This window comes from Enterobacter cloacae complex sp. 397G4, from assembly GCF_050031515.1.
Taxonomy (GTDB): Bacteria; Pseudomonadota; Gammaproteobacteria; order Enterobacterales; family Enterobacteriaceae; genus Enterobacter; species Enterobacter hormaechei_C.
This window is the reverse complement of record NZ_JBLGWE010000001.1, coordinates 1,662,470-1,720,140: the sequence shown is the minus strand read 5'-3', so window position 1 is coordinate 1,720,140 and position 57,671 is coordinate 1,662,470. Positions and strand designations below refer to the sequence as shown.

Annotated in this window: 43 protein-coding genes (1 of these 43 cut by a window edge); 11 read left to right on the top strand and 32 right to left on the bottom strand. The window is 55.5% G+C overall.

Translation table 11 applies throughout. From position 1 onward, the window contains the following. The 5 genes from ldtD to cmoM form a co-directional block, all read right to left on the bottom strand. Positions 1–1,136 carry the 5' portion of a L,D-transpeptidase gene (gene ldtD / locus ACQG1Y_RS08070; RefSeq protein ID WP_032647901.1) on the bottom strand. 688 nt of this gene lie to the left of the window's left edge, so the window shows 1,136 of its 1,824 coding nt (coding positions 1–1,136); its start codon is at positions 1,134–1,136; its stop codon lies beyond the left edge, outside the window. A gap of 179 nt (positions 1,137–1,315) precedes the next feature. Continuing rightward, a complete protein-coding gene (gene mukB, locus ACQG1Y_RS08065) occupies positions 1,316–5,764 on the bottom strand; it encodes a chromosome partition protein MukB (RefSeq protein ID WP_368740694.1) in 4,449 nt (1,482 codons plus the stop codon). Continuing rightward, positions 5,764–6,468: a chromosome partition protein MukE gene (gene mukE / locus ACQG1Y_RS08060; protein ID WP_017384823.1), complete on the bottom strand. Its 705-nt coding sequence runs from the start codon at positions 6,466–6,468 to the stop codon at positions 5,764–5,766. The genes mukB and mukE overlap by 1 nt, the downstream gene beginning before the upstream one ends. Then, the gene (gene mukF, locus ACQG1Y_RS08055) at positions 6,449–7,771 is read right to left on the bottom strand and encodes a chromosome partition protein MukF (protein ID WP_015570962.1); all 1,323 of its coding nucleotides are present in this window, start codon (positions 7,769–7,771) and stop codon (positions 6,449–6,451) included. The genes mukE and mukF overlap by 20 nt, the downstream gene beginning before the upstream one ends. Positions 7,772–7,774: 3 nt before the next feature. Next, a complete protein-coding gene (gene cmoM, locus ACQG1Y_RS08050) occupies positions 7,775–8,554 on the bottom strand; it encodes a tRNA uridine 5-oxyacetic acid(34) methyltransferase CmoM (RefSeq protein ID WP_047365685.1) in 780 nt (259 codons plus the stop codon). 120 nt (positions 8,555–8,674) lie between these two features. Between cmoM and elyC the strand changes: the two genes are divergently transcribed. Next, positions 8,675–9,454 carry an envelope biogenesis factor ElyC gene (elyC, locus tag ACQG1Y_RS08045; RefSeq protein WP_015570963.1) on the top strand — a complete coding sequence of 260 codons (780 nt, stop codon included), beginning with the start codon at positions 8,675–8,677 and terminating at the stop codon, positions 9,452–9,454. Here the strand turns inward: elyC and ACQG1Y_RS08040 are convergent. The 13 genes from ACQG1Y_RS08040 to ACQG1Y_RS07980 form a co-directional block, all read right to left on the bottom strand. Next, positions 9,431–10,324: a YcbJ family phosphotransferase gene (locus tag ACQG1Y_RS08040; protein ID WP_254309698.1), complete on the bottom strand. Its 894-nt coding sequence runs from the start codon at positions 10,322–10,324 to the stop codon at positions 9,431–9,433. The genes elyC and ACQG1Y_RS08040 overlap by 24 nt on opposite strands. A gap of 142 nt (positions 10,325–10,466) precedes the next feature. Then, positions 10,467–11,213, bottom strand: a complete 747-nt coding sequence (gene kdsB, locus ACQG1Y_RS08035; protein ID WP_015570964.1) for a 3-deoxy-manno-octulosonate cytidylyltransferase — start codon at positions 11,211–11,213, stop codon at positions 10,467–10,469. Continuing rightward, a complete protein-coding gene (gene ycaR, locus ACQG1Y_RS08030) occupies positions 11,210–11,392 on the bottom strand; it encodes a protein YcaR (RefSeq protein ID WP_003858220.1) in 183 nt (60 codons plus the stop codon). The genes kdsB and ycaR overlap by 4 nt, the downstream gene beginning before the upstream one ends. Before the next feature lie 45 nt (positions 11,393–11,437). After that, a complete protein-coding gene (locus ACQG1Y_RS08025) occupies positions 11,438–12,667 on the bottom strand; it encodes a winged helix-turn-helix domain-containing protein (RefSeq protein ID WP_032670207.1) in 1,230 nt (409 codons plus the stop codon). A gap of 43 nt (positions 12,668–12,710) precedes the next feature. After that, entirely contained in the window at positions 12,711–13,688 is a 978-nt protein-coding gene (gene lpxK, locus ACQG1Y_RS08020; RefSeq protein ID WP_032670208.1) for a tetraacyldisaccharide 4'-kinase, read from the bottom strand. Next, positions 13,685–15,433 (bottom strand): lipid A ABC transporter ATP-binding protein/permease MsbA, encoded by a 1,749-nt coding sequence (msbA, locus tag ACQG1Y_RS08015; RefSeq protein WP_017693697.1) that lies wholly within the window; start codon positions 15,431–15,433, stop codon positions 13,685–13,687. Before msbA ends, lpxK begins: the two co-directional genes overlap by 4 nt. A 36-nt stretch (positions 15,434–15,469) precedes the next feature. Next, positions 15,470–17,734, bottom strand: coding sequence for a ComEC family protein (locus ACQG1Y_RS08010; RefSeq protein ID WP_045907420.1), 2,265 nt, complete (start codon positions 17,732–17,734; stop codon positions 15,470–15,472). Between the two features lie 211 nt (positions 17,735–17,945). Continuing rightward, positions 17,946–18,233 carry an integration host factor subunit beta gene (gene ihfB / locus ACQG1Y_RS08005; protein ID WP_003858233.1) on the bottom strand — a complete coding sequence of 96 codons (288 nt, stop codon included), beginning with the start codon at positions 18,231–18,233 and terminating at the stop codon, positions 17,946–17,948. Positions 18,234–18,403: 170 nt separating this feature from the next. Next, on the bottom strand, positions 18,404–20,077 hold the full coding sequence (gene rpsA / locus ACQG1Y_RS08000) for a 30S ribosomal protein S1 (RefSeq protein ID WP_003858235.1): 1,674 nt from the start codon (positions 20,075–20,077) through the stop codon (positions 18,404–18,406). Between the two features lie 111 nt (positions 20,078–20,188). After that, on the bottom strand, positions 20,189–20,872 hold the full coding sequence (cmk, locus tag ACQG1Y_RS07995) for a (d)CMP kinase (RefSeq protein WP_015570968.1): 684 nt from the start codon (positions 20,870–20,872) through the stop codon (positions 20,189–20,191). Positions 20,873–21,057: 185 nt separating this feature from the next. Further along, a complete protein-coding gene (gene aroA, locus ACQG1Y_RS07990) occupies positions 21,058–22,341 on the bottom strand; it encodes a 3-phosphoshikimate 1-carboxyvinyltransferase (RefSeq protein WP_426736726.1) in 1,284 nt (427 codons plus the stop codon). Positions 22,342–22,409: 68 nt separating this feature from the next. Then, complete coding sequence (gene serC, locus ACQG1Y_RS07985; protein WP_017384829.1) at positions 22,410–23,498, bottom strand: 3-phosphoserine/phosphohydroxythreonine transaminase; 1,089 nt, start codon at positions 23,496–23,498, stop codon at positions 22,410–22,412. Between the two features lie 162 nt (positions 23,499–23,660). Further along, on the bottom strand, positions 23,661–24,353 hold the full coding sequence (locus ACQG1Y_RS07980; RefSeq protein ID WP_017693700.1) for a DUF421 domain-containing protein: 693 nt from the start codon (positions 24,351–24,353) through the stop codon (positions 23,661–23,663). 127 nt (positions 24,354–24,480) lie between these two features. On the opposite strand from ACQG1Y_RS07980, the gene ycaO reads away from it, so the two are divergent. From ycaO to pflA, 4 genes are all read left to right on the top strand, one after another. Then, complete coding sequence (ycaO, locus tag ACQG1Y_RS07975; protein WP_023303388.1) at positions 24,481–26,241, top strand: 30S ribosomal protein S12 methylthiotransferase accessory factor YcaO; 1,761 nt, start codon at positions 24,481–24,483, stop codon at positions 26,239–26,241. Between the two features lie 406 nt (positions 26,242–26,647). Beyond that, positions 26,648–27,505, top strand: a complete 858-nt coding sequence (focA, locus tag ACQG1Y_RS07970; RefSeq protein ID WP_017384832.1) for a formate transporter FocA — start codon at positions 26,648–26,650, stop codon at positions 27,503–27,505. 51 nt (positions 27,506–27,556) lie between these two features. Further along, positions 27,557–29,839 (top strand): formate C-acetyltransferase, encoded by a 2,283-nt coding sequence (gene pflB / locus ACQG1Y_RS07965; protein ID WP_015570975.1) that lies wholly within the window; start codon positions 27,557–27,559, stop codon positions 29,837–29,839. A gap of 203 nt (positions 29,840–30,042) precedes the next feature. Beyond that, positions 30,043–30,783 (top strand): pyruvate formate lyase 1-activating protein, encoded by a 741-nt coding sequence (pflA, locus tag ACQG1Y_RS07960; protein ID WP_003858250.1) that lies wholly within the window; start codon positions 30,043–30,045, stop codon positions 30,781–30,783. Between the two features lie 36 nt (positions 30,784–30,819). On the opposite strand, the gene ACQG1Y_RS07955 is transcribed toward pflA, so the two are convergent. The 10 genes from ACQG1Y_RS07955 to lrp all read right to left on the bottom strand — a co-directional run bounded on the left by ACQG1Y_RS07955 (position 30,820) and on the right by lrp (position 44,815). Continuing rightward, on the bottom strand, positions 30,820–31,341 hold the full coding sequence (locus ACQG1Y_RS07955) for an anti-virulence regulator CigR family protein (protein WP_017384833.1): 522 nt from the start codon (positions 31,339–31,341) through the stop codon (positions 30,820–30,822). Between the two features lie 123 nt (positions 31,342–31,464). After that, the gene (locus tag ACQG1Y_RS07950; RefSeq protein ID WP_003858254.1) at positions 31,465–32,613 is read right to left on the bottom strand and encodes an MFS transporter; all 1,149 of its coding nucleotides are present in this window, start codon (positions 32,611–32,613) and stop codon (positions 31,465–31,467) included. 274 nt (positions 32,614–32,887) lie between these two features. Then, positions 32,888–33,751 carry a dimethyl sulfoxide reductase anchor subunit family protein gene (locus ACQG1Y_RS07945; RefSeq protein ID WP_017693703.1) on the bottom strand — a complete coding sequence of 288 codons (864 nt, stop codon included), beginning with the start codon at positions 33,749–33,751 and terminating at the stop codon, positions 32,888–32,890. Between the two features lies 1 nt (position 33,752). Next, entirely contained in the window at positions 33,753–34,370 is a 618-nt protein-coding gene (locus ACQG1Y_RS07940; RefSeq protein ID WP_017384835.1) for a DMSO/selenate family reductase complex B subunit, read from the bottom strand. Between the two features lie 10 nt (positions 34,371–34,380). Next, positions 34,381–36,825, bottom strand: coding sequence for a dimethylsulfoxide reductase subunit A (gene dmsA, locus ACQG1Y_RS07935; protein ID WP_015570977.1), 2,445 nt, complete (start codon positions 36,823–36,825; stop codon positions 34,381–34,383). 211 nt (positions 36,826–37,036) lie between these two features. After that, positions 37,037–38,329 (bottom strand): serine--tRNA ligase, encoded by a 1,293-nt coding sequence (gene serS / locus ACQG1Y_RS07930; RefSeq protein ID WP_003858266.1) that lies wholly within the window; start codon positions 38,327–38,329, stop codon positions 37,037–37,039. Between the two features lie 92 nt (positions 38,330–38,421). Continuing rightward, positions 38,422–39,765: a replication-associated recombination protein RarA gene (gene rarA / locus ACQG1Y_RS07925; protein ID WP_006809396.1), complete on the bottom strand. Its 1,344-nt coding sequence runs from the start codon at positions 39,763–39,765 to the stop codon at positions 38,422–38,424. Positions 39,766–39,774: 9 nt separating this feature from the next. Next, a complete protein-coding gene (lolA, locus tag ACQG1Y_RS07920) occupies positions 39,775–40,389 on the bottom strand; it encodes an outer membrane lipoprotein chaperone LolA (RefSeq protein ID WP_003858270.1) in 615 nt (204 codons plus the stop codon). 127 nt (positions 40,390–40,516) lie between these two features. Continuing rightward, positions 40,517–44,185, bottom strand: a complete 3,669-nt coding sequence (locus ACQG1Y_RS07915; RefSeq protein WP_063866906.1) for a DNA translocase FtsK 4TM domain-containing protein — start codon at positions 44,183–44,185, stop codon at positions 40,517–40,519. A 135-nt stretch (positions 44,186–44,320) separates the two neighbouring features. Beyond that, on the bottom strand, positions 44,321–44,815 hold the full coding sequence (gene lrp, locus ACQG1Y_RS07910; protein WP_000228469.1) for a leucine-responsive transcriptional regulator Lrp: 495 nt from the start codon (positions 44,813–44,815) through the stop codon (positions 44,321–44,323). A 543-nt stretch (positions 44,816–45,358) separates the two neighbouring features. Here lrp and trxB point away from each other — a divergent pair. The 5 genes from trxB (at position 45,359) to infA (ending at position 51,182) form a co-directional block, all read left to right on the top strand. Further along, positions 45,359–46,327, top strand: coding sequence for a thioredoxin-disulfide reductase (gene trxB / locus ACQG1Y_RS07905; RefSeq protein ID WP_003858303.1), 969 nt, complete (start codon positions 45,359–45,361; stop codon positions 46,325–46,327). A 114-nt stretch (positions 46,328–46,441) separates the two neighbouring features. Continuing rightward, positions 46,442–48,208: a heme ABC transporter permease/ATP-binding protein CydD gene (gene cydD, locus ACQG1Y_RS07900; protein WP_048973279.1), complete on the top strand. Its 1,767-nt coding sequence runs from the start codon at positions 46,442–46,444 to the stop codon at positions 48,206–48,208. Next, positions 48,208–49,929 carry a heme ABC transporter ATP-binding protein/permease CydC gene (gene cydC, locus ACQG1Y_RS07895; RefSeq protein WP_368740489.1) on the top strand — a complete coding sequence of 574 codons (1,722 nt, stop codon included), beginning with the start codon at positions 48,208–48,210 and terminating at the stop codon, positions 49,927–49,929. The genes cydD and cydC overlap by 1 nt, the downstream gene beginning before the upstream one ends. Before the next feature lie 45 nt (positions 49,930–49,974). Beyond that, positions 49,975–50,679 carry a leucyl/phenylalanyl-tRNA--protein transferase gene (gene aat / locus ACQG1Y_RS07890; RefSeq protein ID WP_023296218.1) on the top strand — a complete coding sequence of 235 codons (705 nt, stop codon included), beginning with the start codon at positions 49,975–49,977 and terminating at the stop codon, positions 50,677–50,679. 284 nt (positions 50,680–50,963) lie between these two features. Beyond that, on the top strand, positions 50,964–51,182 hold the full coding sequence (gene infA / locus ACQG1Y_RS07885) for a translation initiation factor IF-1 (RefSeq protein WP_002211347.1): 219 nt from the start codon (positions 50,964–50,966) through the stop codon (positions 51,180–51,182). A gap of 204 nt (positions 51,183–51,386) precedes the next feature. Here the strand turns inward: infA and clpA are convergent, their stop codons facing one another. Further along, positions 51,387–53,666 (bottom strand): ATP-dependent Clp protease ATP-binding subunit ClpA, encoded by a 2,280-nt coding sequence (gene clpA / locus ACQG1Y_RS07880; protein ID WP_006809407.1) that lies wholly within the window; start codon positions 53,664–53,666, stop codon positions 51,387–51,389. A 27-nt stretch (positions 53,667–53,693) separates the two neighbouring features. Beyond that, entirely contained in the window at positions 53,694–54,014 is a 321-nt protein-coding gene (gene clpS, locus ACQG1Y_RS07875) for an ATP-dependent Clp protease adapter ClpS (RefSeq protein ID WP_006174393.1), read from the bottom strand. A 267-nt stretch (positions 54,015–54,281) separates the two neighbouring features. Between clpS and cspD the strand changes: the two genes are divergently transcribed. After that, positions 54,282–54,503, top strand: coding sequence for a cold shock-like protein CspD (gene cspD, locus ACQG1Y_RS07870; protein WP_006809408.1), 222 nt, complete (start codon positions 54,282–54,284; stop codon positions 54,501–54,503). Positions 54,504–54,573: 70 nt separating this feature from the next. On the opposite strand, the gene macB is transcribed toward cspD, so the two are convergent. Together macB and macA are read right to left on the bottom strand one after the other, a co-directional pair. Beyond that, positions 54,574–56,514 carry a macrolide ABC transporter ATP-binding protein/permease MacB gene (macB, locus tag ACQG1Y_RS07865; RefSeq protein WP_414234597.1) on the bottom strand — a complete coding sequence of 647 codons (1,941 nt, stop codon included), beginning with the start codon at positions 56,512–56,514 and terminating at the stop codon, positions 54,574–54,576. Further along, complete coding sequence (gene macA / locus ACQG1Y_RS07860) at positions 56,511–57,626, bottom strand: macrolide transporter subunit MacA (protein WP_017384842.1); 1,116 nt, start codon at positions 57,624–57,626, stop codon at positions 56,511–56,513. The genes macB and macA overlap by 4 nt, the downstream gene beginning before the upstream one ends. Positions 57,627–57,671 lie beyond the last annotated feature (45 nt).

The window sequence follows — 57,671 nt, the reverse complement described above, 5'->3', positions numbered from 1 at the left end:
ACCAGGGAGTACGCCGGAATGTTGACCATAATGCCGGTGGATAACGTGCCCGGCAGCAAGCGCAAGCGCTGGATATTCAACGCCAGCACTCCTGCCCGCTGGGCCGGAGAGACGTTCAGCCAGTCGCGAGTAGATGGACCAATCACGCCGTCAGCGCCAAGCCCCTGCGCGGCCTGGAACTGCTTCACTGCGGCGACCAGCTCGCGATCGTAAGCGGCGGGCTTATTGCTCAACGCAACGGCCGTTTTCTCTTTTACCGGCGCCGACGGGCTGACGACCGCATTTTGCGTCTCGTCACCGGGCAGAGCAATTTTAGGGCCGCTGTCAAGAATGCCGGAGCGTTTCATAATTTCGCGGATCGCAGGCACATCGCTGCTCCACTGCCCCGGACGCAGCGTTGTGGTGCCACGCAGCTGAGGCCACGGGCGGGAATCCGCAACCAGCTCAAGAAGCGACTGATGCATCGTGGCATATTGCGGATGGGCAGGCGCAAGGCTTGCGATAAAGCGCGGCAGTTCGCCGTTATCCAGCGACAGCTGCCACTGATTAATGACGGACAGCGCAGGCGTCGCCAGCTTGTACGGTTTACTGCTGTATAACCAGCGGTTGCCGTTCACCGAAATCCCCGCCACAAACTGTAAGTAGCCCATCATGGCATCAGACAGCACCACGTCACGCGCCTGTCCGGTAACGGCAGGGTCGGTCAGGAGCTCAACCCAGGTCGTGAACTGCGGCTGAAAGCCTGCAATCGCCACTTCAGCCAGCTGCTGCTGGAAGGCTCGTACCGCCTCGCGATTTTCCCACATCGGTTTCATATCGCGCGCAGCGTAAAGCAGCGTGAGCTGGTTAATATAAGCAGGAGTATAGCCCGAGGGCAGGCCGGTCATAAGCTGCTGGCGTAATGATTCAGTATCGATGCCTTCCGGCAGCGGTTTAATGCCGGCCATGATGGCCGTCGCCGGAGACTGATCCAGCGGTTGTGACAGCGACGTCGGCTGCGCGCCCATCGTCGCGGAGCTGTCAGTCGGTACAATTTCAGGCTCATCGGCCTGAGCGGTAAACAGTGGAGCAAACATCACTGTCAGGCACAAACTCAGCGCAGACAGCTGACGACCACGATTTTTCTTAAGCAACATCCCTTGCCCCCTGTTTTTCACGACATGCCCATTATTCTGGAGATTTCCTTCAGTATAGAAAGGCATACTCGCTGCTGCCTTACCTTATGTAAAGAAGTTTAAAGATAACGCAGCCCTGAACACAAGTTAAGTGAATAAAAAAAGCGGCGCATGAGCGCCGCTATTTGTCGCACCCCGGGTTAAGAGGCGTCAGCCGTGCCCGGTAATGACTCCGGTGGCTGCGGGGCGAAACCACGCAGGCCCACGACGTGTACGTGTTCACTGTTCTGAAACACCTTACGCACCAGCTTATAGGTTGTCCCTTTTTCCGGACTGATGTTTTCCGGCGCCGCGATGATGAGCTGCATATCGAGTCGCTCGCAAAGCTCAAACAGCGTGGCGATGGAGCGGGCGTCGAGACGCGCGGCTTCATCGAGGAACAGCAGACGGCATGGCGAGATGTCTTTGCCGCGCAGACGACGCGCTTCATCTTCCCAGCTCTGCACCACCATCACCAGAATCGACATACCGGTACCGATAGCTTCACCGGTAGAGAGCGCACCGGATTCCGCGCGCAGCCAGCCGTCTGAGCCACGGTTAACCTCAACTTCCATTTCCAGATAGTTGCGGTAGTCCAGCAGCTCCTCGCCGATGGTTTGCGGCGTACGCTGGCCCATGTCAATCTGCGGATTCAGACGCTGATATAGCTTCGCCAGCGCTTCGGAGAAGGTCAGGCGGTTACTGTTGAACAGATCCTGATGCTGTTCGTGCTGTTCAGACAACACGTCCAGCAGCGTGGAGTGCGCCTCACGCACGTTCACGTTCAGCCGCACGCTGTTGACCTGGCCAAACGACACGCTTTGCAGGCCCTGGTTCAGCTGACGGATACGGTTCTGCTCGCGCTGAATGGTTTTACGAATAATATTCGCCACGCTGCGGGAGCTGATTGCCAGCTTCTGCTCGCGGGAGGTCAGCTCCTCCGTCAAACGGCCCAGCTCGATCTCCATCTGTTCGATCGCTTCCACCGGATCGTCGGTACGGATGATGTCCTGACGAATACGCTCGCGTAAGTGCTGATAAACCGCCACGAAGAACTGAATTTTGCGCTCAGGACGCTTCGGATCTTCGGACATACGCAGCACGTCGCGCAGGTGTTCATTGTCCGCCACCGCCAGACGCAGCGCGCCCAGCGCCTTATCCGACATAGAGCGCAGTTCATCGGCTGACAGGTACGCCAGCTCGCGACGATGCAGACGACGCTCCACGTTGTTATCTTTCACCATGCGCATCACCGCGCACCACCCCGCCTTCGCGGTCACAACCTGTTCACGCATCTCATGATAGTCACGCTCCAGCTTGCGCAGGCGTCGCGTCAGGTTGTCCATCTCTGCTTCACAGAAGGTCAGCGCTTTTTCCAGCTGATTACGACGCGCGCGGTTGTTACTGAGCTGAGCATGCAGTTCATCGCGGCGAATACGCGCCCGCTCTTCTGCACCGCTGTCGGCGCGAACGCCGATGTCCTGCAACTCTTTATGCAGATCGTTTAACAGCTCTTTCTTGGTGTCGAAGGAGCTTTTCAGCGAGGCCATGACCTGGCTGTACTGGCTCAGCTGTGCGGCGTGAGTACGCATCGCTTCACGGGCGCGCGTACGCTCTGCTTCGGCCTGCTCAAGACGCTGGCGCAGCTTTTCATTAAGATCGCTGTTCCCGCTCAGCATTTCTGCTGAATCGGAGTAGCCGAAGTGTGCGCGACGTTGCACCACTTCCGTCAGGGCAAACGCCTGCTGACGCGCTTCGCGCTGCACCTGCTGTGACCAGGCATAATCCTCTTTTAACTGCTCAAACTGTTCCGGGTCGCTCTGGAGAACGGAAACCATCGGCTCCAGTTTTGCCAGCTGATTGCCGTGCTGCTGCACAAAGCGCGCCGCTTCCTGCGCTTCGTCCAGACGTTCCTGAATTTCGTCTACGCGGTCGGCGAGCGTATCGTCCGCCAGCAGGTTCAGGCGCGGCAGGATGCGGTTAAGGGCCGCAACGCCCTCTTTCGCCTGCTCGAACTGCACGCGGCTTTGCTGGTTGTCATTTTCATGGCTGGCAAGCGCACGCTCCAGCTCACCACGGCGGGTGTTGAGCTTGCGGATTTCAGCTTCCGGATCGGGCTCAAAGGCAACGCCCAGGTGGCTGCCGATAAAGCGGCTGAACGCCTGATGCAGACGCTGCGTTTTTTGAACATCAAACGACAGGGTTGCAAAACGTTCAGAAAGCGTTTCGCGCTCGGCGTGCAGGCTTTCAATACGGTTTTCACGCGCGGCGCGGCCAAACAGCGGCAGTTCCGGGAAGCGCGAATAGCGCCACTGGCGATCGGCGATTTTCACCACCACCGCTTTTTCCAGCTCGTCGACGCTGAATACGCTGTCATCAAACGACTGCGGATCCCCTTCGATGAGGTAGAGATCTTCCGGGCAGTCTTCCAGCCCTGCAAGCTGGTCCGAAATCAGCGACAGATCAGGCACCACAATCGCGTTACGGGATGGACCGTACAGCGCGGAGAAGTACGGCGCATCGTCCAGGCCGACATCGTCGTAAATTTCAGACAGCAGCACGCCGCCGAAACGCTCGGCTAAGGCATTCAGGCGCGGATCTTCTGAGCCGCCAGGCTGGCTTAAACGCTCGATCTCTTCATCGACGTCACGCTTGCGCGCACCCACTTCGTCACGCTCAACAATCGCTTCACGCTCGCGCTCCAGCAGCTGTTGCATGTATTCGGTGACGTCCTGGCTGGAGGCAAACTCCTGGCCACACTGTTCGCTGAGCTGGTTCAGGCTGCTTTGTGCAGCCAGCCAGATCGGCGCACGCTGTAAGAGCGTCTTCGAACGCGACTGAAGCTGTTCCAGCTCCTGACGCAGCGTCATGCGCTGTTCGCTGGCGTTCGATACGGTATCCGACAGGGCCGCAATACGCGCTTCCAGCTCCTGGTGCAGGGCCTCAAGCTCGTCGAAATCGTAATTTTTACCCTGACGCTTGCAGAATTCCGCCAGCAGACGCTCGGCTTCCTGCTGTTCACGCAGACGCTGTTCCAGCTCGTTCAGGCGCATGCGCAGCGGCTGCACCTGTTCGGCCAGATGGCGTTGATTGACGCCGTCGCGCAGCAGCTCACGGGCAACGTCCCACGCTTCGTTACGCGCCAGCGGACCGTTGATCGCCACCACCAGCTGGTACGCCTGCTCAAACTGGCTATGCGCCGTTTGCGCCACGCTCATTTTCTGATCGAGAGAAAGCAGTTTCTCAGTGGCTTCCTGCTCTTTGGCCTGGAAGGTATCCAGCCATTCATCAGCGCTTTCCGGGGTCAGATCCGGCAGATGGCACAGCTCTTTGGCACGCTGCAACGCCTGCAACGCCTGGTTGTACTGAATCGCACGCGTCTGCTGCACATCCAGCGCCTGCTGGTAATCAGCAAGCTGGCTTTTCAGCTCATCCACTTCCAGCTCGGCGGCTTCCGCGCGGGCTTCGTTCCCTTCCTGCAATTCGGCAGCTTCGGCCACCACTTCATTTTGCTCTTCAAGACGAATTTGCAGCTCATCCAGATCGGCTTCATAGCGCTCGATTTTTTCCTGCTGACGCAGCGCGGTCTGCACCAGGTTCAGGTGATCGCTGGCCGCCTGGTAATCGGCTTCCAGATCCCCTTCCGCACCGTTGTGCTCGCCCAGTTCGCGCGCCATTTCGACATGCTTATACTGCTCAGCCACCAGCTGTTTGCGGGAGGTAAACAGCTCGCGGCGATACTCCAGCGCCTGGTCGAGATGAATACGGCGCTCGTTGGCGTGGCGCATATAGTCCGCCGCCACGTAGTTGGTGGCTTCGCTGATCAGGTGCTTAAACAGGTCGCGGTCAGACTGTGTGACGCGAATCGCTTCCAGCGTCATGCGGTTTTCACGCAGCGCGGCTTCCATATCCTGGAAGGCCTTACGCACGCCGCTGTTTTCCGGCAGCAGGTAGTCGCGCAGGGAGCGCGTAATGGCGCTGGAGATACCGCCGTACAGGGAGGCTTCAATCAGACGGTAGTATTTACTACGATCTGACGCGCTGCGCAGACGACGGGCTACCACACCGAGATCGAACATCAGAGAGTGGTAGTCGGTAATGGAGTTAAACTGCTTAAACTGCACGCCTTCGATAGCTTCCAGCTTGTCTTTCAGCTCCTGGAGCGTGAGGACGCGCGCCTGACGTTCATTCAGGGTTTCCGTCAGCAGCGCGGTCGGCTGTAGGGAGGTTGGTAGTCCCTGGATCGCAAACGGTTTGATATCTACTTTACGGTCGCGGCCAGCAACCTGTTGCAGACGCACGCCTACAACCACGCGCTGATGGCGGGAGTTGATGACGTCCAGCACTGAATAACAGACGCCCGCTTTCAGCTTACCGTGCAGACCTTTATCTCGGGAGCCGCTCGTGGCGCCCGCTTCGGTGGTGTTACGGAAGTGCAGCAGGGTCAGGTCAGGGATCAGCGCCGTCACGAAGGCCGCCATGGTGGTGGATTTACCCGCCCCGTTACCGCCGGAGAGCGTTGTCACCAGCTCATCCAGATCGAATGTTCGGGCAAAGAAGCCGTTCCAGTTGATCAGCGTTAGTGAGCGAAATTTACCGCGTTCAATCATTACTCTTCCTCCCCGCTATCCGGCTGATTCTCTTCGTGCTCGTCATTGAGCTGCAAATGGTTTTCCACCGGCATCGCTTCACCGTCACGGATCATGCGCAGTTGCGCTTCACGCGCATCGTCACCCGCACGCACATCGGCGCCAAAACGGAAGACCGATTCGGTAATACGGAACTTGCTGCTGTCGTGACCCATGAACCAGACCATTCCCAGACGGCGCAGACGGTTCAGGGAAGAGCGAACTTTTTCCTGTAATTTCTGACGGTCCAGATCGGACCCCGTTGAGCGGTTATTCACCAGCTTGAGCAGCTTGCTTTCATCCGCCAGCGACAGCAGCTCATCGTAAAGCTCCTGCTGGGTGAAGATCCCTTCATTCGCCAGACGTTCCGGGCTGAGATAGAGGTAGCAGAGAATTTTGCCGACCATCATATCCAGTTCGGAAAGCACCGAGCGCGGAATAAGCGTGGTAGAGCGCGGACGCAGGTAGAAAAAACCTTCCGGCGCGCGGATCAGCTCAACGTTATAGCGAGCGTAAAACTCTTCCAGGTACTCCTGAAAGTCCATCAAAAAGGCGTGATTATCCAGCTCGTCAAGGCCAATGTGACGACCGGCACGCAGCTGGCTATCCAGCGCCGGAAACAACGGATTCGCCAGCGCCTGTGCCAGCTTAACTGGCATCACGTGTTCAATATTTGTCAATGACATGCGCCTGTACCTTGGCTCCGTAATCGTTAATCGGCTGCCACTTCGGCGGCAGTCCGGTGAAATCGGCTTGTGCGATGCCCAGGCGCACCGCCTGGTCTACAACAATGCGGGCAACATCGAAGTGGCGCGCGCGCGGATACTGCGCCAGATAGTCGCGTACCACGAGGCCAAGATCCAGCGGTGCTTGTCTGGTTTTGTAGACAGCGAGCTGTTCTTCGATCATCGCCGCAAGCTGCTCGCGAATTTCGTTAAATTCTTCGTATTCCAGATCCGGCGGCAGTTCACCGGTGACCTCTTCATCACGCAGCGCCATCTCTTCGTCGCGCATATCCAGCAGACGATCGGCGTTGGCGTAGGTCAGCGCCCACGGCGCATCGAAGTAGGTCTGTACCGACTGGCGCAGACGTTGAGCAAAGACGCGATTCTTATCCATATCGATGGCGGTACGGATAAATTTATGCACGTGGCGGTCGTAACCGATCCACAGGTCGATCGACTGCTGGCCCCAGCTGATAATGCGGTCAAGCTTGCTCTGCAAATCAAACACCAGACGGTCGATAAAATGCAGATCGTCGTGCGCCATCGTCGCGTCCTGAATGCGTAGCAGATTAGCCTGTAGCTTATCTCCCGCCGCCTCCAGCGTATCCTGCAACTCACGCAGCGTACCCGACGTTTCTGACAGCAAGAGTTCACAGCTGGAGATGGCCGCACGCCAGTCTTTATTAAGCAGTTGAGCGATATCGTCTTTCACCTGCTGCTGCTGTTCGTCCATCAGACGTTGAGTCAGATCGATACTGTCGAAAATCTCGGCGACCGAATATTTCAGCGGCGCGTAAACGTTGCGATGCCAGTGGAATTCGTCACCGTTTTCATCAGCCGCGTCGGCGGCACGCTTCAGCTCACCTGCAACAATAGAGAGCTGCATGGAGAGACGCAGCGTGGAAAATTCGCGCTGGCGGATGTAATAGTCGGTAATGCCAATGCCCAGTGGCGTAAGACGATAGATGGCGTTTCCTTCCGCCTGCTCGCTGGTAAAGCGGTTCAGCAGACGTTGACGCACCATATCATTGATTGCGTTGTTGGCACGCACGCTAATGGTTTCGCTGGTTTGCTCAAACGCATCACTGACGTGGCGGAACGCATCCACCAGTTCGCCTTCACTCATTTCGCCATCCAGGCGTTCGCCGTTTAGCGTCGCAACCGCCAGCAGGAATGAGAGTCTGTCTACCGGCAGCGAGATGGAGAAATCGTTTTTCCTGGCCCAGGCAACCAGTTCGGGGACTGTCTGGGAAAATTCACTCATAGATTATCCTTGCATCTGCGGCTTGCGCGCGGTGACGTGTATATAGCGGCCAAGGCTCAGATAAGGCTCCTGGCGGCAGTACCGCGTCTCTATTTCTGTTAAGGCGTCTAAACAGTCATCCTGTTTTTGTTTATCACGCAGATAATCATGAAACACCCTCACGCCGGTTTTGCCGGTAATTTCCCAACCGATCTCCTCCAGCCAGCCATAGACCTGCTGCGGTTCACGGGGGAAATCCGGTGAAAGCGTGCGTCGTTTCTTTTTATACATGCCCTGCTGTACATAGCCAAAATTGCCGACCAGCACGTTTCGCATTAGCAGGCCGTTGGCATTGTAAAACATCAGCGATAACGCACCGCCCGGGCGCAACATCGACCACAGCGTTTCTAACATCGCTTGTGGTTCGGCGATCCATTCGAGCACAGCATGAAACAATATCAGATCAACCTGCGTTTCCAAATGCTGCGGAATGTCCTGAGCGGCGCAATGTATAAAATGCATGTTGTCGCTCACACCTTTCTCTTCTGCCGCTCGCCCTGCGCGCGCAACCATCTCGGCAGAAAGATCGCAAAGCGTGACGTGATGTCCCCGCTGCGCCATCAGAATTGCAGTCTGACCTTCCCCACCGCCGGCATCCAGCACGCGCAACGGTCGGTCACCGAATTCAGCCAGCAGCTTGTCCAGATCCTGCCAGAGGATCGTCTGACGAAGCTGACCTTTGGTGGTGCCATAAATGTTGCGCGAAAACTTTTCCGCGATGTCATCAAAATTGCGATCCCGCATTGGGAGGGTTCCACTCACTGCAAAACCGCTATTTTGTCACACCCGCGCGGAGAATGAACCACTCTGGTGTAATATCACCGACAATCGCCTGCTGTATGGTTAAAAAAGGAACCAAAAAGGATGCTTTTTACCCTAAAAAAATATATCGGAGGCATGATGCTTCCCCTTCCCCTGCTGTTGCTTCTCATCGCGCTGGGGCTGGCATTGATATGGTTTAGCCGCTTTCAGAAAAGCGGTAAATCCCTCGTTACCGTGGGCTGGCTGGCGCTGCTGTTACTCAGCCTGCAACCGGTCGCTGACGGTTTATTACGTCCGATTGAAAACACCTACCCGACATGGCAGGGAAATCAGAAGGTGGGCTATATCGTCGTGCTGGGCGGCGGGTATACCTGGGATCCGAACTGGGCGCCCAGCTCGAACCTGATCAACAACAGCCTGCCGCGCCTGAACGAGGGGATCCGCCTGTGGCTGGCCAATCCTGGATCGAAGATGATCTTCACGGGCGCTGCGGCAAAAACCAACCCGGTCAGTACCGCTGAAGCAGGAGCAAGAGTGGCTGAATCGCTTGGCGTACCACGTTCCGCCATCATCACGCTGGATAGCCCAAAAGATACCGAAGAAGAGGCGGCGGCGGTGAAACAGGCCATCGGTGATGTACCGTTCCTGCTGGTGACCTCTGCTTCACACCTGCCGCGCGCAATGATTTTCTTTGAGAAGCAGGGCCTGCATCCGCTTCCTGCTCCGGCAAACCAGATGGCTATTGACGCCCCGCTCAATCCGTGGGAACGGATAATCCCGTCCCCGGTATGGCTGATGCACAGCGATCGCGTCGGCTACGAGACGCTTGGCCGCCTCTGGCAGTGGCTCAAAGGTTCGTCAGGCAAGCCAGGGCAGGAGTGATTTTGCGGCCAGATCGAAACTGGCGCGATTAAAGCGCCCGGTGTTGACCAGCTGCGCCACCTCATCCCAGAGAAGATAGAGCCAGCGTCGCCAGAGAAAGGCCTCCGCAACGGGGGCGCGCTGAAGATAGTGCCAGAGCAAATCTTCCGCCGCCCCGCCCTCGCTCAGCCTGAACAGTTCGTACTCGCGCGGCGCCCAGAGCATGATCCCCGGCCCGACGATCGCCAGCAGCTGGTCGCTGCGCGAGTCTTTAAGCATACTGCGCAACGTGAAATTGCCGTGAACCAGCACGCAGTTGTCGTTAAAGCCCTCAAACAGCGTCGGCAGACACTCCCGGGTGCGGAATAAAATACGTTTGTCCTGCATCGTTAAACCGGTGTTGTTGAACTGGTTCAGCGTGCCCCACAGCACCTCGACACGCTGGCGATACCACAGCGGCCACAGGTTTTCCTGCGTACTGTCTACCGCGCCAACAAGACCCCGGCTGTCCTGCCGATGCCAGGCAAGCAGAGCCTCGACAATCTGATCTTTCAGCTGTTCCCAGCGCTCCGGTGTACGCGTCGGGGCTTCAACAGAAACCCCGCGTAAACGTTCGATAAGCAGAACATCCGGGCCGGGATGCTCCTCATGGGTCATCACGCCGTAGACCGTCGGCATGCGGACAGTCCCTTCCCGCGCCAGCATCGACATTTTCCAGGCCAGCTGTCTGGCGACGCCCGGCGAGGTAAAACTTCTGGCCATCAGCGGCATGGGGTTTCCCTGACTGTCGTACAACGACCAGAGTGCGGTATCGGCCTTTTCATTCACGCATTCCACCCGGCTTAGCTTTTCGCCAAGGAGATGGCTGAGTTCAGCACGCAGCTGTTCCATATGAGATTACCCCCATTAAGACTACTGCTTTTATAATGAGCGCGCGAAACCCGGATGTCACCCGGTAGAGATCAATAATGAAAAAGAAAAGGAAAATAGCCAGGCGGGAGAACATCCCCCCAGACGAGGGGATGCCAGCGAATTAACGCATTTCGACGCGTACGCGCTCGAGATCTTCAGGGGTATCCACGCCGGTGCCTGGGATTTCCTGGGCAACCGCAACGTGAATTTTCTCGCCGTACCACAGCACGCGAAGCTGTTCGAGCATTTCAATATGCTCCAGCGGGCTTGGTGCCCAGGCGACGTAGCGACGAATAAAGCCAGCGCGGTAGCCGTAAATACCGATGTGGCGCAGGAAGGTTTCGCCGATTGTCTCTTTCGATTGCGCGAAACGATCGCGATCCCACGGAATGGTGGCGCGGGAGAAATAGAGCGCGTAGCCCTCTGCGTCCATGACCACTTTCACCGCATTCGGATTGAACGCCTCTTCAGCGTGGTGAATCGGCACCGCGAGGGTCGCCATCCCGACCTGACGCTGTGCCAGGTTGTCGGCCACCTGACGGATAATCGCCGCCGGGATCATCGGCTCATCGCCCTGCACGTTCACAATCACCGTCTCGTCGCTGAAACCGCATTTTTCGACGACTTCCGCCAGGCGCTCGGTGCCTGACTGATGATCGGCACGGGTCATGCACACTTCCCCACCCGCGGCCTCAACCGCGCGCGCAACATCTGGGTGATCGGTGGCGACGATGACGCGTCCGGCGCCCGATTCGCGTGCCCGTTCAAGGACATGCACAATCATCGGTTTGCCATTGATATCCACCAGCGGTTTACCTGGCAGGCGCGTTGAAGCATAACGCGCAGGGATAATGACAACAAAACTCATGGTTTGATCTCTTCTGCCACCAGGGAACGGGCTTCATTTTCCAGCAGTACCGGAATACCGTCACGCAGCGGGAACGCCAGGCTGTCCAGTTTGCAAATCAGCTCTTGTTTATCCTGGCTGTAATACAGTTTGCCGTTGCACACCGGGCAGGCAATAATTTCAAGTAAACGGTGATCCATAGTTCCTCCGTATGGGTAATCGCTAAAGCTTATCACATTCCCTTTTCAGGGAGTGCCTGTTTCCCAGCCACCTCGACAGGTCGTAAACAGCCCCGCAGGCACGCGACCGAGTACAATTTCATGCGCCCCCTGCCAGCGGGCAAATTCACTGAGCGCAGTCGTTAACCCTTTTTCCAGGCCAGCCGTCACCTTTATGCCCTCTTCAAGCCAGAGCGCGATAATTTCAAGCATGCCGGTTTTACGGTGCATTTTAGCGTCCATGCGCCCGACTAGCTGGCCTTTGTGCAGCAGCGGCAAAACAAAATAACCATACTGCCGCCTGGGCGCCGGAGTGTAGCATTCCAGACGGTAGCTGAAATTAAACAACTGCCCGGCCCGCTTTCTGTCCCAGACCACGGGGTCGAACGGCGACAGCACGGCACTGTGGGTCGCCTGGAGTTTGCCCTCCTGCGCCTGCGCCAGCAGAGGGAACAAATCCGCATGCAACCACATTTCACCTAACGACTCTACCGAGACCGGCATGACGCGCTGTTCGCGCTGCCACAATTCCAGCAGTGGTTTTAGCTGCGGCTGACGCAGACGATAATAATCCGCCAGCCACTGTGGGCGGAAAATGCCAAGGCTGCGGGCGCTGTTCCCGAGCATGATGGCTTCGGCTGCGTCCTGAGACAGCAGTTCACGCGTATCGTCCCAGTGAGGCATAACACGGTGCGTGAGGTCATAGACGCGCTGAAAGTTGCGGCGCTCGACCACCATCACTTTGCCCGACGTAAACAGCCCTTCAAGATGGCGTTTGTGCGGTTTCCACTCCCACCATCCGCTTGCGCCTTTTCGCGGGTGTTCAAAATCCGCGGAGCGTACCGGCCCGTTTTCCTGAATATGGGCAATCAGTTGCTCTATTTCATCCGCGTGTTCCACCATCCACTCCTGACGGTATTTCCAGCCCATTTTGTCCGGGGCGAGCATGCGGTGACGCACCAGTGCAAAATCGCTTCGCGGGAGAAAACAGGCTTCATGCGCCCAGTATTCCATCAGTTCGCCCTGACTTAGCGCATTATCCAGCCACTGCGGAGGATAGTTTCCCAGGCGGCTAAACAGGACCAGATACGGGCTACGCGCCACGATGTTAATGGTGTCGATTTGCAGCAACGACATGCGTTGCACGGTAGAGAGGATATCAGCTGGCTGCGCGCGGCGGCGGGGCTTTTTCAGAAGCCCCTGGGCGGCAAGATGCAGGTTTCGTGCGGCTGCAAGTGAGAATTGCGGTAGAGACATGCGTTTTCCTGTCAGTCAAAGCGCCACCGGAACCGCGTAGAAGTTACTGCACTAACGCGAGCAGTTCCTTGAGCAAATGTTCCGGCTGTTCGCCGCTGAGTTCAGCGTCAACCGGCAGATACCACCAGTTTTCTTTCGCAAAGGCCCGGCATTTTACCGCGTCTTTTTCCGTCATGATCAGCGTCTGTCCCGGCGCTGCCAGCCTTTCAACCTCTTCGGCAACTAACGCCTGGTGATCGGCCAGCGGCACCCGTTTATCAAGCTTTGCGCCGCACTGCTCCAGCGTTGCGAAGAAACGCGGCGGATGACCTATACCGGCCATCGCAACCAGATGTTCCAGTTGCGCGACGTCTTTACGCACGCCGGTCAAGATATTCACGGCCTGTCCGGGACGAAGATACATCGGGATTTCGCCCGCTCTGGCTTCACCACCGTTCACAATCACGGCATCGACGCTCTTCAGGCGCGACGCACGCTCACGCATTGGACCGGCTGGCAGCCACCAGCCGTTGCCAAAACGCCGCACGCCGTCAATGACCACGATCTCTTTGTCACGCGCCAGCGCGTAATGCTGCAAACCATCATCGGTAATAACGATTTGTACGTCATGCTCCGCAAGCAGTGCCTTCACGGCATCACTGCGCACCGGCGATACCGCAACCGGCGCGCCGGTACGCTGGTAAATCAGTACCGGCTCATCACCGGCTTCAGCGGTTGTCGTAGCTGGGCTCAGCACCAGTGGATACTGCGCCGCTTTACCACCGTAACCGCGTGAGACAACTCCCGGGCGGATACCACGTTTATGGAGCTGTTCTACCAGCCAGATCACCACCGGGGTTTTGCCGTTTCCACCCGCCGTCAGGTTGCCGACCACCACCACCGGTACCGGTGCGCGCCAGGCGCGCTTGATCCCGAGGCGGTAAAGCAGACGAATAGTACCGCTCACCAGGCCATACAGCCAGGAGAGCGGGAGAAGCAGCACCCACAGAGGGGATTCACCCGACCAGATGCGTGCAATCATTGACCGAACTGCATTTTATGAAGCTGCGCGTAAACACCACGCTGTTCCAGCAGGTCCGCATGGCTGCCGCGTTCAACGATCACGCCATCTTCCACCACCACGATTTCGTCAGCCTGTTCGATGGTCGACAGACGGTGCGCGATAACCAGCGAGGTACGGTTTTTCTGTAATTCATCCAGAGCAGACTGGATAGCGCGTTCAGATTCCGTATCCAGTGCGGACGTTGCTTCATCGAGGATCAGAATCGGGCTGTTGCGCAGCAGCGCACGGGCAATCGCGATACGCTGACGCTGACCACCGGAGAGCAGCACCCCGTTTTCGCCAATGATCGTATCCAGACCGTTATCCATTTTGTTAATGAAGTCCATCGCATAGGCCATACGCGCCGCATTCTCAATCTCTTCACGGCTGTACTCTTCGGTACGGGCATACGCAATGTTGTTCGCCACCGTATCGTTGAACAGATGCACGTTCTGCGAGACCAGCGCGACCTGGTTACGCAGCGACTGGAGGGTATATTCCCGCAGGTCGTGACCATCAAGCAGGATCTCGCCCTGGTCGATATCGTAGAAACGGGTAATCAGGCTGGCAATGGTCGACTTGCCCGAACCGGAACGACCGACCAGCGCAACGGTTTTACCCGCCGGGATGGACAGGCTGATATCACGCAGCGCCGGCACTTCACGGCCTGGATAGGTAAAGGTGACGTTACGGAATTCCAGGTCGCCTTTAGCGCGCTCGATCACGCGTGTACCTTCATCTTTTTCCTGTTCGGAATCGAGGATGCTGAACAGCGTCTGACAGGCTGCCATCCCGCGCTGGAACTGGGCGTTGACGTTAGTCAGCGATTTCAGCGGACGCATCAGCGCAATCATGGATGAGAACACCACGGTAATGGTACCCGCAGTCAGGGTTTCCATGACGCTCGGGAAACTGGCGGCATACAGGACGAAGGCCAGGGCCAGAGAGGCAATCAGCTGAATGATCGGATCGGAAATCGACGAGGCCGATACCATTTTCATTCCTTGCAGGCGCATTCTGTTGCTGACCTTGTCAAAGCGTTTGGTTTCGACTTCCTGACCGCCGAAAATCAACACTTCCTTATGGCCTTTCAGCATCTGCTCGGCGCTGGTAGTCACCTGCCCCATCGTATTCTGCATATTTTTACTGATGTTGCGAAAACGCTTTGATACCACGCGGATCGCGATGGAGACAATCGGCGCCAGCACAATAAGGATCAGCGACAGTTGCCAGCTGTAATAGAACATCATCGCGAACAGGCCGATGATGGATGCGCCTTCACGCACAACGGTAATCAGTGCGCTGGAAGAGGACGACGCCACCTGCTCTGAATCGTAGGTAATACGCGACAGCAGGGTGCCGGTTGACTGTTTGTCAAAGAATGAGACCGGCATCCCCATCATATGACTGAATAATCGACGGCGCATGGTCATCACCACTTTACCGGATACCCAGGAGATGCAGTAGCTGGATACATAGCTGGAGATTCCGCGTAAGATCATCAGCCCAATAACCACCAGCGGCATCCATAGCAGCACTGAACGATCCGTTTTACCGAAACCGTCATCCAGTAACGGTTTGAGAAGCGATAACATAAACGTATCGCTGGCTGCGTTGAGGATTAACGCTACGCCCGCCACGATCAAGCCTGTTTTGAAAGGAGCAATCATCGGCCAGAGCCGGCGGAACGTTTGCCACGTGGAGAGATCTTTGTCGTTATGCATTCAAAAAACCAGCATTTGTTGAAATAGCCGCATATTCTACCCGTTATCTACGGGCGCGCCAAACCACTGATGATACCAACGCGGTAAATAGTGTTCGCGTAAGCGACGAATTTGCCGACTATGGTGCGAAAAGGTCACAGATATCTGCCCGGAATGCGGGGTATCAAGCCAGAGATATCCCTCCGTTCGATAGCGCCGAACCACTTTAATAGAAGGGAAATGCCACGCGTTATAGCGGGCCATCGAGGCCAGCGAAACCTGCCCCTCTACGCGCTGTAGCAACGGTGTTGAAGATGACGTGTTACTTCCATGATGCGGCACCTGAATCAGTGTAGACGCAAGCTGACGCCAGCGGTGGCTTAGCATTGCCAGTTCTGCCTGCGCTTCAATGTCTCCGGTCAGTAAAACGCTCTGTTCGCCGTCATCGATTTTTACCACACAGGAGCGGTTGTTACCTTTCGCCGAGGTGTTTTCGGGTGGCCAGTGCACGGAGAACGTTAAACCCTGCCACTGCCATCGCTGTCCTCGAAAGCACGGAAGATGTCCGGACCAGGATAAGGGGCTCCTGATCCACATTGCGGGCCAGGCAGCTTTTAGCGATGCCAGTCCCCCCGCGTGGTCGAGATGTTCATGGCTCAGGATCACCCCTTCCGGTCTCAGATGATGCCAGCGTAGCCAGGGGATAATCAGCTGCTGCGCACTGTCCCCACCGGGCCATGCCAGCCCGGTGTCATACAGAATGGCCTTGCCGTGACGCTCAATGACCATCGCCAGCCCCTGCCCTACATCCAGCATATGCAGGGACCAGCTGTCTGTTTTAACCCTGTGCCAGAGGGGAAAGGCCAGCACCACGCTGCCTGCCAGACAGACTGCGGGTGCTGCGCTGAAGGCCCTGAATCGCCAGCCAATGACCAGCAGCCACGGCAGTAACGTCAGGTATTGCCAGCGTTCATCAACGTCCTGCCAGCCATTCGGTAAACGCATCAATAGCCAGAAAAGCCCTGCCAGAGATTTATCAGTAGCCAGCCAGACGATACTTTCCAGCGCAGCGACCGGAAACAGATGCAGAAACATGCCGAGCAGGATCAGCGGAACTGAGATAAACGTGACCAGAGGAACGGCAAACAGGTTCGCCACCAGCGAGGAGAGGCTGAAACCATGGAAAATCAGGACCTGAAGCGGCAACAGAAGCAGCAGCATTCCGACCTGCAAATACAACAGCGTAACCAGCGGCCGCAGGCACCGGCCACGTTGCCAGTGCGGGAGAGGCAACCACTGATACCAAAAAATAAGCGCGGCGACCGCAAACGCTGACAACGCCAGGCTTTGTGACAGTACCGCCAGTGGGTCGAAAATCAGGATCGCCGCCACGCAGGTAAGCCATACCTGCCAGGGCGACCACTGGTGACCGCTCATTTTTAATGCAGCCAGTACCACAAGCGCGATAACCGTGCGCAGCGCGGGCGGCTGCAAGCCCGTTAGCCATGCGTAAAACGCGGCAAAAATCAGCCCTGCCAGCAAGGGGATTTGCCAGATAATCCAGCGGCCCGGCAGGAAGAACTGGATGCCCCGCGCCAGAAACCAGATGACAGAAGCGGCCAGCGCAATATGTAATCCCGAGATTGCCATCAGATGCATCGTTCCGGTATCACGCATCAGGTTTTTTATCTCCCGCGAGACCGACAGCCGCTCCCCCATCCCCAGCCCCAGGATCACGGGTCCCCACTGATATGCTGAAAGAGTATTCTGTAGTGATGTCAGGTATTGCGCACGCAGGCTACAGCCTTCGTCAACGAGCGCCGCATGGGTAAACCGTCCACTCAGCGTCTGGTGTCGGGCAAAGGCATTTTTCTGTGAATCATAGCCGCCATCGTTGAGTTCTCCGTGTACCGCCCTGAGCCGCAGGGTCATTGCCCAGCGTTGACCCACGCAGACGTTTTGCGGCAAATAGTTGCCATACAGCGCCACGCCCATGGCAGCCCATACGCGTTCTCCATTGAGGCTGACAATCCTTCCCTGATGCATCGTTGCGCCGTCCGTTGCGGTAATGACCACCTCGGCCTGCTGCGGTGCTTGCGTTAAATAGTTCATCGGCCACACGCTTTCCTGAGCGGCCAGGATCCCCCAGCACATAAAAAGCAATGCGAGGCCTGAAAACCTGAGCCATTTTCTCTGCTGTACGGATAACGCAATTCCTGCGGCAATCAGCAACCAGACAATATGCAAATCAGGCAAAACGGGTAACCAATAGAGCGGGATTATGGCCAGAATGGCGCACATACTGATAACGTGGATCCCCATCTTCACCTCCATGTTTCAGGCGATTATGCGGCGGGACTGATGCGTCGTCAGACAGAAAAAACGTGATTTACAGCGGGCGCTGCAACGTTTTAAGCGCTTACAGCAAAGAGAAAATATAAATGCGGCGCGTATTCAGAAATGCAGGGGCGGGATACAAAAAAAGCACCCTAAGGTGCTTTCTTTAAACTCAGTTTAACCCTGATGATTAAACTCAGTTACCGTAAATATTGGCGCGATCGCGCAGTTCTTTACCCGGCTTAAAGTGCGGAACATACTTTCCTTCCAGCTCCACTTTATCGCCAGTCTTCGGGTTACGCCCGGTACGTGGTGCACGATAGTGCAGAGAAAAACTACCGAAACCGCGGATTTCAATGCGCTCGCCCTGGGCAAGAGTGGTAGCCATATGCTCCAGCATCTCTTTAACGGCATCTTCCACAGCCTTGGCAGGGATATGCGGTTGCTGACTGGCAAGTCTTTCAATCAATTCTGACTTGGTCATGATTCCTCCGGTTCCTTTCAAACCCATTAGCTGAACAGCTTATTAAACAAGGGCGGCCGTAGCCGCCCTTTGTTATTGATTACAGGACGAATCCTGCAATCTGTCAAGTCTGCTCGCCATCCTTCGCGCTGTAAATGCGTTACAGCTCAAATGATGGTGCGAACCTGAACTTACTCGCCTTTAGCTGCTTTGAAAGCTTCAGCCATTGCGTTGTTAGAGAAGTTTGCATCTTCCTGTTTGTTCACAGTTGCGATTGCATCTTTCTCATCAGCTTCGTCTTTAGCACGAACAGACAGGCTGATTGCACGGTTCTTACGGTCAACACCGGTGAACTTAGCTTCAACGTCGTCACCAACGCTCAGAACCAGAGTTGCATCTTCAACGCGGTCACGTGAAGCTTCGGAAGCGCGCAGGTAGCCTTCAACGCCGTCAGCCAGTTCTACGGTTGCGCCTTTAGCGTCAACAGCAGTCACTTTACCGTTTACGATTGCGCCTTTCTTGTTCAGTGCAACCCAGTTGTTGAACGGATCTTCTGCGAGCTGTTTAACGCCCAGGGAGATACGCTCACGCTCTGCGTCAACTTGCAGAACAACTGCTGCGATTTCGTCGCCTTTTTTGTATTCACGAACTGCTTCTTCGCCTGCAACGTTCCAGGAGATGTCAGACAGGTGAACCAGGCCATCGATGCCGCCGTCCAGGCCGATGAAGATACCGAAGTCAGTGATAGACTTGATTTTACCTTCAACACGGTCGCCCTTGTTGTGGGTTTCCGCGAACTGCTGCCATGGGTTGTTTTTGCACTGCTTCAGGCCCAGGGAGATACGACGACGTTCTTCGTCGATATCCAGAACCATCACTTCCACTACATCACCAACGTTAACAACTTTGGATGGGTGGATGTTTTTGTTGGTCCAGTCCATTTCGGAAACGTGCACCAGACCTTCAACGCCTTCTTCGATTTCAACGAAGCAGCCGTAGTCAGTCAGGTTGGTAACGCGACCAGTCAGTTTAGTACCTTCTGGGTAACGCTTAGCGATAGCTACCCATGGATCTTCGCCCAGCTGTTTCAGGCCGAGGGATACACGAGTACGCTCGCGGTCGAACTTCAGCACTTTAACAGTGATTTCGTCGCCCACGTTCACGATTTCGCTTGGGTGCTTAACGCGTTTCCACGCCATGTCGGTGATGTGCAGCAGGCCATCAACGCCGCCCAGGTCAACGAATGCGCCGTAGTCAGTGAGGTTCTTAACGATACCTTTGACTTCCATGCCTTCCTGCAGGTTTTCCAGCAGCTGATCGCGTTCTGCGCTGTTTTCGGATTCGATAACGGCACGACGGGAAACAACAACGTTGTTACGCTTCTGGTCCAGCTTGATTACTTTGAACTCAAGCTCTTTGCCTTCGAGGTGCAGGGTGTCACGGACTGGACGAACGTCTACCAGAGAACCTGGCAGGAACGCACGAATACCATTCAGCTCAACAGTGAAGCCACCTTTAACTTTGCCGTTGATAACACCGACCACAGTTTCAGCTTCTTCGTAAGCTTTTTCCAGCGTGATCCATGCTTCGTGACGTTTAGCTTTCTCACGAGACAGCAGGGTTTCGCCGAAGCCGTCTTCTACTGCGTCCAGAGCAACGTCAACTTCGTCACCAACCTGGATTTCCAGCTCGCCCTGGGCGTTTTTGAACTGCTCAGCCGGGATGGCAGACTCAGATTTCAGACCGGCGTCAACCAGTACAACGTCTTTGTCGATAGCAACAACAACGCCACGAACGATGGAACCCGGACGGGTTTCGATTTCTTTTAAGGATTCTTCAAACAGTTGAGCAAAAGATTCAGTCATGTTTAATCTTCAGGTTAATATTAACGTCCACCTGGCTCCGTGCCGGATGGGGTTGTTTCACATACCCGCCGTCAATCCATTGCAGCGGGGGTACTGCTAAATCGGTCGCGATTACGCGAGTGCCAGTTTTTGGCGCGCATATTGTAGCGCTTTTTCAATCACTTGCTCAATAGTTAAACTGGTTGAATCCAGCACTAATGCGTCTTGCGCGGGAACAAGTGGTGCGACGGCGCGGTTACGATCGCGGTCATCGCGCTCTTTTATCTCGGATAAAAGGCGATCAAAGTTAACACTAAACCCCTTTTCCTGCAACTGAAGCATGCGGCGTTGAGCACGTTCTTCTGAAGAGGCGTCAAGGAAAATTTTCACTGGCGCATCGGGGAATACCACGGTTCCCATGTCGCGGCCGTCGGCGATCAGCCCCGGCGCTTCACGGAAACCGCGCTGGCGACGTAACAGCGCTTCACGAACGCGTGGGAAAGCCGCCACCTGAGAGGCCGCATTGGCCACTTCCTGGGTACGGATTTCACCGCTGACGTCTTCCCCTTCCAGGATCACTTCAAGGTTGCCATCGGTCGAGACAAAACGCACATCCAGATGCGCAGCCAGCGGTACCAGCGCTTCTTCAGACGCAACATCCACATGATGATGCAGCGCAGCCAGCGCCAGCACGCGATAGATTGCTCCCGAATCTAAAAGATGCCATTGCAATGCTTCCGCCATCGCTTTGCACAGAGTACCTTTCCCTGCGCCACTTGGCCCATCAATGGTGATTACCGGGGCAATTGCCGTCATCTTTTTCTCCTTAATTAAGGCATACCGTTTACATGAACGCCGCGCATTATACGCGCCAACGTGCGCAACTGTTACCTTTGCGTGCAAATTACGGAATGATTGAAGCAGAGTGTAGAAGAAATGAAAGAGGATGAGTGTCAGAAAGCGTAAGGAAATGCCGCATCAGGTGATGCGGCATACGATCATCAGGCCAGGGTGCTAATGCGCGCCAGCTGTTCGAAGTAGTCCGGGAACGTTTTTGCCGTACACTTCGGATCAAGGATAGTGACTGGCGTATCTGACAACGCCACCAGCGAGAAACACATCGCCATGCGGTGATCGTTGTAGGTGCCAATTTCTGCAAATTGCAGTTTTGCCGGCGGCGTGACGCGAATGTAGTCTTCGCCCTCTTCTACCTCGGCCCCCACTTTACGCAGCTCGGTTGCCATCGCGAACAGGCGGTCCGTCTCTTTCACACGCCAGTTGTAAATGTTTCGCAGCGTGGTGGTGCCTTTCGCAAACAGCGCAGCGGTGGCAATGGTCATCGCCGCATCCGGAATATGGTTCATATCCATATCGATGGCGTTCAGCTCACCGTGGGTGCAGGAGATGAAGTCATCGCCCCAGGTCACCACCGCGCCCATTTTTTCCAGCACGTCAGCAAAACGGATATCGCCCTGCACGCTGTTGCGGCCAATGCCCGTCACTTTAACCGTACCGCCTTTAATCGCACCTGCGGCAAGGAAATAGGAGGCGGATGAAGCATCGCCTTCAACCAGGTAGTGGCCCGGGGACTGATACTGCTGCCCACCGCGAACCACGAAACGCTGATAAGACTGGTTTTCCACCTCAACACCAAAGGTGTTCATCAGGTGCAGGGTGATATCAATGTACGGCTTAGAAACCAGGTCGCCTTTAATGCTGATGACGGTGTCCTGTGGTGCCAGCGGTGCGGTCATCAGCAGCGCGGTCAGGAACTGGCTGGAAACGCTACCGTCAACCTCAACATTGCCGCCAGTGAATCCCCCGCGCAGACGCAGGGGCGGGTAATTTTCCTGCTCAAGATAATCAATCTGCGCGCCGCCCTGACGCAGGGCATCCACCAGATGGCCGATCGGACGCTCTTTCATTCGCGGCTCACCGGTCAGCACAATATCGTTACTCCCCAGACACAGCGCAGCGGCCAGAGGACGCATCGCGGTACCGGCGTTACCCAGGAAAAGCTCCAGCGCTTCAGCAGAATGTAACGCGCCGCCGTTACCGGTGACTTCACAACGGGTACGATCGTCAGACAGCGCGTACTGAACGCACAACGCTTTCAGTGCATTGAGCATATGGCGCACGTCATCGCTGTCCAGCAGATTAGTGAGGACGGTGGTGCCGTTTGCCAGAGCTGCCAGCAGCAGAGCGCGGTTCGAGACACTTTTTGAACCAGGCAGATTAATGGTGCCATCTACCCGCGCGATAGGTTGTAACGTCAGGGATTCCATGAAACTCAACTCTCAACTCAACATAATAAAAACCCCGCAGGAACGCTGCGGGGGTGAAAAACAGCCAATTAACCGTGACGACGTTCGAAGTCGATCATGAAATCAGTCAGGGCCTTAACGCCTTCCAGCGGCATGGCGTTATAGATAGAGGCGCGCATTCCGCCTACCACACGGTGGCCTTTCAGCGCATGCAGACCCGCCGCGAAGGACTCTTCCAGGAACACGTTATCCAGGTTGCTGTCCGCCAGCTGGAACGGCACGTTCATGCGCGAACGGTTAGTTTTGGCGACATCGTTACGGTAGAAATCGCTCTTGTCGATCACGCCGTACAGCAGTTCAGCCTTTTGCTGATTGATCTTATCCATCTGCGCCACACCGCCTTTTTGCTTCAGCCATTTGAAGACCAGGCCGGAGAGATACCAGGCAAACGTTGGTGGGGTGTTGAACATGGAATCGTTGTCGTTCAGGACGGTGTAATCCAGAATTGACGGGCAAGACTTATGGGCTTTCCCCAGCAGGTCTTCACGCACAATAACGATAGTCAGACCCGCAGGACCGATGTTTTTCTGGGCACCCGCGTAGATGACGCCGTAGCGGCTGACATCCAGCGGGGTGGACAGAATGGTTGAAGAGAGATCCGCCGTCACAATGACATTTTCGCCAAAGTCTGGCTCTTCGTGAATGGCAATACCGTCGATGGTTTCGTTCGGGCAGTAGTGAAGATACGCGGCGTTGTCAGAAAGCTGCCACTCACTCATCGGCTTCACGGCGCGCAGACCGTCAACGGTCACTTTGGCATCGATGACATTCGGCGTGCAATATTTGTGCGCTTCTTTTACCGCACTGGCCGCCCAGTAGCCGGCATCAACGTAATCAGCGGTGGTTTTGTCGCCCAGCAGATTGAGCGGGATACCCGCAAACTGGCCGCGTCCACCGCCGTGACAGAACAATACTTTGTAGTTCGAGGGAATGTTCAGCAGATCGCGAAAATCCTTTTCTGCTTCTTCCGCCACCTGAATAAACGCTTTACCCCGGTGGCTGACTTCCATCACCGACGTACCCAGACCGTTCCAGTCACACAGCTCCTGTTGAGCCTGTTTGAGCACGTCTGCCGGTAACATTGCCGGACCTGAACTGAAATTAAAGACTTGAGCCATTTCCCCTCACCACGCTAAAAGCCATAAGTTATAACTGTGGATATCGGTTTTATCATTCAGTGACACGCGCCGCAATGTCTAAAACTGATGGCCGAAGAAATGTGCCCCTCGTCACACAATACAATCTGCCGTACCGTTGTCACAAAACCGACAAAATCGCTGTCAGGTGTTACGTTTAGCCCGGCTAACCTTCGTCCATTCTGGATTCGTACAGCGGGGGCATAATTGATGATCGCCCGCCTGCATAACCACCACATGACTACATTTTATGCAGGCGTACTCGCCCGCTTCAGGTACAGTTTTGTATCGCTCGATGAGCATATCCGGCAGGATGCACAGGCCGGGCTTCACCTCATCGTCGGAATAGTAATAGACGCTGATTTGACCATTCGTTTCCATAATCGCCAGACGCACCTGCCCCAGTTGCTCAACGCTGCTCAAACGGAGTTCCATAAAGAACTCAAACTCCGTCATATTGGCGCTTTGCACATTCTCCCAGGCCAGTTGACCATCTTCGACAATCACCACCGGCTTCCCTTCGAGCAGATCTTCCAGTTTCTCACTTTTCGACATCAGCCACATGACCAGCCGGTACAGCAGTGCAAGCGTCACGAAGACGATAAAGACCGGCACCATCGGCACATCGTCATAAAAGGCAACGTCCCCTGCCGCCGACCCCAGCGTCAGGATTATCAGCACTTCAAACAGCGACATCTGCCGCACGCCGCGACGTCCGGTGATTTTCAGAAACAGGAAAACGAGTACAAAGGTGTACAGGCTGCGCAGCGCTACTTCGCCTAAAAACTCAGGAGGGACTTTATCAAACGCCATCCGCTGGAGATCGAAAGCTTTCATTTTTTTATGCCTTAACAGTAGGTTACTGCTTATAAGCATAGTCCAGCCATTTATTTTCGCCGGAGATAGCACCCGTCACGCAAAACCCGTATCATTGCGCGCTTTACGTACGATAAAAGTGAACGCCATGACTCAAACGTTTATCCCCGGCAAAGACGCCGCTCTGGAAGATTCCATCGCTCGCTTCCAGCAGAAACTGACCGACCTGGGCTTTAATATCGAAGAAGCCTCCTGGCTGAATCCGGTGCCTCACGTCTGGTCCGTGCATATTCGCGACAAAGACTGTGCGCTGTGCTTTACCAACGGTAAAGGCGCGACCAAAAAAGCGGCGCTGGCCTCTGCACTGGGTGAGTATTTTGAGCGTCTGTCCACCAACTACTTCTTCGCCGACTTCTGGCTGGGCGAAACCATTGCCAACGGTCCGTTCGTTCACTATCCGAACGAAAAATGGTTCCCGCTGACCGAAAACGATGAACTGCCGGAAGGCATTCTCGATGCCCGCCTGCGCGCGTTCTACGATCCGGAAAACGAACTGACCGGCAGCATGTTGATCGACCTGCAATCCGGCAATGAGGATCGTGGGATCTGCGCCCTGCCGTTCACCCGTCAGTCTGACGAGCAGACCGTTTATATCCCGATGAACATCGTCGGCAACCTGTATGTGTCTAACGGCATGTCTGCCGGTAATACCCGCAACGAAGCGCGCGTGCAGGGATTGTCTGAAGTTTTCGAGCGTCATATCAAAAACCGCATTATTGCTGAATCCATCAGCCTGCCGGAGATCCCGGCTGACGTGCTGGCGCGCTACCCGGGCGTGGTGGAATCCATCGCCAAACTGGAAGCAGAAGGTTTCCCAATCTTTGCTTATGACGGCTCTCTGGGCGGCAAATATCCGGTTATCTGCGTGGTACTGTTCAACCCGGCAAATGGCACCTGTTTCGCCTCCTTCGGCGCGCACCCGGACTTCGGCGTGGCGTTGGAGCGTACCGTAACCGAACTTCTGCAAGGTCGTAGCCTGAAAGATCTCGATGTCTTTACTCCGCCAACCTTTGATGACGAAGAAGTCGCCGAGCACACCAACCTCGAAACGCACTTCATCGACTCCAGCGGTTTGATCTCCTGGGATATGTTCAAACAGGACGCGGACTATCCGTTCGTGGACTGGAGCTTTGCCGGTACGACGGAAGAAGAGTTCGCCACCCTGATGGCGATCTTCAACGCGGAAGATCAGGAAGTTTACATTGCCGACTATGAACACCTCGGTGTTTACGCGTGCCGTATTATTGTGCCAGGTATGTCGGACATTTATCCGGCAGAAGATCTGTGGCTGGCGAACAACAGCATGGGCGCACATCTGCGTGAAACCCTGCTGGCCCTGCCAGGCAGCGAGTGGGATAAAGAAGATTATCTGAACCTGATCGCCCAGCTGGACGAAGAAGGACACGATGATTTCACCCGCGTGCGCGAACTGCTGGGTCTGGCGACCGGAAAAGATAACGGCTGGTACACCCTGCGCATCGGCGAGCTGAAAGCGATGCTGGCGCTGGCGGGCGGCGATCTGGATCAGGCTTTGGCCTGGACCGAGTGGACGATGGAGTTTAACCAGTCCGTCTTCTCCGCCGAGCGCACTAACTATTACCGTTGCCTGCAAACGCTGCTCCTGCTTTCTCAGGAAGACGACCGCGAGCCATTGCAGTATCTGAACGCCTTTGTACGTATGTACGGTGCGGATGCCGTTGAAGCTGCCAGCGCGGCGTTGAGCGGTGAAGAACCATTCTACGGCCTGCAAGCGGTTGATAGCGATCTGAAAGCCTTCCCGGCGCATCAGTCACTGCTGAATGCGTATGAAAAATTGCAGAAGGCAAAAGCCGCTTACTGGTCAAAATAAGCGCATATAACATTAATGGCTGTAGGCGTATTCAATCGCCTGAGCTATATTACGGGGCAATTTCATTGCCCCTTTTTTTTTATTTTTCCGCAATGACGTTTAATTGTAATAATTAAGTTAACCACGGGTAAATATAAAAACGCTTACCTGAGCTTTACTGTTACTAATTATAATAAATACTCCATTTTAATTAACTGTTCCACGGGAGGCTGAAGGAAAAAATTCAACTCTTTTCATAACTTTTAAAATTTATTTTTATACGGATAATCAAATACTTACTCCGCTTTTGCTGTAAAACCATACACACTGCGGGCCTATAAGCCAGGCGAGATATGATCTATATCAATTTCTCTTCTATAATGCTTTGTTAGTATCTCGTCGCCGACTTAATAAAGAGAGAGTTAGTGTGAAAGCTGACAACCCTTTTGATCTATTACTCCCCGCTGCGATGGCGAAAGTTGCCGAAGAAGCGGGTGTCTACAAAGCCACGAAACATCCGATGACGACGTTCTTTCTGGCCATTACGGCTGGGGTGTTCATCTCCATCGCTTTCGTCTTCTATATCACAGCCACCACCGGCACTGCCGGGATGCCTTTCGGCATAGCGAAACTGATTGGTGGTATTTGCTTCTCACTGGGCCTGATTCTCTGCGTCATCTGCGGCGCCGACCTCTTCACCTCAACGGTGCTGATTGTGGTGGCAAAAGCCAGCGGAAGAATTACCTGGGGTCAACTGGGGCGCAACTGGCTCAACGTTTACGTTGGCAACCTGATTGGCTGTCTGCTCTTTGTTCTGTTGATGTGGCTCTCTGGCGAGTATATGACTGCCAACGGCGGCTGGGGGCTTAACGTCCTGCAAACCGCCGACCACAAAATGCACCATACATTTATCGAAGCTGTTGCTCTCGGCATCCTCGCAAACCTGATGGTCTGCCTGGCGGTCTGGATGAGCTACTCTGGTCGTAGCCTGATGGATAAAGCCATGATTATGGTTCTGCCGGTTGCGATGTTTGTTGCCAGCGGCTTTGAGCACAGTATTGCGAATATGTTCATGATCCCGATGGGGATTGTTATCCGCAACTTTGCAAGCCCGGAGTTCTGGACTGCTGTAGGTTCAACCCCGGAAAGTTTTTCACACCTGACTATTATGAACTTCATTACTGATAACCTGATCCCCGTCACTATCGGGAACATTATCGGTGGGGGTCTGTTAGTTGGGTTGACATACTGGGTCATTTACCTGCGTGGCGGCGATCATCATTAATGGTTGTCTCAGGCAGTAAATAAAAAATCCACTTAAGAAGGTAGGTGTTACATGTCCGAGCTTAATGAAAAGTTAGCCACAGCCTGGGAAGGTTTTACGAAAGGTGACTGGCAGAATGAAGTCAACGTCCGTGACTTCATTCAGAAAAACTATACCCCGTATGAAGGTGACGAATCCTTCCTGGCTGGTGCGACTGACGCAACCACCAAGCTGTGGGACAGCGTAATGGAAGGCGTTAAACTGGAAAACCGCACTCACGCGCCAGTTGATTTTGACACCTCCGTTGCTTCTACCATCACTTCTCACGATGCTGGCTACATCAACAAAGCCCTTGAGAAAATCGTTGGTCTGCAAACTGAAGCACCACTGAAACGCGCAATCATCCCGTTCGGTGGTATCAAAATGGTTGAAGGTTCCTGCAAAGCGTATAACCGCGAGCTGGACCCAATGCTGAAAAAAATCTTCACCGAATACCGTAAAACCCATAACCAGGGCGTATTCGATGTTTACACCAAAGACATTCTGAACTGCCGTAAATCTGGCGTTCTGACCGGTCTGCCAGATGCCTATGGCCGTGGCCGTATCATCGGTGACTACCGTCGCGTTGCGCTGTACGGTATCGACTTCCTGATGAAAGACAAATACGCACAGTTCGTCTCTCTCCAGTCTGACCTGGAAAACGGCGTAAACCTGGAAGCGACTATCCGTCTGCGTGAAGAGATCGCTGAACAGCACCGTGCGCTGGGTCAGATCAAAGAGATGGCTGCTAAATACGGCTGCGATATCTCTGGTCCTGCAACCAACGCTCAGGAAGCTATCCAGTGGACCTACTTCGGCTACCTGGCCGCTGTTAAGTCTCAGAACGGTGCAGCAATGTCCTTCGGCCGCGTATCCACCTTCCTGGATGCGTACATCGAACGTGACCTGAAAGCAGGCAAAATCACCGAACAAGACGCTCAGGAAATGATTGACCACCTGGTCATGAAACTGCGTATGGTTCGCTTCCTGCGTACCCCAGAATATGATGAGCTGTTCTCTGGTGACCCAATCTGGGCAACCGAATCTATCGGCGGTATGGGCGTAGACGGCCGTACTCTGGTAACCAAAAACAGCTTCCGCTTCCTGAACACCCTGTACACCATGGGTCCTTCTCCGGAGCCGAACATCACCGTTCTGTGGTCTGAAAAACTGCCTCTGAACTTCAAGAAATTCGCCGCTAAAGTGTCCATCGACACCTCTTCTCTGCAATACGAGAACGATGACCTGATGCGTCCTGACTTCAACAACGATGACTACGCTATCGCTTGCTGCGTAAGTCCAATGGTTGTTGGTAAGCAAATGCAGTTCTTCGGTGCGCGTGCAAACCTGGCGAAAACCATGCTGTACGCAATCAACGGCGGCGTTGATGAAAAACTGAAAATGCAGGTTGGTCCTAAGTCTGAACCGATCAAAGGCGACGTGCTGAACTATGACGAAGTCATGGAGCGCATGGACCACTTCATGGACTGGCTGGCTAAACAGTACGTGACCGCGCTGAACGTTATCCACTACATGCACGACAAGTACAGCTACGAAGCCTCTCTGATGGCGCTGCACGACCGTGACGTCGTTCGCACCATGGCGTGTGGTATCGCAGGTCTGTCCGTTGCTGCTGACTCCCTGTCTGCAATCAAATATGCGAAAGTTAAACCAATTCGTGACGAAGATGGTCTGGCTATCGACTTCGAAATCGAAGGCGAATATCCGCAGTTTGGTAACAACGACGCTCGCGTTGATGACATGGCGGTTGACCTGGTAGAACGTTTCATGAAGAAAATTCAGAAACTCACTACCTATCGTAACGCTATCCCGACTCAGTCTGTTCTGACCATCACCTCTAACGTTGTGTATGGTAAGAAAACCGGTAACACCCCAGACGGTCGTCGTGCTGGCGCGCCATTCGGCCCAGGTGCTAACCCAATGCACGGTCGTGACCAGAAAGGTGCGGTTGCCTCTCTGACCTCCGTTGCTAAACTGCCGTTTGCTTACGCGAAAGATGGTATCTCTTACACCTTCTCTATCGTGCCAAACGCGCTGGGTAAAGACGACGAAGTGCGTAAAACTAACCTGGCGGGTCTGATGGATGGTTACTTCCACCACGAAGCGTCCATCGAAGGTGGTCAGCACCTGAACGTGAACGTGATGAACCGTGAAATGCTGCTCGACGCGATGGAACACCCTGAGAAATATCCTCAGCTGACCATCCGCGTATCTGGCTACGCAGTACGTTTTAACTCCCTGACGAAAGAACAGCAGCAGGACGTTATTACCCGTACTTTCACTCAGTCCATGTAAGTGGAATTGACTGAAATCACGCGTTAAAAAGCGTACAATAAAGGCTCCACGCAAGTGGGGCCTTTTTAACACCCTCGCTTTATCAGTCTCTTTTGTCCGCTATCTATACTTAATGGATAACAGCCAAAACAGACTCGACATAGCCTTTGAGCTGTGCATCTACATAGGCCCCCGGATGGGCCAAATTCGGAGATATCACCGCAATGTCAATTATTGGTCGCATTCACTCCTTTGAATCCTGTGGCACCGTCGATGGCCCGGGGATCCGCTTTATCACTTTCTTCCAGGGCTGCCTGATGCGCTGCCTGTACTGCCATAACCGTGACACCTGGGACACCCATGGCGGTAAAGAAGTCACCGTTGAGGATCTGATGAAAGAGGTGGTGACCTATCGCCACTTCATGAACGCGTCCGGCGGTGGCGTGACGGCATCCGGCGGTGAAGCCATTCTTCAGGCTGAATTTGTGCGCGACTGGTTCCGCGCCTGCCACAAAGAAGGCATTCATACCTGCCTCGACACCAACGGCTTTGTGCGCCGTTACGATCCGGTTATTGATGAACTGCTTGAAGTGACCGATCTGGTCATGCTCGATCTCAAGCAGATGAACGATGAGATCCACCAGAATCTGGTTGGCGTTTCAAACCACCGTACCCTGGAATTTGCCAAATACATTGCCAACAAAGGCGTCAAGACCTGGATCCGCTACGTGGTGGTGCCGGGCTGGTCAGATGATGATGACTCTGCACATCGTCTGGGTGAATTTACCCGGGATATGGGTAACGTGGAGAAAATTGAACTCCTGCCCTATCACGAGCTGGGTAAACATAAATGGGTGGCGATGGGTGAAGAGTACAAACTCGATGGCGTGAAGCCGCCGAAAAAAGAGACGATGGAGCGCGTCAAAGGTATTCTTGAGCAGTATGGCCACAAGGTCATGTATTAACGAAAAGGCCCGGTGAAAACCGGGCCTTTTTATATTCTATTTAAAGACGCCATTAATAACGGAAGTCACAATCGCCGTACTCAGCGCAATTAAGACCAGGTCGTCACCTACCACGCGCCATTCATAGCCCGGATAGGAAGGAAGCTGACCCAGCATATCGGCTGGCACGGTTTTCTTCGCAATGCCCGGCGGCAGTGGCTTACCGCGCGCCAGGTTTTTCGCAATTCCCGGAGGCAGAGAGTCGTAGCCCGTTAAGCCGTAATTCAGTGCCAGATGGCGGGCATGATCAAAGCTCACGCGAGCATCCACATCATTACCGACATCTTTGCTGTTTTTAAAGCTCTTATCCGATTTCCCAGGGTTATCCTGACCGTTATTGTGTTTATTACCATGGTTACCAGCGTTCCCGTTACCATGATTGCCGCTATTACCTTGTCCGCCACCGTTTCCGTGACCACCGCCATTCCCGTTTCCTGGATTAGCCATGGCCGGAGCCGTTGCAAACGTTAAAGCCAACACTACGGCAAGTGCGGTAGTGGAAAAACGACGAGTAGACATGATTGCTGCCTTTTAGTGGTAGAACTCATTTGAATTATCGCCAGGCAGTAAAAACTCACAATAAGTAAAAGTCTTATATGTGACAGGGACAAAAAAGCCTGTCATCGACAGGCTTTTAATAAGTCAGGCATGGGCCACTGGCGTTGGATGTTCGCCCACTTTGCGCAGCAGCATTAACAGATAAATAAACGACACGCTGGCGATCATGATAAACAGCAGATTGTCAGAATAATTTTGCATGAGCATAGCGGTAAACGTCGGACCCAGTAAACTGCCGATGGTGTAACTCAGCAACAAAGCCTGGTTCATTGCAACCAACTGGTGATGCTCAACTTTCTCACAGGCCCAGGCCATCGCGACCGGATAGAGCGTAAAGCCCGCAGCTCCCAGAATGAACAGCGCAGGCGCCATTGCGGCGTTGCTGAGCATGGCGAGACAGCCCATGATGACCACGAAAACCTGGACGCGCAGCACCAGCAGACGACCAAAGCGGTCCGCCAGGCGGCCAATCGGCCACTGCCCGACAATCCCCGCGCTGACCATCACCGCCATCCAGAAACCGATCCCGGAATCACTGACGCCCTGATGGTTAAGATAGAGCGGCATCAGGCCATAGAGCGAGCCCAGCACAATCCCGGAAATAATGCAGCCGTTAACCCCCAGACGCGCCTGGCGCAGTCTCAGCATCGGCCAGACGTGGGTAGCTTCCTGATGCTCGCTGTTTTGATTCACAATGCGGGTAAAGAGCAGCGGCAGGATCGCCGCCAGAACCATGCCCGTCACCCACGGCAGCACGCTCATCAGGTCGGTTGGCAGTTTGCTGACCATCAGCTGTCCCAGAACGGTACCGACGTAGTAAACCATCATATAGGCCGCCAGCAGACGCCCGCGATTACGGGACGTTCCGCTGCACATTAGCGCACTTTCAACCACCACCCAGATCATGGCGCAGCCGACGCCCGCAATAAAGCGCCAGACCATCCAGCTCCAGAAGCCGACCATGAGGCCTAAACCGGCGCAGCCGACGGCAAAGATCAGCGACGCCAGATAATAACTGCGGTTAAAACCAAAGCGCTTAATAAGGCTGCCCGTTAATAAGGTGCCCAGCAGATTGCCCGTAAAAAAGGACGAGCTAACCATACCCACCTGCCAGGTCGGTAAGTTTTCATGGGCGAGCCATAGCGGGACGAGTGTGTTTAACACCGCGATCGCCAGGGTCAGCAAAAGCAGGCCACAGAGCAACAAAAGCACCGGGCGGGTATAGGTGGTCATGGATTAAAAACCGTGAGGAAGTTCAGATTTCGTGCGCATCATGCCACTGGCAAAAACAAAGTCAATCCACCGGTTCAGGCGTCACGCACGTTATGCGCCTTGTCGATTTAAAAAACTCATCCTGCTAATGCAAAGCCTGTTACTGATATTAATTATCTATTTGTTTTTATTTATTTCCGGGAATTTTTACAACGAAACATCAGTCGAAAAATTTCATGAATGAAAAAAGAAAAGCCGGGCACTATGTCCCGGCTTTTTATAACAAAATCTAAAATTAGCTGGCGATAGCCATACCGACCGTCATATGCAGACCGTAAAATACGCCGCGACCAATTAACTCCCCTGCCAGCACCAGCACAAAGGCCAGGGACAGTAACGGCAGCGCAGGCGAGTAACCTTTAAGCTGAGGGGCAATCCAGCACACCAGCGCCGCCGTCAGCAGCACCACACGCCAGGCCATCAGCGAACCGTAATCCGGCACCAGCGCCGAAGCCTGCTGGATAGAGCTGTGAATGGTCGCCAGCTCCGCTCCCTGCATGAGCGCGACAACTGTACTGATTACCAGCGCCAGCAGCGAGACCGCGGGCAGCAGGCGCATCGCCCAACCATTAATGCCAGCCACACGCAGCAGCAGATAACCCAGCAGCGGCCCGCCAATAAACATGGTCAGGAAGAAGCTCATCGGCGTCCAGACGCTGTACCAGGTCGGAACGGTATCGATGGTGTTGTACACCCGGACCATCATCCAGACGAAGACAACGCCCAGTACCATGGTGACGATGAGCCACAACGCGCGTAACCCTGACGGCAGCTTTTTCACCGCTGCCAGTAACCACCCCAGCCCGCCAACGGCAAAGAAGATTGCCCCGCTGGCAATCTCGTTACTCAGCGAAGAGGCACCTACGCGGTTCAGGGAGTTGAACGCGCGCATCGGTGAGCCCAGGTGCAGCGTAGAGGCGATAAACCCAATGCCCATCAACACCCACAGGCCAAACATGCTTAACACCAAACGCTGCTGCTGTTCAGCATTGAGGTTCCCTTTTAACAGCGCCAGCGCAAGGACGATAAACCCGCCCGCCACGCACTGCCCAAAGACCGTGAAGATCATCAGCGGCCATTCATGCCATCCACTTCCCATCTCACACCTCCTTCGGGTTTGCCAGGTAGCCGGTGGTGTCACCCGTCGGACGGCTGTTGGCGTTAGGTTTAATCACAATACTCGGCTTCGTGAAGTGCGCAGACGGCAGCGGCGCGACGGCAGCAAGCTGACCGTGTTTTTTGCGCAGCTCTTCAATCGGGCCAAAGTCCAGCGCGCGCAGCGGGCAGGATTCGACGCAGATGGGCTTTTTGCCGTCCGCCACGCGGCTGTGGCAGCCGTCGCACTTGGTCATGTGGCCTTTGGCGGCATTGTACTGCGGCGCGCCGTACGGGCAGGCCATGTGGCAGTAGCGACAGCCGATGCAGACATCCTCGTCCACCACCACAAAACCGTCGTCGCGCTTGTGCATTGCCCCGCTCGGGCAGACCTTGGTGCAGGCCGGATCTTCGCAGTGGTTGCAGGCAATCGACAGGTAATAGGCGAAGACATCCTGATGCCAGACGCCGTTGTCCTCCTGCCAGTCGCCGCCCGCGTATTCATAAATACGACGGAAGCTAACGTCCGGGGTCAGATCTTTGTAATCCTTGCAGGCCAGCTCGCAGGTTTTGCACCCGGTGCAGCGGCTGGAATCAATAAAAAATCCATACTGGGTTGTCATCGGTTACTCCTTACGCCTTTTCAACCTGAACGAGGTTTGTGTGGGATGGGTTGCCCTTCGCCAGCGGCGACGGACGCTGCGTAGTGAGAACGTTGATGCAGCCCGCCTGATCGATACGGTTCGCATCCGGGTTATACCAGGCCCCTTCCCCCAGCGCGACAACGCCAGGCATCATACGCGGAGTCACTTTAGCTTCGATATGCACTTCGCCACGTCCGTTGAAGATACGTACGCGATCGCCATTACTGATGCCGCGCGCTTTCGCATCCATCGGGTTGATCCACATCTCCTGTCGGCAGGCCGCTTTCAGTACGTCAACGTTGCCGTAGGTGGAGTGAACACGCGCTTTGTAGTGGAAACCGGTCAACTGAAGCGGGAATTTCGCCGTCAGCGGATCGTTGTAGTTTTCGAAGCCTGGCGTATAAATCGGCAGCGGATCGATAACGTCCCCTTCCGGCAATTCCCACGTTGCGGCAATTTTTGCCAGCTCTTCGGAGTAGATCTCGATTTTGCCCGAGGGCGTGGTCAGCGGATTGGCCTGCGGATCGTCGCGGAAGGCTTTATACGCCACGTGATGCCCTTCGGGATCGCGCTGCTTGTACATGCCCTGCTTGCGGAAGGTATCGAAGTCCGGCAGGTCAGGAATGGCTTTGCGTGAGAGCTCGTGCAGATGGCGCATCCACCCTTCCTGAGTACGTCCTTCAGTGAACTGCTGCTCAACGCCAAGACGTTTCGCCAGCTCGGAAGTCATCTCATAGATGGTTTTGCACTCGAAGCGCGGTTTGATGGCCTGGTCAGTGAAGATCACATAGGACATGTTGCCGCAGGAGGCATCCAGCGCGAAATCCATCTGCTCAGACGCGGTGCAGTCTGGAAGCAGAATATCGGCATACTTCGCCGATGAGGTCATGTGGCAGTCGATCACCACAATCATTTCGCACTTCTTGTCGTCCTGCAAAATTTCATGGGTGCGGTTGATTTCAGAGTGCTGGTTGATCAGGCAGTTACCGGCATAGTTCCAGATCATTTTGATCGGCACGTCCAGCTTATCTTTGCCTCGAACACCGTCACGCAGCGCGGTCATTTCCGGGCCGCGCTCGATCGCGTCCGTCCACATAAACATGGAGATGCTGGTCTGAACCGGGTTATCCAGCGTTGGCATACGTTCAAACGGGACTTCATACGAGCCTTCACGCGCCCCGCTATTACCGCCGTGAATACCAACGTTGCCAGTCAGAATCGAGAGCATAGAAATAGCGCGGGTGGCAATTTCGCCGTTCGCGTGACGCTGTGGTCCCCATCCCTGGCTGATATAAGCCGGTTTTGCTGAACCAATTTCACGGGCCAGCTGAACAATACGCTCGACTGGAATGCCGGTAATGGTGGATGCCCACTCAGGGGTTTTCGCTACCCCGTCGCTGCCCTGACCAAGAATGTACGCTTTGTAATGCCCGTTAGCCGGTGCGCTGGCTGGCAGGGTCTTCTCGTCATAACCAACGCAGTATTTATCAAGGAACGGCTGATCGACGAGGTTTTCAGTGATCATCACATACGCCAGCGCATTGACCAGCGCCGCATCGGTACCAGGGCGAATAGGGATCCACTCGTCTTCACGTCCCGCGCCGGTATCGGTATAGCGCGGATCGACGATGATCATACGTGCGTTGGATTTGGCGCGCGCCTGCTCAAGATAATAGGTTACCCCACCGCCGCTCATCCGGGTTTCGCCTGGGTTGTTACCGAACAACACCACCAGTTTACTGTTTTCGATATCCGACGGGCTGTTACCGTCTGCCCAGCCGCCGTAGGTGTAGTTCAGACCCGCAGCAATCTGTGCGGAAGAGTAATCGCCGTAATGATTGAGATAGCCGCCGCAGCAGTTCATCAGGCGCGCCACCAGCGTTTTACCCGGCGGCCAGGAGCGGGTCATGGTACCGCCCAGCGTCCCGGTGCCGTAGTTGAGGTAGATGGATTCGTTGCCATACTCTTTGATCAGGCGCTGCATGTTAGTCGCGATAATATCGTAGGCTTCGTCCCAGCTAATACGCTCGAACTTCCCTTCCCCACGCTTACCGACGCGCTTCATTGGGTATTTCAGACGATCCGGGTTATAAACGCGACGGCGCATTGAACGGCCACGCAGACAGGCACGAACCTGATGTAACCCTTCGTAGTTATCATCGCCGGTATTGTCTGTTTCGACATATTTGATTTCACCGTCCACAACATGCATACGCAGAGGACAACGGCTACCACAGTTAACGGTACAGGCACTCCACACCACTTTTTCCGGGGCTGAAGCGGGAGACAGAGCCTCCGCCGCCGACGCCAGACGGGTAAAAGGGAGCGTAAAGGCGCTGCTGGCAACCGCCAGACCGCCTATTGCCGTGGTTTTCATCAACCCACGGCGAGTGACCTCGGCAGCCATTAACGCTTCAGGCGCTTTGATTTTCATAAAGACTCACTTTGGTTGCTCACAAAGAAATAAAGGGCGGCATACACCGCTATATAGTTTTATGTATAACGATATTTTTGGTTATCAGTGTTTTATGCTGACTTTCGTTCGGAGGAGTATTACTACTTTAGAGGGAGGGGTTATTGCTTCGTATCAAATCAGAGGCATAAAAAAAGCGCCCTGAGGCGCTTTTTTGTCTTAGAGCAAATAATTAGCCGATGAACTGCTGGCCTTTCATGTAAGGGCGCAGCACTTCAGGGATCTCAATGCGTCCGTCAGCCTGCTGGTAGTTTTCCAGCACAGCAACCAGCGTACGGCCTACTGCAAGACCAGAACCGTTCAGGGTATGAACCAGACGGGTTTTTTTGTCAGATTTGCTGCGGCAACGCGCCTGCATACGACGCGCCTGGAAATCCCAGACGTTGGAGCAGGAGGAGATTTCACGGTAGGTGTTCTGCGCAGGCACCCAGACTTCAAGGTCGAAGGTTTTGCAGGCACCGAAGCCCATGTCGCCGGTGCACAGCGCCATACGGCGGTACGGCAGGCCCAGCAGCTCAAGCACTTTCTCAGCATGACCGGTCATCTCTTCCAGCGCGTCCATAGACTCTTCCGGACGAACGATCTGCACCATCTCAACTTTATCGAACTGGTGCATACGGATCAGACCGCGCGTATCGCGACCGTAAGAACCGGCTTCAGAACGGAAACATGGAGAGTGCGCGGTCAGTTTGATTGGCAGATCGTCTTCGTCGATGATCTCATCACGCACGAGGTTGGTCAGCGGCACTTCCGCGGTTGGGATCAGTGCGTAGTTGCTGCTGTCTGCTTCCTCGTCCAGCGGACGGGTGTGGAACAGATCGCCGGCAAATTTCGGCAACTGGCCGGTACCGTACAGCGTATCGTGGTTAACCAGATACGGAACGTAGGTTTCGCTGTAGCCGTGCTGCTCGGTGTGCAGATCCAGCATGAACTGCGCCAGAGCGCGATGCAGATGGGCAATTTGACCTTTCATGACCACAAAGCGAGAACCCGTCAGCTTAACCGCAGCCGCAAAGTCCAGGCCCGCATGCATTTCGCCCAGCGTGACGTGATCGCGCACCTCGAAGTCAAACTCGCGAGGTGTGCCCCAGCGTTTCACTTCAACGTTGTCGTTTTCGTCTTTGCCGACAGGCACGCTGTCGTCAGGAATGTTCGGGATCGCCAGAGCGATATCACGAATTTCAGCCTGAAGAACATCCAGTTCAGCTTTCGCCTGATCCAGCTCTTCACCCAGTTTGTTCACTTCCAGGCGTAATGGCTCAATATCTTCCCCGCGCGCTTTCGCCTGGCCAATGGATTTCGATCGAGAATTACGCTCTGCTTGCAGATTTTCAGTTTGTACCTGCAAAACTTTACGACGCTCTTCAAGAGCGCGCAGCTTATCTACATCCAGCTTAAAGCCCCGGCGTGCCAGTTTTTCAGCGACTGCGTCTGGCTCATTACGCAGCAGATTGGGATCGAGCATGCTTATCCTGTGCTTATCGAATTAAAAAAGGAAAAAGTGACCACAGCCTGCGGCCACAGAGATATATTGCCAACATTACCGCAACGATTGAACTAACGGTAGCGTTTTATAGGGCTATTTTGATCCTGTCCGGCAAGCCAGGCGAGCTTTTCGCCAATCTTACCCTCAAGACCTCTGTTTGTGGGGTGATAATAGCGGGTTTGTGCCATCTCCTGCGGGAAATACTCCTCGCCGGCGGCGTAGGCATTGGGTTCATCATGGGCGTAGCGATACTCCTGCCCGTAACCCATCTCTTTCATCAATTTGGTTGGCGCATTGCGCAGATGAACCGGCACATCGTAGTCCGGACGTTCACGTGCATCTGACATCGCCGCTTTGAAGGCGGTATACACCGCGTTACTTTTCGGCGCGCAGGCCAGATAGACAATTGCCTGCGCAATGGCACGCTCACCTTCCGCGGGTCCGACGCGGGTAAAGCAGTCCCAGGCGGAAATAGCGACCTGCATGGCGCGTGGATCGGCATTACCGACATCTTCTGACGCGATGGCCAGGCAGCGACGCGCGACATATAACGGATCGCCACCGGCGGTAATGATACGCGCGTACCAGTAGAGCGCCGCATCCGGGGCGCTGCCGCGCACGGACTTATGTAATGCAGAGATCAGGTCGTAAAAACGATCGCCTTTATTATCGAAGCGCGCGCTGCGTTCACCGGCTATTTCGGTCAGCAGCTCCTGCTTTAGCACCCGCTTTCCGGCATCATCCACTTCGGCCATATCGGCCATCATTTCCAGCGTATTCAGCGCCCGACGCGCATCGCCGTTGACCAGTTCAGCGATCGCACGACGCGTGTCGTCCGGCAGAACGATATCCTGTCCGCCGTAACCCCGCGCTTTGTCCTCCATCGCCTGGGTCAGAACCTTTTCGATATCCTCTGTGGTCAGGGATTTAAGCAGGTAAACGCGGGCGCGGGAAAGGAGCGCAGAGTTCAGCTCAAACGACGGGTTTTCCGTGGTTGCGCCGATGAAGAAAATCGTGCCGTCTTCAATGTGCGGCAGAAACGCATCCTGTTGGCTCTTGTTGAAGCGGTGGACTTCATCAACAAAAAGAATGGTGCGGCGCCCGGCATTACGGTTTTGCCGCGCGCGCTCGATCGCCTCACGAATCTCCTTCACGCCTGAGGTAACCGCCGAGATGCGCTCAACGTCCGCGTTAGCATAGCGGGCGATCACTTCAGCGAGGGTTGTTTTGCCGGTGCCGGGTGGCCCCCAGAGGATCATGGAGTGCAGATGCCCCGCCTCAATAGCGCGCGGCAAGGGTTTCCCCGCAGCCAGCAGGTGTTGCTGGCCGATGTACTGCGCTAAATTTTCTGGCCGCATACGGGCGGCCAGAGGTTGAAACGCATTATCTGAAAAATCGAGCGACAGGTTGCTCACTCATGCCTCTTACTTATTACGTTGGTCGTCCACCGTTACGCCCTGCGGCGGGGTAAAGGTGAATTTCGAAGCATCTACAGCGCCGTTTTGCTGAGACTTAAGCTGATAGCTACTGCGCTGATCGTCCTGCTCAACCGCACCGAACTGATTAATGGTACCGTTGCTGCTCACGTTAATGGTGAACTGCTTCAGGTTACCGTTGCTGCCTTTTGGCGTCAGGACGAACTCATCACCGTTTTGTTTAATGTTGTACTGCTGCCAGTCGCTGGACTGGTTACGGGCAATGAGCATAAACGGCGTATTGCTGGTCGCGTCTTTCAGCCAGGTGGCGGTCGCCTGCTCAACAAACGGGTTGTAGAACCATAAGGTTTTCCCGTCAGACACCAGCACGCTTTCATCCGGCTGGGTCATGTGCCAGTTGAAGAGATTCGGGCGTTTCACCCACAAATCCCCCTGACCTTCCTGCACCGCGTTGCCACTGCCGTCAGTCACTTTTTGCGTGAAGCTGGCGTGGAAGCTGCTCACTTTATCCAGTCGGCTTTTAAGGTCGCTGGCTGCATCAGCCCAGACGCTGCTGGCAACAAAACTGGAGAGTAATGCACAGGCGATGGCGATTTTTTTCATTGTTATTCCTTAAAATACGTCTTCCCGATATGGGGGTTCCGTTTCTATTCTGGACCTGCCCGAAGGCAGGCGACAGAAGAATATGCTTAATTTTTGCTGATTTACCCTTCTTTGCAATCGCTGAAGGTTAATCAAACGGCGGTGGCGCCAGCACCTCACGGTTACCGTTATGCCCCTGTTCGCTCACAATACCCTGGGCTTCCATCTGCTCGATAATACGCGCCGCGCGGTTGTAGCCAATACGGAACTGGCGCTGGACGCCGGAGATGGACGCCTTACGTTTTTCGGTAACGAAATTAACCGCCTGGTCAAATAACGGATCCAGCTCTTCGCCGCCGTCAAAACCACCGCCGCCACCTTCGCTTTCACTGTCGGAGGTGATGCCGTCAACGTATTGCGGCCGACCGCGCGCTTTCCAGTCCTGCACCACCGCATGCACTTCCTGGTCGCGAACAAATGCACCGTGGACACGCACCGGCGAGGTGGAGTTCGGGCCGGAATAGAGCATATCACCCATCCCCAGCAGCGACTCTGCACCACCCTGGTCCAGGATAGTACGCGAGTCAATTTTACTCGACACGGTAAACGCGATACGGGTCGGGATGTTTGCCTTAATAAGACCGGTGATAACGTCTACGGACGGACGCTGCGTTGCCAGCACCAGGTGGATCCCCGCCGCACGCGCTTTCTGTGCCAGACGCGCAATCAGCTCTTCCACTTTCTTGCCAACGGTCATCATCAGGTCGGCGAACTCATCCACCAGCACCACGATGTAAGGCAGTTTTTCCAGCACCGGATGCTGGGCATCCATGCTGTCACCCGGCTTCCAGTATGGGTCCGGAATCGGACGGCCCATACGTGCCGCCTCAGCGATTTTCTCGTTATAACCGGCCAGGTTACGCACGCCCAGCGCCGACATCAGCTTGTAGCGACGCTCCATTTCATTGACGCTCCAGCGCAATGCGTTGGCGGCGTCCTTCATGTCGGTCACCACTTCCGTTAACAGGTGCGGAATGCCTTCGTAGACGGACAGTTCAAGCATTTTCGGGTCGATCATGATGAAACGCACATCTTCAGGCTGCGCTTTGTAGAGCATACTGAGGATCATGGCGTTCACCCCGACCGATTTACCGGAGCCGGTGGTACCCGCAACCAGCAGGTGCGGCATCTTCGCGAGATCGGCAACCACCGGATCGCCAGCGATATCTTTACCCAACACCACGGTGAGAGGGGACGGGTTGTCGCGGAATTTGGTGTTATCCAGAACTTCACGCAGATAAACGGTCTGGCGTTTCTTGTTTGGCAGCTCAAGGCCAACGTAAGGCTTACCTGGGATCACTTCCACCACGCGTACCGCCACGGTCGACAGAGAACGCGCCAGGTCACGGGACAGGTTAGAAATACGCGCCGCTTTTACGCCTGGCGCCAGGTTCAGTTCGAAACGGGTGATCACCGGGCCAGGGGAGTAGTTCACCACGTCCGCTTTAATACGGAAGTCAGCCAGACGCGCTTCCACCAGACGGGCCATCTGCTCAAGAGCAAAAGTATCCACCGGTTCGACTTCCGCTGGCGGCGGCGTTAACAGATCCAGCGACGGCAACGGCGTACTTGGTCGTTGCAGCGGACGGCTGTCTCCGTTACGCATCAGCAGCGGGTGAATCAGGCTTTCCTGCGGCTGTGGTGCTGGCTGCTGGAACTGCGGCTGCGGCGGTTGGGCCGGCGGTGTATGCGGCTGCGCATAAGCCTGCGGCGCTGGCTGTTGTGGCTGCGCATTAACCTGCGGCGCTGGCGCCTGACGCACCGGTTCCGCTTCCGGCATCACGCTCGGCGTGAACAGCGGTTCGCTCGGACCGTCATCCACCAGATCTTTCATCGGTGAAAATTCAAAATCCGAGAGCGAGAACGGGTTTGCCCCCGAAGGCTGCTCACCGGAATAACGTTGCTGCTGCGTGGCCGCAAACTGACGCGCTAATTCCGCTTCGGCAGCATGATCTTCTTCCTGCTGAGAATGAACATCGTGTTGGTACTCATTCCCGTAGCGTTGAGTCTGCTGGGCGGCAAACTGACGCGCCAGCTCATCCTGATGCAGTTCGTCGGCATCATCTTCGTAGTCGGACTCACGGGCTTTTTCTTCCGCCATACGCTGGGAAGGCAGTTTAATGCCATAAGAGGCCAGCTCCCGGCGCGTCGGTACGCGCACGCGATTAGGGCGCGGCAATTGTGGACCAATGCCCTCTTTTACCTGAGGACGCGGCGCACCGTCGGTTGCCGGGCTGAATAGCGGAGCGGACGCGGCAGCGGCTGCCGTTGCCTGCTTCACGGTTTCCGCTCCTGACGCAACGGCTGGCGCTGGATCTACAGGTGCAACGCTCGCAGAAGGCGCTTTTACAACAGGCTCCTGCACCGGCTCAGGCACGGGCTGATACCAGGCGGCAAGCTGCTCGCGCTCTCGGGCACGGCGCTCTTCCACCTCTTCAAAATAGTACAATGGCGGACGGGATGGCTTCGCTTCCTCCACCACTTCGGGTTCAGACAACGGCGCAACGTATGGCTGTTCAGGTTCAGCAGGTTCGGGCGTATAAGCCTGATACGGCTGTTGCGGCTCGCTGGCAGGCTCAGGCGGCTGATACGGTTGCTGCCACTGTTCCTGCTGCACAGGAATATAGCTTTCAGGCTCCGGCGCAATGGTCGGTTCAGGCGTATGGACGCCTGGCGCAGTCTGCCAGTCCACCTGCGGTTGCTGGATCGCGGACTCCGGTGCCGGAACAGGCGAGGACGGCATCACGGCTTCAACAGGCGCAACATGGGCCTGCGCAGCCGTCGTTGCGGCAGCAGCAGCGGCTACCGGTTCAGTCACGGAATGACCATGCAACAGCGGATCGTATTCATCATACTCACCCGGCGTAGCTCGATGACCAGAGAACAACACATCATCAGGATCGACGGCCGCGCCGCGATACTCAATCTGCTCCTCTTCATCCATACGTTTGCCGGAGAAAAGCGCGGCATCCGTTTTACGGCCTAACGGGTTAGCGAATTTTTCAGCAACGCGCTGGCGGCGCGCCAGAGCACCGCGCAGAATACGGGCACGGCGGGATTCACGACGCTGCACAGGTGCCTCGTCTTCCTCTTCGTACTCATCTTCATATTCGTCTTCATCGACCCACGTATCGTCACGACGGGTGCGATTGCTGGCAAACGTCAGCAGAGTCAGAATAAAGCTGCCGATTTTTTCGGCAATGCTCACCCAGGACCAGCCGGTAAACAGCGTCAGGCCCGCTGCCCAGATACAAAGCAGCGCCAGCGTGCCGCCGCTGCTGTGAAGCATCGGTTGCAGCGCGGAGCTCAACAGGCTGCCAATCACCCCGCCTGAGGCGAAGTACCAGATGTCATCGGCGTTGATCGCCGCCAGTCCGCAGGAGGTGAGGATCAGCGCCAGGGCGCCAATCAGGCGCAGCGAAACGGCAAAATAATCGATGTAGTCGTCGTTCTGTCGATGACGCCAGGCAAACCAGCATCCGCCAATAATGATGACGGGAAGGGTATAGGCCATCACACCGAAAATGAAGAAGAGCGTGTCCGCAAGCCAGGCACCGGGAACGCCGCCTAAATTATGGATAGGCTCATGCCATGCGGTTTGCGACCAGCTGGGATCTGAGGGGTTGAAACTGAGTAAGGCAGCCATCAGCCAGACGGCAAAAAGGGCAATAACAATCAGTAACGCCTCAAGGAGACGACGTCCGCTGCTTAGCTTAGATAATGTGACTTCTTTGTCTTCAGTGTATTCCTGGCTCAAGAAAGGCTCTCCAGGTATCAGGCATGTCCTGCCTGTGTGCTAAAACGGACAACAGCGCCGGGACTCCCCGGCACTGTTGCTGTATGGATTAACAGGAGTGTAATCAAACTACACTGATTTTGCACCTGTTCCGTGTTAGCGCGTCTTAATAACCAGACGATTGCTCTGTTTGACCTCTTCCATCACCACATAAGTACGGGTGTCGTTCACGCCTGGCAGACGCAGCAGGGTTTCACCCAGCAGCTTACGGTAGGCGGACATATCAGGCACACGGGTTTTCAACAGGTAGTCAAAATCACCGGAAACCAGATGACACTCTTGAATTTCTTCAAGTTTTTGTACAGCGGCGTTAAATTGCTCAAACACATCTGGTGCACCACGATTCAGAGTAATCTCAACAAATACCAGAAGTGAGGCATCCAGATAATGCGGGTTCAGCAGAGCCGTATAGCCCTGAATAAAACCCTGTCTTTCCAGTCGACGCACACGCTCAAGGCACGGCGTCGGGGAAAGTCCCACACGTTTTGAAAGCTCGACGTTGGAAATACGCCCATCCTTTTGCAATTCATTAAGAATGTTACGATCGATACGGTCGAGATCTTTGCCAGGGCGCTTCTTGCTATCTACCATTATTATTGTCTCTCTGTATTCCTTCCCTACTCCTGCCTGGACCCTGTGCACATCACTGTTCAGAGCCTGGACCCGTTATTCATCACATCGCCTGGTTATGTATTAGACGCGATGTAGATTCGGGTTCTGCGGTAAGAAGACCGTTGCCCGAAAGCAGTCACAGACATCACGTATGGCGTCTGTCCACACCATGCGTAGATTTCACTGACCCGGTAAAAATGGCATTTCCGTGCATGTCTATGCGGCATGCAGTTCGTGCGTCTTTTTTTCTTCCTTGAATGTTTTCGCAAAAGCGCAGGGGATTGTCAAAGCAAAACATCGATTTTTAGTACAACATGCCGGATATTCATTACGGAGGGGTATTAATCCTCATTTTATTGCCTTATAAACGCGCGGTTTTCAGTAGCAGAAGTGATGTGACCGCCTCTGACCTATAGGGCGCGTCTATTGCATATATCGGAAGCAAAACTCTCCTGCTCTTTTTTTACGGCAACAAATTCCCTACAATCCAGCCCATTGCCTGCCAACAACAATGGGGATCTCATGGGCACGACCAAACACAGTAAGCTGCTAATCCTTGGTTCTGGACCTGCGGGATATACCGCAGCGGTCTATGCTGCACGCGCTAACCTGCAACCGGTACTGATCACCGGGATGGAAAAAGGCGGTCAGCTGACCACCACCACGGAAGTGGAAAACTGGCCTGGCGACCCGAACGACCTGACCGGGCCGCTGCTGATGGAGCGCATGCACGAGCATGCCGCCAAATTCGAAACCGAAATCCTGTTCGACCACATCAATAAAGTGGATTTGCAGAACCGTCCGTTCCGCCTGACGGGTGACAGCGGCGAATACACCTGCGATGCGCTGATCATCGCCACCGGCGCCTCTGCCCGCTATCTCGGCCTGCCGTCTGAAGAAGCGTTCAAAGGCCGCGGCGTGTCAGCCTGCGCGACCTGCGACGGTTTCTTCTATCGCAACCAGAAAGTTGCGGTTATCGGCGGCGGCAACACCGCTGTGGAAGAAGCGCTGTATCTGGCAAATATTGCCTCAGAAGTACACCTGATTCACCGTCGCGACACCTTCCGCGCGGAGAAGATCCTGATTAAACGCCTGATGGACAAAGTGGCGAGCGGCAACATTGTGCTGCATACCAACCGTACGCTGGAAGAAGTGACTGGCGATCAGATGGGCGTGGCGGGACTGCGTATCCGTGATACCCAGAACACCGATAACGTCGAAACGCTGGAAGTGGCAGGCCTGTTTGTGGCAATCGGTCACAGCCCGAACACGGCTATCTTTGAAGGCCAGCTGGAGCTGGAGAACGGCTACATCAAAGTGCAGTCTGGCATTCACGGCAACGCCACCCAGACCAGCGTTCCGGGTGTCTTCGCAGCTGGCGACGTGATGGACCATATTTATCGTCAGGCGATCACCTCTGCGGGCACCGGCTGTATGGCCGCGCTGGACGCAGAACGCTATCTGGACGGACTGGCTGAACAAGGTAAATAATCTTTACAAGTCAGTAACAAACGTAAATAAAGGCGGCCACTGGTCGCCTTTATTTTTGCTCGCGTGTAACATGCAGAGGTCTAATTTCTTATAACGTCACCTGCAAAGTACGCAATGGAAAAAACCCGTCAACAAGAGTTAACCCGCTGGCTGAAACAGCAAAGCGTTCTGTCCCGCCGCTGGCTTATGATTTCCCGCGTTCTGGGATTCATCAGCGGTCTGTTGATTGTTGCCCAGGCATGGCTGCTGGCCCGCATTCTCAACCATATGATCATGGAGAACATCCCGCGCGAAGCGCTGCTGTTGCCGTTTATCGTTCTGGTGCTGGTTTTCGTTCTGCGTGCGTGGGTGGTCTGGCTGCGCGAGCGGGTTGGGTTCCACGCCGGGCAGCACATCCGCTATGAGATTCGCCGCAAGGTGCTCGATCGGCTTTCGGAAGCCGGGCCTGCGTGGATCCAGGGTAAGCCAGCCGGCAGCTGGGCGACGCTGATCCTTGAGCAAATCGACGATATGCACGATTACTACGCGCGTTATCTTCCCCAGATGGCGCTGGCGGTGTTTGTGCCCCTGATGATTGTTATCGCCATCTTCCCTGTTAACTGGGTGGCGGCGTTGATCCTGCTAGGCACCGCCCCGCTCATCCCGCTGTTTATGGCGATGGTCGGCATGGGCGCGGCAGATGCTAACCGTCGTAACTTCCTGGCGCTGGGTCGGTTGAGCGGTCATTTCCTGGACCGTCTGCGCGGAATGGAAACCCTGCGGATCTTCGGTCGTGGTGAAGCGGAAACCGAAAACATTCGCCTGGCGTCGCAGGATTTCCGTCAGCGCACCATGGAAGTGTTGCGCATGGCCTTTCTCTCTTCTGGCGTGCTCGAATTTTTCACCTCCCTGTCGATTGCGCTGGTGGCGGTTTACTTTGGCTTCTCCTACCTCGGCGCGCTGGACTTTGGCCACTACGGTACGGCGGTCACGCTTTCCGCCGGGTTCCTGGCGCTGATCCTGGCCCCGGAATTTTTCCAGCCGCTTCGCGATCTCGGCACCTTTTACCATGCCAAAGCGCAGGCGGTGGGTGCTGCCGACAGCCTGAAAACCTTCATGGAAACGCCGCTGGCGAATCCGGAGCGTGGTGAGGTAACGCTGAATACGAACGATCCGGTGACCATTGAAGCACAGGATTTTTCTGTTCTGTCGCCTGAAGGCAAAGTGCTGGCCGGTCCGCTGAACTTTACCCTGCCTGCCGGGCAACGTGTGGTGCTGGTGGGTACCAGCGGCTCAGGTAAAAGCTCATTGTTGAATGCGCTGTCAGGTTTTATGGCGTACACCGGATCGCTGCGTATCAATAAAACGGAGCTGCGCGAGCTCGATCCTGATGCCTGGCGTAAACAGCTGAGTTGGGTGGGGCAAAACCCTCAGCTGCCAGCTCCGACGCTGCGCGAGAATGTGCTGCTGGCACGCCCGGATGCGCGTGAAGATGAGCTGCAATCGGTCCTCGACCGCGCCTGGGTCAGCGAGTTTCTGCCGCTGCTTGCGCAGGGTGTCGATACCCTCATTGGCGATCAGTCTGCCGGGCTGTCAGTAGGCCAGGCACAGCGCGTCGCGGTCGCCCGTGCGCTGCTGAATCCCTCTTCGCTAATGCTGCTGGACGAACCCGCCGCCAGCCTGGACGCTCACAGCGAGCAGCGCGTGATGGATGCGCTTAACGCAGCCTCACGCCAGCAAACCACCCTGATGGTGACCCACCAGCTGGAAGGTATTGCCGACTGGGATCAGATCTGGGTGATGGAAAACGGACACATTGTTGAGCAAGGCGATTACGCCGCGCTTGTTGCCGCGCAGGGGCCGTTTGCGACCCTGCTGGCGAACCGTCAGGAGGATATCTGATGCGCGCCCTGCTTCCGTATCTTGCACTATATAAACGCCACAAATGGATGCTGACGCTCGGGATCGTGCTGGCGATCGTCACGCTGCTGGCCAGCATCGGCCTGCTTACGCTTTCCGGCTGGTTCCTCTCCGCGTCTGCGGCCGCAGGCTTTGCCGGGCTGTACAGCTTTAACTACATGCTGCCTGCCGCCGGGGTGCGCGGCACGGCGATTACGCGAACTGCCGGACGCTACTTCGAACGTCTGGTCAGCCACGACGCGACCTTCCGCGTGCTGCAACACCTGCGTATTTACACCTTCAGCAAACTGCTGCCCCTCTCCCCTGCCGGGCTGGCACGTTTTCGACAGGGCGAATTACTCAACCGCGTGGTCGCAGATGTGGATACGCTGGATCACCTCTACCTGCGCGTCATTTCACCTATGGTGGGCGCGTTTGTAGTGATTGTCGTGGTCACGCTGGGGTTGAGTTTCCTGGATGTTCCCATCGCACTGACGCTCGGCGGCATCATGCTGATGACGCTGATTATTCTGCCGCCCCTGTTTTATCGTGCAGGTAAAACCACCGGGGAAAACCTGACGCGCCTGCGTGGAGAATATCGCCAGCAGCTCACCGCCTGGTTGCAGGGACAGGCCGAGCTCACCCTTTTTGGCGCCAGCAAGCGCTACCGCGCCCGCATGGAAAATACGGAGCTGAACTGGCATGAAGCCCAGCGTCGCCAGTCTGAACTGACCGCGTTCTCCCAGGCGCTGATGATGTTAATTGGTGGGATTGCCGTTATCGCCATGCTCTGGATGGCCTCCGGTGGCGTGGGCGGTAACGCGCAGCCTGGCCCGCTGATTGCGCTGTTTGTTTTCTGTGCCCTGGCAGCCTTTGAAGCCTTAGCCCCGGTCACGGGCGCCTTTCAGCATCTCGGCCAGGTGATTGCCTCTGCGCTGCGCATTACGGATATTGCCGAGCAGGAGCCGGAAGTGAAGTTCACCGCGGGTCAAACCGCTGTGCCAGAGCAGGTCGCGCTGACGCTCAGCAATGTCACTTTCGCCTACGACAAGCAGGCGCAAAACGCGCTGGAAGACATCACCCTTTCTGTTGATGCCGGGCAGCGCATTGCGATCCTTGGCCGTACGGGATGTGGGAAATCGACACTTCTGCAACTTCTCACGCGCGCGTGGGACCCACAGCAGGGCGAGATTCTGTTTAACGACGTTCCGCTGTCTGGTTTTAGCGAAGCGGCCTTGCGTAAAACGGTCAGCGTCGTGCCCCAGCGGGTGCATCTGTTCAGCGCTACGCTGCGCGATAATCTTCTTCTGGCGGCACCAGACGCCTCCGACGATACGCTGCGGGCAATGCTGGAGCAGGTTGGGCTGCACAAGCTGCTTGAAGACGACGGGTTGAACAGCTGGCTGGGTGAAGGGGGTCGACAGCTTTCCGGCGGCGAACTGCGTCGTCTGGCCATTGCGCGTGCGCTGCTGCACGATGCGCCGCTGATGCTGCTGGATGAACCGACAGAAGGACTGGATGCCACGACAGAGAGTCAAATCCTTGATTTACTGGCGAATGTGATGAAAGGTAAAACCGTGCTGATGGTCACGCACCGTCTGCGCGGGCTGGTGAATTTCGATCAGATAATTGTGATGGACAACGGACACATAATTGAGCAAGGTAGTCACGCAGAGCTGCTGGCAAAACAAGGTCGCTACTACCAGTTTAAACAGCGCCTGTAGACTATATTTGTAGCGTCCTCTCTCGCGTACTGGAGTTCTGTTGTCATGCGCCTGGTGCAGCTTTCTCGCCATAATATTGCGTTCCCTTCTCCGGAGGGGGCGCTGCGTGAACCTAACGGCTTGCTGGCTCTGGGCGGCGATCTCAGCCCGGCACGGCTCTTAATGGCTTACCAGCGCGGCATCTTTCCGTGGTTTTCTCCTGGCGACCCGATCTTATGGTGGTCTCCCGACCCGCGAGCCGTGCTGTGGCCTGGGCAGTTTCACCTGAGCCGCAGCATGAAGCGTTTTCATGCAAAATCACCCTTTCGCGTCACGCTTAATCACGCCTTCGGCCAGGTTATCGAAGGCTGCGCTGAAGATCGTCACGAAGGCACCTGGATAACCCGCGATATCATTATCGCCTATCACCAGCTTCATGAGCTGGGGTACGCGCATTCGATCGAAGTGTGGAGCGGCGACGACCTCGTCGGGGGCATGTACGGCGTGGCGCAGGGTACGCTGTTCTGCGGCGAGTCGATGTTCTCCCGCTCCACGAATGCGTCGAAAACCGCGCTGCTGGTTTTTAGCCAGGAATTTGCCCGACGTGGAGGACAGTTAATGGATTGTCAGGTGCTGAATGAGCATACCGCCTCGCTCGGCGCCGTTGAAATCTCCCGCCGACACTATATCGAACACCTGGAACAGTGCCGAAAGGAGACCCTACCACGCGATTTTTGGGTTCCCAGAACGCTCTTTATACCCAATGCCTAAATGTTTTCCGCATATTTTTTATGAGGGTGTTATAATTACGCCGCAGAGTAGCTTCTGCCTGTTGCCCCGCCGCCGTTTGGGACCCTCGCTTCAGATAACGTCCTTACGTTTATCCTGTCGTCTCCCCTTTACGAATGCGCTTTCCGTTCGGTTGTACCGTGACGCTTGGGCAATACGCTGAGACTGTTTTGCTGCGTTTTAAACGCGCAATTCTTTACTTAATTGAGGAATTTCGGCATTATCTTGCCGGTTCAAAACTTGGTAGTGATACCCCAGAGGATTAGATGGCCAAAGAAGACAATATTGAAATGCAGGGTACCGTACTTGATACGTTGCCTAATACCATGTTTCGCGTAGAACTGGAAAACGGTCACGTGGTAACTGCGCACATCTCCGGTAAAATGCGCAAAAACTATATCCGCATTTTGACGGGCGACAAAGTGACTGTTGAGCTGACCCCGTACGACCTGAGCAAAGGCCGCATTGTCTTCCGTAGTCGCTAATTGTTTTCGCCTGTAATGGCAGATGAATATTTAAAAGGTCGGGACAATCCCGGCCTTTTTTATTTATGGCTTTAGTGTGGCTGTTCATGAAGAGGTATTTTAGTGCGTTCTGATGCCTTCACCCTGACCCTCTCCCACAGGGAGAGGGAGAAAAGCGGACACAAAAAAGCCGGGTTAAAAACCCGGCTTTTACACTAAAGAAAATCAGTGAGCCGCTTCCGGCTTATGCTTCGCCGCACTCTGGAAATCGTACGTCAGTTCGTTCTTCGCCTGATCCAGCCCCACCGTTACCTGGCCGCCGTCCACCAGCGAGCCAAACAGCAGCTCGTTTGCCAGCGGTTTCTTCAGGTTGTCCTGAATCACGCGCGCCATCGGACGGGCGCCCATCGCACGGTCGTAGCCTTTCTCAGCCAGCCAGTTGCGGGCCTCCTGGCTCACTTCCAGCGACACGCCTTTCTGATCCAGCTGAACCTGCAACTCGACGATGAACTTGTCCACCACCTGATGAATCACCTCGGTAGACAGATGATCGAACCAGATAATGTTGTCCAGACGGTTACGGAACTCCGGCGTGAAGATCTTCTTGATCTCTTCCATCGCATCGGTGCTGTTATCCTGGTGGATCAGGCCGATGGATTTACGCTCGGTTTCCCGCACGCCCGCGTTGGTGGTCATCACCAGCACCACGTTGCGGAAATCGGCCTTGCGCCCGTTGTTATCGGTCAGCGTCCCGTTGTCCATCACCTGCAACAGGATATTGAACACGTCCGGGTGCGCTTTCTCGATTTCATCGAGCAGCAGTACCGCGTGCGGATGCTTGATAACCGCGTCCGTAAGCAGGCCGCCCTGGTCAAAGCCCACGTATCCCGGAGGCGCACCAATCAAACGGCTGACGGTATGACGCTCCATATACTCGGACATATCAAAGCGCAGCAGCTCAATGCCCAGCGCTTTCGAGAGCTGAACCGTCACCTCGGTTTTACCCACCCCGGTCGGGCCGGCGAACAGGAAGGAACCAACCGGCTTGTGGTCATGCCCCAGGCCAGCACGGGCCATCTTGATCGCTTCGGTTAAAGCCTCAATGGCTTTATCCTGACCAAAGACCAGCATTTTCAGGCGATTGCCGAGGGTCCGCAGCGTATCACGGTCGCTCTGAGAAACGCTCTTCTCAGGAATACGCGCGATGCGGGCCACCACGGACTCGATATCCGCCACGTTCACAGTTTTCTTACGCTTGCTGGCTGGCATCAGGCGCGCACGCGCACCCGCCTCATCAATCACGTCAATCGCTTTATCCGGCAGATGACGATCGTTGATGTATTTCACCGCCAGCTCCACCGCCGCACGTACCGCTTTCGCGGTGTAACGCACGTCGTGGTGCGCTTCGTACTTGGTTTTCAGGCCATTGATGATCTGCACCGTTTCGTCAACCGACGGCTCGGTCACGTCGATTTTCTGGAAACGACGCGCCAGCGCACGATCCTTCTCAAAGATGTTGCTGAACTCCTGGTACGTCGTGGAGCCCATCACGCGGATCTTGCCGCTGGAGAGCAGCGGTTTGATCAGGTTAGCGGCATCCACCTGGCCACCGGAGGCCGCACCTGCGCCGATGATGGTGTGGATCTCATCGATAAACAGGATGCTGTTGGTGTCCTGCTCCAGCTGTTTTAACAGCGCTTTGAAACGTTTTTCGAAATCACCGCGGTATTTGGTGCCCGCCAGCAGCGAGCCAATATCCAGCGAGTAGATGGTGCAGTCGGCAATCACTTCCGGCACGTCGCCCTGCACAATGCGCCAGGCCAGCCCTTCGGCAATCGCGGTTTTACCCACGCCAGATTCCCCCACCAGCAGCGGGTTGTTCTTACGGCGACGGCACAGCACCTGGATGGCACGCTCCAGCTCTTTATCGCGGCCAATCAGCGGGTCGATACCGCCAACGCGAGCAAGCTGGTTAAGGTTGGTGGTGAAGTTTTCCATACGATCCTCCCCGCCTGCTTGCTCTTCATTGCTGTTAATCTGTCCGCTGGGATCCGATGCCTGGTTAGGCTCGTCTTTTCGCGTTCCATGAGAGATGAAGTTGACCACGTCGAGCCGGCTGACTTCGTGTTTACGCAGCAGGTAGGCCGCCTGGGACTCCTGCTCGCTGAAGATGGCGACCAGGACATTGGCGCCAGTCACTTCGCTACGTCCGGAAGACTGGACGTGGAAAACCGCGCGCTGCAACACCCGCTGGAAGCTGAGCGTCGGCTGCGTATCGCGCTCTTCTTCACTGGCTGGCAGCACCGGTGTAGTTTGTTCGATGAAGGCTTCGAGTTCCTGACGTAGCGCCACCAGATCCACGGAGCAGGCTTCCAGCGCTTCGCGGGCAGATGGGTTGCTAAGCAGTGCGAGCAGCAGGTGCTCGACGGTCATAAACTCATGTCGGTGCTCACGCGCTCTGGCGAAAGCCATGTTTAAACTGAGTTCCAGTTCTTGATTGAGCATAGGCACCTCCCCCAATTTTATGCCTTATCAGGCCTTTTCCAGCGTACACAGCAACGGATGCTCGTTCTCCCTTGCATAGTCGTTCACCATCGCTACTTTGGTTTCCGCAACCTCGGCAGTAAAGATGCCGCAGATCGCTTTGCCACGATAATGAACGGTAAGCATCAGTTGCGTTGCACGTTCAACATCATAAGAAAAGAACTTTTGTAGCACGTCAATAACAAATTCCATCGGCGTGTAATCATCGTTCATTAACATAACTTTATACATAGATGGCGGTTTTAGCGCGTCGCGCACTTTATCTTCCGCCAGCTGGTCAAAATCCAGCCAATCGTTGGTCTTACCCATTATGCATAACCACTTTGAATCTACCTCAGATGTTAGATAACAATCATCTATTACTGTCATCCGCGATGTCTGTCACAAACTGTTGCAATAGCGTTAACTGCCTCAAATTTTGGTTGATTATTGTCCCAACTCCAGCGCCAAACGCTTGACGGCTTCTTCCGTTTCTCTAAATTGTACAAGCGTGAGTTGGCGAGGTTTTGAACAGCCCCCACTCCACCACCGGTTCATTCCATCTTAATTTATAAGATTTACGAAGGATGTCGAAGCATGGAAATGGGTACTGTTAAGTGGTTCAACAACGCCAAGGGGTTTGGCTTCATTTGCCCCGAAGGCGGCGGCGAGGATATCTTCGCTCACTATTCCACCATTCAGATGGATGGTTACAGGACGCTCAAAGCCGGGCAGTCCGTCCGGTTCGATGTACACCAGGGGCCAAAAGGCAATCACGCCAGTCTTATCGTGCCCGTTGAAGCAGAAACGGTTGCATAGCTCTCTGATTCATTGTGTACACCCCGCAGGCAAAATGCCAGCCCGATCGGCTGGCATTTTTATTTTCGGGTTATTCCCGCGCCAGCGCATCCACCGGATCCAGCCGCGCCGCGTTTCGTGCCGGCAGCCAGCCAAACAAAATGCCGGTAAAGGTGGAGCACAAAAACGCGGTGAGGATCGCCATCGGTGAGAAGCCAATCTCCCACCCCGGTAAAAAGAGCTGGAGCGCGAAGGCGATCATCATCGAGAGCGCAATCCCCATTGCGCCTCCCACCAGACACACCAGCACCGCTTCAATCAGAAACTGCTGGAGCACGTCGCTGGCTCTGGCTCCGACCGCCATGCGGATGCCGATCTCTCTCGTGCGTTCGGTCACCGACACCAGCATAATGTTCATCACCCCTATCCCGCCGACGACCAGCGAAATCACCGCCACCAGCGTCAGGAACAGCTGAAGAGTACGTGTGGTCTTTTCGGCCGTTTTCAAGAGGCCGTCCATGTTCCAGGTGAAGAAATCCTTTTTCCCGTGGCGCAACGTTAACAGCCGCTCGAGCTGCTGTTCCGCCAGCGCGCTGTCGTAGCCCTCTTTCACTCGCACGGTAATGGAGTTGAGCCAGGACTGTCCCATAATGCGCCCGGAAATGGTGCTGTACGGCAGCCAGACGCGCAGGATCTTGCTGCTGCCAAACATGGACTGTTTCTCTTCCGCCACACCAATCACCGTGGCGGGCATGTTACCCACCAGGATCACTTCCCCCACCACACGGGTTTTATTGGGGAAAAGCTGTCTGCGCGAGTTAGCGTCTAACACCACCACCTGCGCCCTGCCCGCCAGCTGTTCCGCGTTGAAGGTCGCCCCTTCGCTGAAGGTCATGCCGTAGACGTTGAAGTAATCTCCGCTGACGCCGTTAGCGCTGGCCGCCACGTCGATGTTGCCGTAGCGCAGACGCAGGTTTTGCGACACGGCAGGCGTGGCGGAGTTCACCCACGGCTGCTTCTGAATAGCCGCCAGATCGTCGTATTTCAGCGCCTGCTGATACTGCGGCTCGTCGTCGCCAAAATCTTTGCCGGGGTAAACGTCGATGGTGTTAGTCCCGATGGCGCGAATATCCGCCAGCACCAGCTGTTTCGCCGCATCGCCCACCACCACAATCGACACCACCGAGGCAATACCGATAATGATGCCGAGCATGGTCAGCAGGGTGCGCATTTTGTTGGCCGCCATCGCCAGCCAGGCCATGGTCAGCGCTTCACGAAAGCCGCTGGAGAACTGTCCCCAGCCGGTGGACGCAGGTAAGGCTTCTTTCGGCGCCGCCGCTCTGGACTGACGTGGCGGCGGGTTGCTGACCAGCTCGCCGTCGTGGATCTCAATGATGCGTTCCGCCTGCGCTGCCACCTGCGGATCATGGGTGACAATAATCACCGTATGTCCCTGATCGCGCAGCTGATGCAGGATCGCCATCACCTCTTCACCGGAATGGCTGTCGAGCGCACCGGTTGGCTCATCAGCGAGGATCACCTGTCCGCCGTTCATCAGCGCACGGGCAATACTCACGCGCTGCTGCTGACCGCCGGAAAGCTGCGAAGGCTGATAATCAACACGCTCCGCCAGCCCAAGACGCGTTAACAGCGCCTTCGCGCGTTCAAGGCGTTTTTTGCGCTCGACGCCCGCATACACCGCCGGCACCTCCACGTTCTGCGCCGCGCTCAGGTGTGAAAGCAGATGGTAACGCTGAAAAATAAAGCCAAAATGCTCGCGACGCAGCTTCGCCAGCGCGTCGCCCTCCAGGGTGGAAACATCCGTCCCGGCCACGCGATAGGTGCCGCTGGTGGGCTTATCCAGACAGCCAAGAATGTTCATCAGCGTTGATTTACCCGAGCCCGACGCCCCGACAATCGCCACCATTTCACCGGCTTCAACGCGCAGGGAGATGCCCTTCAGCACCTCCACCGGCCCGTCGCCGGACGGATAGCTGCGGCGAATGTCATTCAGCTCAAGCAGCGCCGTCATTGCGCGGCTCCGGGCAGGGTTTCGCTGGTGACCACTTCCTCACCCTCTTCCAGCCCTTTTACCACCACCACATCGGTGTCGTTACGTGCGCCAATCACCACTTCCCGCTCGCGGGTTTCGCCGTTGCGCAGCACTTTCACCTTGTAGCGATTGTCCCCGGCGGATTCACCCAGCGCGGAGAGCGGAACCGTCAGCACGTTTTTCACGCCGGTCAGCTGGATATGCACCTGGGCGGTCATGTCCAGACGCAGCACGCCCTGCGGGTTTGGCACCTCAAAACGCGCATAGTAGAAGATGGCGTCGTTGACCTTCTCCGGCGTCGGCAGGATATCTTTCAGCACCCCTTCATAGCGGGTTTGCGGATCGCCCAGCACCGTAAACCAGGCTTTCTGCCCCGGCTTAAGGTGAATGACGTCCGCTTCGGATACCTGGGCTTTCACCAGCATGGTGCTCATATCCGCCAGGGTCAGGATGTTCGGCGCCTGCTGCGCGGCGATGACCGTCTGGCCTTGCAGGGTGGTTATCTGCGTCACTTCCCCGGCCATTGGCGCAACGATTTGCGTGTAATCGAGGTTGGTTTTCGCCGTATCCAGCGAGGCCTGATTCCGTTTGATTTGCGCATCGATGGTGCCAATCTGCGCCTGCTTCACCGCCAGCTCCGTGGCGGCTGTGTCCAGATCCTGTTTCGAGATAGCCTGCGTTTTCGCCAGCGCCTGCTGGCGCGTCAGGGTGACCTGAGCGAGATTACGCTCCGCCTGAGCCTGCGCGCGCTGCGCGCGCAGCTCCATCAGCGTCGCTTCCACTTCGCGGATTTGGTTTTGCGCCTGCTCAGGATCGATCACGCCCAGCAGCTGGCCTTTTTTAACCTTATCGCCAATCTCAACTGACAGGGTTTTAAGCTGACCGCTGACCTGCGCGCCCACGTCAACCTTACGCAGGGCATCCAGTTTCCCCGTCGCCAGCACGTTTTGTTGCAGCTCGCCCGGACGAACAATCAGCGTTTGATACTGTGGTACCGGCGCGTTCAGTACCTTCCATAACCAGAATCCGCCCGCTAACACCACTACCGCCAGCAGCAGAAACAGCTTTCTGCGTTTTCCCTTCAGGTTCATAAATATTCCAAATAATTGTTCTGGCTATCATCACCGTTGATTTTA

Bases quoted from the DNA above. Each gene is read 5' to 3' on its own strand.
- mukB (WP_368740694.1), bottom strand. From the start codon at position 5,764: ATGATTGAACGCGGTAAATTTCGCTCACTAACGCTGATCAACTGGAAC.
- mukE (WP_017384823.1), bottom strand. From the start codon at position 6,468: ATGTCATTGACAAATATTGAACACGTGATGCCAGTTAAGCTGGCACAG.
- mukF (WP_015570962.1), bottom strand. From the start codon at position 7,771: ATGAGTGAATTTTCCCAGACAGTCCCCGAACTGGTTGCCTGGGCCAGG.
- cmoM (WP_047365685.1), bottom strand. From the start codon at position 8,554: ATGCGGGATCGCAATTTTGATGACATCGCGGAAAAGTTTTCGCGCAAC.
- elyC (WP_015570963.1), top strand. From the start codon at position 8,675: ATGCTTTTTACCCTAAAAAAATATATCGGAGGCATGATGCTTCCCCTT.
- ACQG1Y_RS08040 (WP_254309698.1), bottom strand. From the start codon at position 10,324: ATGGAACAGCTGCGTGCTGAACTCAGCCATCTCCTTGGCGAAAAGCTA.
- kdsB (WP_015570964.1), bottom strand. From the start codon at position 11,213: ATGAGTTTTGTTGTCATTATCCCTGCGCGTTATGCTTCAACGCGCCTG.
- ycaR (WP_003858220.1), bottom strand. From the start codon at position 11,392: ATGGATCACCGTTTACTTGAAATTATTGCCTGCCCGGTGTGCAACGGC.
- ACQG1Y_RS08025 (WP_032670207.1), bottom strand. From the start codon at position 12,667: ATGTCTCTACCGCAATTCTCACTTGCAGCCGCACGAAACCTGCATCTT.
- lpxK (WP_032670208.1), bottom strand. From the start codon at position 13,688: ATGATTGCACGCATCTGGTCGGGTGAATCCCCTCTGTGGGTGCTGCTT.
- msbA (WP_017693697.1), bottom strand. From the start codon at position 15,433: ATGCATAACGACAAAGATCTCTCCACGTGGCAAACGTTCCGCCGGCTC.
- ACQG1Y_RS08010 (WP_045907420.1), bottom strand. From the start codon at position 17,734: ATGGGGATCCACGTTATCAGTATGTGCGCCATTCTGGCCATAATCCCG.
- ihfB (WP_003858233.1), bottom strand. From the start codon at position 18,233: ATGACCAAGTCAGAATTGATTGAAAGACTTGCCAGTCAGCAACCGCAT.
- rpsA (WP_003858235.1), bottom strand. From the start codon at position 20,077: ATGACTGAATCTTTTGCTCAACTGTTTGAAGAATCCTTAAAAGAAATC.
- cmk (WP_015570968.1), bottom strand. From the start codon at position 20,872: ATGACGGCAATTGCCCCGGTAATCACCATTGATGGGCCAAGTGGCGCA.
- aroA (WP_426736726.1), bottom strand. From the start codon at position 22,341: ATGGAATCCCTGACGTTACAACCTATCGCGCGGGTAGATGGCACCATT.
- serC (WP_017384829.1), bottom strand. From the start codon at position 23,498: ATGGCTCAAGTCTTTAATTTCAGTTCAGGTCCGGCAATGTTACCGGCA.
- ACQG1Y_RS07980 (WP_017693700.1), bottom strand. From the start codon at position 24,353: ATGAAAGCTTTCGATCTCCAGCGGATGGCGTTTGATAAAGTCCCTCCT.
- ycaO (WP_023303388.1), top strand. From the start codon at position 24,481: ATGACTCAAACGTTTATCCCCGGCAAAGACGCCGCTCTGGAAGATTCC.
- pflB (WP_015570975.1), top strand. From the start codon at position 27,557: ATGTCCGAGCTTAATGAAAAGTTAGCCACAGCCTGGGAAGGTTTTACG.
- pflA (WP_003858250.1), top strand. From the start codon at position 30,043: ATGTCAATTATTGGTCGCATTCACTCCTTTGAATCCTGTGGCACCGTC.
- ACQG1Y_RS07955 (WP_017384833.1), bottom strand. From the start codon at position 31,341: ATGTCTACTCGTCGTTTTTCCACTACCGCACTTGCCGTAGTGTTGGCT.
- ACQG1Y_RS07950 (WP_003858254.1), bottom strand. From the start codon at position 32,613: ATGACCACCTATACCCGCCCGGTGCTTTTGTTGCTCTGTGGCCTGCTT.
- ACQG1Y_RS07945 (WP_017693703.1), bottom strand. From the start codon at position 33,751: ATGGGAAGTGGATGGCATGAATGGCCGCTGATGATCTTCACGGTCTTT.
- ACQG1Y_RS07940 (WP_017384835.1), bottom strand. From the start codon at position 34,370: ATGACAACCCAGTATGGATTTTTTATTGATTCCAGCCGCTGCACCGGG.
- dmsA (WP_015570977.1), bottom strand. From the start codon at position 36,825: ATGAAAATCAAAGCGCCTGAAGCGTTAATGGCTGCCGAGGTCACTCGC.
- serS (WP_003858266.1), bottom strand. From the start codon at position 38,329: ATGCTCGATCCCAATCTGCTGCGTAATGAGCCAGACGCAGTCGCTGAA.
- lolA (WP_003858270.1), bottom strand. From the start codon at position 40,389: ATGAAAAAAATCGCCATCGCCTGTGCATTACTCTCCAGTTTTGTTGCC.
- lrp (WP_000228469.1), bottom strand. From the start codon at position 44,815: ATGGTAGATAGCAAGAAGCGCCCTGGCAAAGATCTCGACCGTATCGAT.
- trxB (WP_003858303.1), top strand. From the start codon at position 45,359: ATGGGCACGACCAAACACAGTAAGCTGCTAATCCTTGGTTCTGGACCT.
- cydD (WP_048973279.1), top strand. From the start codon at position 46,442: ATGGAAAAAACCCGTCAACAAGAGTTAACCCGCTGGCTGAAACAGCAA.
- cydC (WP_368740489.1), top strand. From the start codon at position 48,208: ATGCGCGCCCTGCTTCCGTATCTTGCACTATATAAACGCCACAAATGG.
- aat (WP_023296218.1), top strand. From the start codon at position 49,975: ATGCGCCTGGTGCAGCTTTCTCGCCATAATATTGCGTTCCCTTCTCCG.
- infA (WP_002211347.1), top strand. From the start codon at position 50,964: ATGGCCAAAGAAGACAATATTGAAATGCAGGGTACCGTACTTGATACG.
- clpA (WP_006809407.1), bottom strand. From the start codon at position 53,666: ATGCTCAATCAAGAACTGGAACTCAGTTTAAACATGGCTTTCGCCAGA.
- clpS (WP_006174393.1), bottom strand. From the start codon at position 54,014: ATGGGTAAGACCAACGATTGGCTGGATTTTGACCAGCTGGCGGAAGAT.
- cspD (WP_006809408.1), top strand. From the start codon at position 54,282: ATGGAAATGGGTACTGTTAAGTGGTTCAACAACGCCAAGGGGTTTGGC.
- macB (WP_414234597.1), bottom strand. From the start codon at position 56,514: ATGACGGCGCTGCTTGAGCTGAATGACATTCGCCGCAGCTATCCGTCC.
- macA (WP_017384842.1), bottom strand. From the start codon at position 57,626: ATGAACCTGAAGGGAAAACGCAGAAAGCTGTTTCTGCTGCTGGCGGTA.